This window comes from Sporosarcina sp. SG10008, from assembly GCF_044569405.1.
Lineage (GTDB): Bacteria > Bacillota > Bacilli > Bacillales_A > Planococcaceae > Sporosarcina > Sporosarcina psychrophila.
Genome location: NZ_CP172607.1, coordinates 851,201 through 908,871, shown reverse-complemented (window position 1 = coordinate 908,871; position 57,671 = coordinate 851,201). Strand labels below are relative to the sequence as shown.

Here is a 57,671-nt window from a genome sequence, read left to right as displayed (position 1 = left end):
TGTAATTTCAAACGCTTCGATTTCTTCGCGCTCAATGAATGTGAATATTTTCATATATTTAACAGCATCCGCATCAGCTGTATTTATCCAGAACTGATAGAATTCATAAGGTGATGTTTTTTCTGCATCAAGCCATACTGCGCCGCCCGCACTTTTACCAAATTTCGTACCATCTGCTTTCGTAACCAGTGGAATTGTGATACCGAATGCTTTCACTTCTTCTTCGTGCGTTTTACGAATCACTTCAAGCCCTGTCGTAATATTGCCCCACTGATCCGATCCACCGATTTGAACTCTGCAGCCATAATTATTGAATAAATGGTTGAAGTCAATTCCTTGAATAAGCATATATGAAAACTCAGTGAAAGAAATTCCACTATCAAGACGTGATGCAACATTGTCTTTCGCAAGCATATAGTTAACGCCTAACAACTTACCGAAATCGCGTAAAAATTCGATGACGCTCATCGAACCTACCCAGTCATTGTTGTTCACCATTTGAGCGCCGTTTTCAGAATTGAAATCGAAAATTTGTTCCATCTGCTTCTTAATCCCGGCAACGTTTCTATCGATTTGTTCAGTTGTTTGGAGCTGTCTTTCTTCCGAGCGGCCTGATGGATCCCCAATCATACCCGTAGCTCCTCCAACAAGTAGAATCGGACGATGTCCATGCATTTGGAAACGGCGTAGCGTAAGTAATGGCACGATATGTCCGATGTGCATGCTATCCGCAGTCGGATCGACGCCGCAATACAGTGAGATTTTCTCCTTATTCAGCAAATCCTCAAGACCCGCCTCATCCGTCTGTTGGTAGAGTAACCCTCTCCACTTTAAGTCTTCCATCAATTTCTCTTTCATCCTAACCCCTCCTGTAATTTAAGTAATAACGCATCGCGTCAAATGAGTTTCAAAGCGCTTAGCACCTGGAAGTAGACAACAAAAAAGCCCTTACACGATTTAAAAAAATCATGCAAGGACGCTAATTATTGTATTAACGCGGTACCACCCGGCTTGAGAAAAAATTCTCCACTCAAAACGCAATAACACTGCGCACGCGTCACACTCCAGAGCTGTAATTCATGATTGGTTTACCGGACAGCTTTCACCAGCCGCTGCCTCTCTAAACGGTTCCCCAACCACTACTTCGACTCATTCAACATGTGAAAGTATATGTATCAGTAATTCTAACCGATATTCAAAAGTTGTCAAATATTATCGATTGGCATTTATGGAAATGTGCTATAATAGGTAAGATTTCAGGAGGTTGATTTAAGTGAGTAAACATCAAAAGAATCGTATTGATCTAATAGAAGAGAAACTTGAAACAATGACTAAAACTAAATGGGCTAAAGGGATGCGCATCACCTCAGGCGTCACCTGGAACCTTTTTCTTCTATTCATTGTAGTAGGTTTGACACTGGTAGTGTTTGCCGGTTCAGTCGGAGCAGGCTATTTTGCTTCATTGGTAGCCAAAGAACCGCTTCGTTCAAAGCAAGAAATGCGGGATGCAATCTTCACCTACGAAGAAACGTCCGAACTTTATCTTGCCGGCAATATCTATATCGGTAAAGTTAACTCTGATATAGAACGGAAAGAGACGAAACTCGAAAGTGTATCCCCATTCGTTATTGATGCAGTATTCGCCACAGAGGATGAGTATTTCGCACAGCATGAGGGCATTGTCCCAAAAGCGATTTTCCGCGGACTATTACAGGATGTAACGAACTCCGATAACCAAACTGGCGGTTCGACTTTGACACAACAACTTATTAAGAACCAAATTTTAACCAACGAAGTGTCATACGAACGAAAAGCGAAAGAAATGCTACTGGCAATGAGAATTGAGCATTTCATGACAAAAGATGAAATTCTCGAAGCTTACTTGAACATTATTCCATACGGCCGTAATTCAAATGGGCAAAACATTGCAGGTATTGAAACTGCAGCTGGTGGTATTTTCGCTTTAAAAGCAGCGAAATTGAATTTACCACAAGCCGCCTTCATAGCTGGACTTCCTCAGGCCCCTTTCGCTTATACCCCTTTTAAAAGTGGTGGCGGATTGAAAGAACAAGAATTCTTACAGCCGGGAATCAATCGGATGAAGACAGTTCTTTTCAGGATGAAGGAAACTGGTTACATAACTGAACAGCAGTACAATGAAGCAATCGTCTATGATATTACAAAGGATTTCCGTGAACCCGTCATGCGCGCGAATGAAAGATATCCTTATTTGACGCAAGAAATTCAGAATCGCACGGTCGATATCCTCGCGGAAATTATTGCGGAAAAAGACGGAGTCGATGCCGAACGTCTTGAACAAGAAGATAAATTACGAGAAAAATATTCAATACTTGCGACGCGTTCAATGAAAAATGATGGCTATAGAATTTACTCTACCGTTAATAAAGATCTATATGACAAGATGAATGAAGTCGGTAATGATTTCGAAAGTTACGGATTTACCTATACACGCGAAGTAAAAGATTCTCATTCCGGCGAGGTCGAATTCGCGGAGGATCCAGTCCAAGTCGGGGCTATTATGATCGAAAATAGCACTGGTAAAATCTTATCCTTCATCGGCGGCCGTGGACATGAACACCAAGCGCTTAATCATGCTACACAAGCATTCAGACAGAATGGATCTGCCATGAAGCCACTTCTCGTTTATGCACCTGCTATTGAATATGGCGTAATCGGGGCTGGAAGTCCCGTCGTCGATGTTAAATTCAGTGTCAAACAAGCGAATGGCTCTATGTGGACACCTAGCAACTATACAAAATCGATGGAATATGGAATCATCCCTGCAAGGGAAGCACTCTCCAAGTCATTGAACTTGGCAACAGCAAGATTATATCGCGACATCCTTGATCGACGGCCTGCCGAATTCCTCGACAAGATGGGTATTTCAAAACTTCTCCCAGGAGACTATGTCAATCCCTCTACTTCATACGGGGGCATGACGGTCGGAATGAGTGTTGAGGAAAACACGAATGCATTTGCAACATTTGCGAATGGTGGGCAGTTCATAGACGCATACATCGTCGAAAAAATCGAAGATATGGATGGCAATATCGTCTATCAACATGAAATTGAACCTGTCGATGTTTTCAGCCCTGAAACGAGTTATATTGTTACTGATATGTTACGTGATGTTGTAAAAACGGGCGGCACTGGCTCGCAAGTAACGCAAAACATGAAATTCACTACAGATCTTGCTGCTAAAACGGGAACAACACAAGGTTACGGTGACGCTTGGCTTGTTGGATACAACCCAAATGTGTCTCTTGGTGTTTGGCTCGGATACAAAGACCGAACACGAAGTCTCTATTACGGACTCGAAAAGCAAACATTGCATCCTACTACAAGGACAAGTATGCTTTTCGCCCGTATTATGAATGCTGCGAACGAAGTCACACCAGAAATAGTCGGAGCCTCTGCAAAATTCAGTCGTCCTGACGGTGTCGTCGAAAAATCGTTCTGCGGTATTTCTGGGCTTGCTCCCTCTGCTGCATGTTCGTCTGCAGGGCTCGTTAAAACGGATTTATTCAACGCAAAAGTGATGTTACCAACAAAACCGGATGATAGCATTACCTCTTCTTCTTATGTATCTGTTAAAGGGACGAGGTACCTTGCACTTCCATCAACACCAAGCGAATTCGTGTCATCAGGTGGCACAGGCGTTAACCAAGTGTTCATCGACCGAATGCTCGGACCGTGGGGAGGAGATGCTTCAAAATTGTTCCCAGCGAACTCCGCTTTCGCATCTCATGTCGTGTCGGGAGCTATATTTAATGCAGATGATGTCGCTCCTGCACCAGTAAATGTTAGTTTAAATGGAACGACAATAACATGGGGCAATTCACCTTCCAACGATGTTATTGGGTACTATGTTTATGATAATAATGTTAAAATCGGAACAATAAGAGACGGTTCTTCGAATACATTTACAGTCGGTTCTGGCTCATACTCAGTCAAGGCTGTCGACATTACCGGAAGACTTTCAAATGGCTCCAATGCAGTCACCATTGCGGCGCCTGAGCCTGAAGAGGAAGTTATCGAAACACCTCCAACGGAAAACGTACCACCTGTTACACCACCTCCTGTAACTGAGGATGGGAACGACGGTGGTACCCCGCCTCCTACAAGTGGAGACGATGAAACTGGGGAATGAAATAGGAAAAAGAGCCTGTCCGCTATCAATAGCGGACAGGCTCTTTTTTGAATGCTAAGAAAGTATAAGTTTTTTCGACTTAGAATAGTGTCTAGCTCCAGGCGCCTTGTGTCCTTGTGTTTTTATTAGTTACTCAATGTTAGTCTTCCATTGTCGACAAATCACCTGTCGGCAAATTCAGTTCCCAAGCTTTTAACACACGACGCATAATTTTTCCACTTCGTGTTTTCGGTAATTTATCTTTGAATTCAATTTCACGTGGAGCAGCATGTGCGGCCAGCCCTTTTTTAACAAATTGTCGAATATCTTCTTTTAATTCATCTGTCGGCTCAATTCCTTCATGAAGCGACACAAATGCTTTTATAATTTCGCCACGAACTGGGTCAGGTTTACCTATAACCCCAGCTTCAACAATCGCGGGATGCTCAAGCAGTTTACTTTCCACTTCGAATGGTCCTACGCGCTCTCCACTCGTCATAATCACATCATCGACTCGGCCCTGGAAAAAGAAATATCCGTCCTCGTCGATGTATGCTGAATCACCCGAAACATACCACTCATCATTGATAAAGGTAGATGCATATTTTTCAGGATTATTCCAAACTTGCCGCATCATTGCAGGCCATCCTTTTTTAATAGCTAAGTTACCCATATGATTTGGAGGTAATACGTTTCCTTGATCATCAACGATGGCTGCTTCAATACCGGGAACCGGCTTGCCCATTGATCCAGGTTTAATTGGCAGACATCCGAAATTACAGATTGTTTGTGCACCTGTTTCTGTCATCCACCATGTGTCATGAATTCGCAATTTAAACGCTTCAGATCCCCAACGGATTACTTCGGGATTAAGTGGTTCACCCACGGAAAGAATATGGCGCAGTGAAGAAAGATCAAACTTGCTTAGTGGCCCTTCCCCAACTCCCATAAGCATCCGGAATGCGGTTGGCGCACTATACCAAACCGTGACACCATATTCCTCTATCGCTCCATACCAAGCATCTGCCGAAAATCTGCCGCCAAGAATCAAGCTAGTTGCCCCGGCAAGCATTGGTCCGAAAATACCATAAGCTGTGCCTGTCACCCAACCTGGATCCGCTGTACACCAGAAGATGTCCTCATCTTTTAGATCCAGTACCCACCGTGTTGTCTGCAGTTGCTGTACCATCGCTTCCTGTACATGTACGATGCCTTTCGGCTTTCCTGTTGAACCTGAAGTGTAATGTAGAAGTGTTGGGTCTTCTTTATCCATCCATTCAACTTGGAAGTACTGGGAAGCATCTGCCATATGCTTGTTAAAGTCGACAATAAGGCCTTCTTCCACCACATTTTCTCCTACAATAAAGATTGTCTTCAGGTGTGGTAATTTGTCAACAGGCACTCGTTCAAGAAGTTCAGGTGTCGTGATGATTGCAGTTGCCTCACTATCAGACAATCTGTCATAGACAGCACCTTCCATGAATGCTTCGAAAAGCGGTCCAACAATAGCACCCAGCTTCAACGCGCCCAAAAATGAGAAATACAATTCCGGTGAGCGAGGCATAAAGATGAAAATCCGGTCCCCTTTTTCGAGCGGCGACTGATTGCGCAATACGTTTGCAGCTTTATTTGACATCTTTTTCATTTCATTATACGTATAGCTTTCTTTTCGATTAGCGTCCTTATAATAAAGTGCAACCTTGTTTTTTCGATAAGAATCCGCATGGCGATCTACAGCTTCATGAGCAATATTCATGAGTCCGCTTTCAAACCAGCTGAAGTCTTTTTCTACATCCGTCCATTTAAATTCTGCGGCTGTACGATCATAATCTGCTAACTGATAATCCCCATGAACTGCGGGCAATGTTTTCATTACCATTCATTTCACCCTTTCAAGAATACAATATAACTATCATTCTACCTCAATCCAAACCTAGTTGTCTAATTAATTATATTTTTCCAACAGTTTTAAATTTGTAGTAATCAACAGGCTTTTATTTATCCATATTGTTGTATACTAGATAGTAGGTTTATATCAAATATGGAGGTGATCATATTGGAACATATAAAAACATATAACGCAATGGAGATAAAACATAAGAATGGAGACATCGTTATCGAGGGGCCCATTACTGCCGATTACCTTGCTAGCCTTGATTTTCACGAGGATCTTGTTGCATTCAGACCTCCCGCACAACAACACAAGGCACTCATTGAAATTGCAGGACTCCCAGAAGGTCGTATCTTAATCGTTCGCGATTCAAATGAAATTGTGGGCTACGTAACTTATTTGTATCCCGACCCTCTGGAGCGATGGTCGCAAGGAAGTATAGAAAATTTAATCGAACTTGGAGCAATTGAAGTTATTCCAAAGTTCAGGGCCGGCGGGGTTGGCAAGTCACTTTTACGCGTTTCCATGATGGACGATGCAATGGAAGATTATATTATCCTGACGACTGAATATTACTGGCACTGGGACTTGAAGGGTACGAAACTCAACGTTTGGGAGTATAGAAAAGTAATGGAGAAGATGATGAATGCCGGAGGTCTGGAATATTACGCAACCGATGATCCTGAAATAAGTTCTCACCCAGCCAATTGCCTAATGGCACGAATCGGCAAAAGAATTAATCAAGATACCGTCCAGCAATTTGACAGTCTCCGGTTCATGAACCGGTTCATGTATTGAAGGGAGGATAAATCAGATGCTAATTGAAGAAATAATGATAAAAGATGTTCTAACCCTATCACCAGAAAATACGGTAAAAGATGCACTTGACGCCATGCGGGATAGAAAAATTCGCCACTTGCCAATCCTATCTATGAATGGCATAGTAGTCGGCATCGTGACAGACCGAGACTTGAAAGAAGTTGTTCCCTCGTCCATTTCCGAAATAAAAGACAGTAGCCCATATGATACTTTACTTTCTGAAGTGATGACGAAAAATCCGATTACCGGACATCCAATGGACTTTGTTGAAGAAGCAGCGGTACTATTTTATGATAATAAAATCGGTTCACTGCCAATAGTGTCCAATAAAAAATTAGTTGGAATCATCACTGAAACGGATTTACTTTACAAATATATTGAATTAACGGGCGCACATCAACCTGGCTCACAAATAGAAGTACGGGTTCCTAATACACCTGGAATCCTTTTCGAAGTATCCAAAGTTTTCCACGAGCAGAAATTAAACGTTTTGAGTGTGCTCGTCTATCCCGATAAAGAGAACGAAGCAAATAAAATTCTTGTCATCCGGATTAACTCAATGAATCCTCTCAAAATTATTGAGGGATTAAAGGTAAGCGGATTTGAGGTCCTTTGGCCAAATGTCCCGGGCATTGACGTATGAAAAAAGATGCCATTTTCATCTTTTCAGAAGAACAACTTGGATACTCTTTTTCAGATTCACATCCATTTAACCAAAAAAGAATTCTCTTGACTCTCGACCTTTTAAAGAAATCTGGGGCCATTCAAGATAGCGATATCATCGCCCCTCGCATGGCAACAGACGAAGAATTACTTCTCGCTCATGATAAAAAATTTATTGAAATAGTAAAAAAGGCTGGTAAAGGTGAACTAACTGAGGATGTTGGTAGCATTTACGGTATCGGTACAGAGGATACGCCAATTTTCCCGAATATGCATGAAGCCAGTGCTATGCTGGTCGGCGGTACATTGACTGCGGTAGATGAAGTGATGCAAGGACGCTCTAAGTATGCATTGAACCTAGGCGGAGGTCTGCATCATGGATTCCATGGACGTGCTTCCGGCTTTTGTGTATATAATGACAGTTCAGTTGCCATAAAGTACTTACAAAAAAAGTACGGGGCACGCGTTCTTTATATCGATACAGACGCTCATCATGGAGATGGCGTTCAATGGAGCTTCTACGATGACCCTACAGTCTGTACACTGTCCATCCATGAAACTGGGCGTTATCTGTTCCCTGGAACCGGAAGTATAACCGAACGCGGCAATGGTTCTGGCTATGGGACTTCCTTTAATTTCCCGATTGACGCTTTTACAGAGGATGAGTCATTCCTTTCTGTTTATAAAACAGCCATAAAAGAAGTGACTGAATTTTTCAAACCCGATGTCATCTTGACACAAAATGGTGCAGATGCGCATTATTTCGATCCCTTAACCCACCTTTATGGAACAATGGATATTTATAAAGAAATCCCTCGAGTTGCACGCGATATTGCAGAACAATATTGCGAAGGCCGCTGGATAGCCGTCGGTGGTGGCGGATATGATATCTGGCGCGTTGTCCCAAGGGCTTGGGCTCATATTTGGCTGGCGATGAAAAATATCCCTACACCTACTGGTCCACTGCCAGAGGACTGGTTATCAACGTGGCAGGAGCAGTCTCCCGTTACACTTATTCCGACTTGGGAGGATCCTGTACCACTATACGAACCTATTCCACGAAAAGATGAAATCAACGAGAAAAATGCACAGATGCTTAGCCGAGCCTTACATATGATCCGCAACGAAAAAATTGACAAATAACCACGTCTGGTGAGACTGGCTTGATATCCCCATTTTCACTGGACCATTTCCGGCTCGCTTTCGGCGAAATATTCGTGACATTTTTACCGAGAGGCATGTATGGCTAGAAGTGACACTTCTTTAATAAAAAAGAGAAAACCCTATAGAAAGTTTCGGCCGCCAAAATTGAATCTTTGGCGGCTTTTCTCTAGTTAAGAAGCCAGCTATTCTTTCGTCCTAAAAAGCTCTAAATGCACTTCGTGTACTTATGTAGTTGAAGAACGACGGATGAAGGACTACCCTACGCATCCAGACATCCGGTAATCGTAATAGAAGTCAATTCCAATCCAAAGCAATCCAAATGCAACTATACACGTCGCAGCCAGTGTGTGATCAAGTTACTTGCTTGTTACTTTGGTTATTCAACAGACGTGACAAATAGCAGTATTATTCCTCAAAAAGAGCAATCCCCTTCAGCCGGATATATCCGATTGATAAGATTGCTCTTTTTTCATTTCATAGATTTACGTTCTTCAAGCCGGAAAGGTAAAATGACCTGTTGCTCTTCAACCTCTTCCCCATTCATCAATTTCGTCAACAGACGCATTGACACTGCACCCAAATCATAGAGCGGAACGACAATAGAAGTGAGTTGCGGTCTTACTACCCTTGCCAAAATTGAATGTTCAAAACAGATGAGTTCGTAATCTTCAGGTACAGATAGTCCTTCATCCCTAATTCCATTCAACAAACCGACAGCAATCGCATCACTTCCTGCAATGATGGCAGTTGGTTGACCCTTCAATTCACGGATTTGTTTCCAGCCCTCATATGCACCATCGTACGTATCTTCCATTTCAATGACAAACTGCTCATCGACTGGAATATCCGCATCTTGGAGGGCTCTCATGTATCCCACTTTTTTACTGATACGGTTGATATCTCTTGTAAATGGCCCCGAAACAAACACGATTTTCGTATGACCATTTCGAATTAATTTATTGACCGCCACATAAGCAGCTTCTTCATAATCAATATTCACCGTTGCTAATTGTTTTTCCACGTCCAACGTTCCAGCCAAAACGATCGGAACATTCGCTGTGGACATTCCGGCACGAACTTCATCAGAAATCGAATCACTCATAAAGATGAGCCCGTCCACCTGTTTACCGAGATGGTCTTCTATTAATTCTACTTCTCGGTCTGTGCTCTCATCGGAGTTCGACAGGATCATATTATATTCGTACATCGTCGCAACGTCCGCTATTCCACGGGAAAGCTCCGAGTAGAAACTTTTCGAGATATCAGGAACGATGACTCCGATTGTTGTCGTCTTCTTACTAGCCAGACCTCTCGCAACTGCGTTCGGTCGATAGCCAAGCCGTTCAATGCAGTCGAGAACTTTCTTTCTCGTTGCAGGTTTTACATTTTGATTGCCGTTAACGACACGGGAGACCGTTGCCATTGAAACATTAGCCTCCCTGGCTACGTCGTAAATCGTTATAGCCATTAAAATTCCTCCTTCTATATACATTCATTATACCTTATGTCACATGTGTTGATTAACCAAATTTAACGAGTAAATAACTCAATCAAATACTAGGCGCTCGTGTACAGTTACGTTTGGATTGCTTTGGTTTAATGACTCTTATATGATTACCGGGATATCTTGATGTATATGGGTGCCATAAAGTCGCATCCATATACATTTTTCCGGTAATCGTATGGTTATCGTTCACCCGTCGCTCCCCAAAGGCATATGTACACAAAGGAGGGCACTGAAAAAGTACGATTTCCTTCAATCCCGTTGATTACCGTTGGAGTCACCGCTCTTCACTACAATCAACTAGTTCTTACTATAAAAAAGAACTTTTTCAGTGGCTTTTCACAAAGCATTAAAGCTTTTCGGGACGAAAGAAAAAGTCGCTTCTTATCTAGAGAAAAGCCTCCAAAGATACAATTTTGGCGGCTGAAGCCTTCCCCATTGTTTTGTCTTTTTTCAGCAAAGGAAATATTCGTGACAAGATGACCATGGAGGAATGAATTGCAATTCCTTCCCAAAGGGAGTGGCTAAGAATGACGAAGTCATTTCTAGCCACTCCTGTCCTCGGTAAAGGTATCATGATTATTTCGCCGCAAGCGAGCCGGAAATGGGCCAGTGAAAATGATGATTTTCAAGCCTTTCTTACCAGTGTATTATGCAAGTAGATGTTTAATCAACAGATGTGACCTATGTAATCAAAACGCCGGAACCATTATAGGCCCGGCGTCTACTCATGAGATTGTTGTGTGCGTGTTCATGAATTGGTTAATTGCGTCATAAAATTCATCAAATTGTTGCAGATCCATCTGTTGTGCAGAATCGGATAATGCAACAGCTGGATCTGGGTGCACTTCAGCCATTACGCCATCCGCCCCAACTGCTATCGCAGCTTTCGCTGTAGGTAGTAACAAATCTTTTCTACCTGTTGAGTGTGTTACGTCAACGAAGACCGGAAGATGCGTCTCCTGCTTCAAGATTGGAACGGCAGAGATATCTAATGTGTTGCGAGTTGCCCGTTCATATGTACGGATACCACGTTCACAAAGGATGATCTGGCTATTACCTTTAGAGAGTATATATTCAGCTGCATGAATGAATTCATCGATTGTCGCTGCAAGTCCACGTTTTAGAAGAACTGGTTTATTAATCATTCCAGCTTCTTTCAACAATTCGAAGTTTTGCATGTTACGTGCGCCAATCTGAACTACATCGATATATTCAAGTGCTTCTTCGAGATGTGACGGCGTAATAATTTCCGTAACAACTGAAAGACCTGTTTCATCAGCAACTCGTTTAAGTATTTTCAAACCTTCAAGGCCGAGACCTTGGAAATCATATGGCGATGTACGAGGTTTGTAAGCTCCTCCTCTTATCATCGTTAACCCTTTTGCTTTGATGGACAATGCAACAGCTAAAACCTGCTCATATGATTCGACTGCACATGGACCGTAAATGAATGACGGTGTTCCGTCCCCAATTTTATGGCCATTAATGTCGACAATCGTATCTTCGGCTTTTCTCTTACGGGAAACAAGCAAAGCATTGCGTTGGTCGTCTTCTTGTATCTCAAGTGCAGACATGAATATTCCTTTAAAAATCTGTTCAAGTACTCCATTAGGTAACGGACCGTTGTTAGATTCTTTTAAGAAGTTAAGCATTTCACGTTCGCGAATCGGATCATACCGATTAACACCCTGCTTTTCTTTTACTTTACCAATTTCTTGGACCACAGTTGTTCTTTCGTTAATAAGATCCAAAACTTTACCATTCAGCTCGTTTACACGGCCGCGCAATTCATCTAAATCATTTTGTCTCATCTGTCCGTCTCCTCCCCGTATATATAATTCTCTTTCAGTAGAGAAGAATATATGTTACATTTTTGATAATAGACCTAAGTATAAAGAAGACTATTTGAAAAGTCACGTTATTTCTACTTATTCTTTTAAATACAGGACATTTATCGACAGAAAGGATGAATAATTCTGGCTACTACACTATTTGCACTCGACATCGGGACGCGTTCTGTCGTTGGAATCATCCTGATTGAAGACAATGGTATTTTTCATGTTGCTGATCTTGTTTCGATTGAACATAAGGAACGTTCAATGATTGACGGACAAATACATAACATTTTAAGTGTTGCAAACGTCATTTTAGAAATCAAAGGAATTCTTGAGGAAAAGCACGGTCCTTTGAAACGGGTCAGTGTTGCTGCCGCAGGTCGTGCATTGAAAACATCGGAAGGGTCAATGGCTATCGATATTTCAGAAAGGTCCCTCATTGCTGACGAAGACGTCAATCGTTTAGAACTTGCAGCAGTCCAACAAGCCCAGCAAAAACTGCTGTCCTCCGATACAGTGACAAAAGACGACTATTATTATTGTGTCGGTTATTCCGTTCTTTACTACAAACTTGAAGGTGATGAAATAGGCAGTCTGATTGATCAGGCTGGACGGTCTGCTTCTGTTGACGTCATCGCGACATTCCTTCCTCGCGTCGTCGTCGAATCACTTCTTTCTGCGCTCAAACGTGCAGGACTCGAAATGGAAGCCCTGACACTGGAACCGATTGCAGCTATCAACGTTCTAATCCCACCATCCATGAGACGCCTAAACGTCGCGCTTGTCGATATAGGTGCAGGGACATCAGATATAGCTATTACCGATAACAACACCGTTGTGGCTTACGGAATGGTGCCACTTGCAGGTGATGAAATTACAGAAGCACTCAGCAACCATTATCTCCTTGACTTCCAACTTGCTGAGACTGCAAAAAGAAGTATTACAACAGAAGATACAATTGTCATGACAGACATTCTCGGCTTTGAAGATAATGTTGCTTCAAGTGATGTAACCGCTATTATTAAACCTGCCGTAGATCGGCTTGCCAAATCCATTTCGGATGAAATCAAGCGCCTGAACAATGGAGTTTCCCCTAAAGCAGTCATGGTTGTTGGCGGCGGTAGTTTAACGCCGGGGCTGACAAAAGAAATTAGTATATGCCTAGGACTACCCGAAAACAGGGTAGGTATTCGTGGGTTGGATGCTCTCTCGGGAATTACATTGGAACCCGGTATAGCTTCGTCGCCAGAACTCGTCACACCAATCGGTATCGCTATCGCAGCAAGAAGAGCGCCGATTCATTATATGTCTGTGTCCGTAAATGACAAGGTGTTACGACTCTTCGAATTAAAAGAAATGACCGTCAGTGATGCACTCCTTGCCGCAAACATTAAAGCCCGTCAACTATACGGTATGCCTGGACTTGGAATGACGATAACAGTAAATGACAGTGATATAATAATACCAGGAGAACATGGTACCCCCTCAACAATCCTATTAAATGGGGTAAAAGCAAGTACAAAAGACTGCATTAAAAATGGAGATACAATCAACTTACTTCCCGGCAGTGATGGTACTAACGCAATAGCGACTGTGCGTGACCTTGTTGAGGATATGAGAGCCATCAGTGCAATGTTGGACGGAGTTGCCGTGCAATTGGAGCCCCTTATTCATATTAATGGAATTCTAAAAAGCATCGATACATCGATACAAGACCGTGATAAAATCACAGTTTCACACACCAAGACAGTCGCGGCAGTATTTGAAAAAGCACATCGAAATGACCTTTTAAAGGACAATCTTTTCACAGTATCCGTCAATAAAAGAACGGTCACCTTGAAAAAAAAGAACAACGAGTTCTTCATCATGGGGACTTCGGTGCAGCCATCGCACGTACTGAAAGATGGAGACCGAATTACAACCCAAAAACCGCCATTCCCTACCATAGATGAAGTTGTAGCTGAGATAGGTAAAAAGGCGTTCGATAAACTAACAGTACTATTCAACAATGAACCCGTCACAATTCAAAAACCACGTCTTACCTTTACTTTAAACGGGCATAGTGCTGAAGTATCTGCCATTGTAAAACCTGGGGATCATCTTGATTTTGTATCACTAAGTGAAAGTCCTATTACTTTTGGCGACATCTTTGCGTTTACAGATTATAGTTTACCCGAAAACCCATCAAGTAATTATAAACTGCTTCGAAACGACACACCAATCGGATTCAACGATGCTATTTTCGGCGGCGACAGACTTGAAATTAGTTTTACGTAAGAAAAGCGGAAGACGCCGGTTAGCCCCGACAAGCGCTGGAGGTCTTGTAGATAAAGGCGCTCTTTGCCTTTTCTGCAAGACCGAAGCGACTCGAGGGGCTGGCGTCTGAAGTCTAGACAATAAGAAAAGCGGAAGCGCCTTGGGAGACCCGACAAGCGCTGAAGGACCTTAAGATAAAGGCGCTCTTTGCCTTTAACTTGAGGTCCTAAGCGACTCGAGGGGCTAGGCGCTGAAGTCTAGACACTAAGAAAAGCGGAAGACGCCGGTTAGCCCCGACAAGCGCTGGAGGTCTTGAAGATAAAGGCGCTCTTTGCCTTTTCTGCAAGACTGAAGCGACTCGAGGGGCTGGCGCCTGGAGCTAGACAACAAGAAAAGCGGAAGATGCCGGTTAGCCCCGACAAGCGCTGGAGGTCTTGTAGATAAAGGCGTACTTTGCCTTTTTTGCAAGACCGAAGCGACTCGAGGGGCTGGCGCCTGGAGATAGACAACAAGAAAAGCGGAAGACGCCGGTTAGATACGACAAGCGCTGGAGGTCTTGTAGATAAAGGCGTACTTTGCCTTTTCTGCAAGACCGAAGCGACTCGAGGGGCTGGCGCCTGGAGCTAGACAACAAGAAAAGCGGAAACGCCTTGGTAGGAACATTTATACTTGCTTACCTTTAAAAAAAGTCCATCTACTCATATTTGAGTAGACGGACTTTTTTCTATTACTTTTTATTTTTCAAGAATGTCTGACACATAGTTCTGGTTAGTTATTTTATCTTTACCAAGGTTCTCGCTATTACCATAAGAGACATCACTATTGCCAGTTGTAGCTTTCTCAGCATTATTAGCTTTTCCCACGACTGCTTTTTTTACAGCTTCTGCAGTAGCTGTAATACTTTCTTCTCCAGCCTCAATAGTATTTTCAACTTTGGATTTGGCTGTATCAACGAAATCAATAGACTCTTCGCCTTCAGAAGATGCTGTTCCATCATCCATCGGCATAGATGTTTTCGATTTCATCGATTTCACTTTATCGACAAGTTGTCCAGACTGTTCTTGGATTGTTTTCGATAATTCACCAGTCTTCTCTTTTGCGACCGAAGTTAGCTCTGTAGCTTTTTCCTTCGCAACAGAACTGATTTCAATACTCTTATCTTTCAGTTGAGTTGCTTGAGTTGTAAGGTTTCCTCGCATTTCACTACCCGTTTTTGGTGCCAAGAATAGTGCCGCAGCTGCTCCGATAACTCCTCCCACAAGTGCACCCATTAAGAAGCTTCCCGCTCCTGAACTTTCATTTTCATCATAGAAAGAATCTGTATAGTCCTTGTTATAATCATAATTTGTCGGTAGGTATGATGGTTGGCCATACGCATTTTCATAACCTTGACCACCCTGGTTGTATTGTGGGTCATTATTATTTGATTTCACTTTGTTTTCTTCACTCATATCCAATTCCTCCTGTTTTTTAAGTCTATATATATATGTTGAAATAATGAATCCTATTGTATCCGCTACGACGCTAGAAGATGCCTCTCGCCCTAAGCCAGGCAGCTTTCACCACAGTCTTAGGGCTTTCGGTTACCCCAATTATGGCGCCTTCACGTAATTTAAACACGCATTTATATATTCAACTTAAATACTTCATATTTAAGTTCTATTTATCTGCCTTTATTCGGGCTAGGCAATCTCTTTTGGCCTGGTACTGGCTTGTAAACAGTCCACCCTTTCGCGCTTGCCTTACCTGTCTTCCGTTCCTTTACTTTACCCATTATATCGATAACCACATTGCTCCATTGAACGATTTGTGCAATCTTGTCACTGTTCCGTTCTGCCTCTGTAGCGATATTGCTGGAAACCCTTCTAACGGAGGAATTGAGTACTGTGACAGACTCGCCTACGCCTTTCACAGCTTCGACAACAGTGTTCAGTTTTTCGGCTTTCTGCTGAATGTCTTCTGCAAGTTGATTTGTTTTATGAAGAAGTTCTGTTGTTTCCGTTGTTACCCCTTCAAGTTGAGTTGTCAACCCTTCCATTGTTCCAGAAACACTGTGTAATGTGTTCTTCAATGAGGATAGGGTCCTCGCTAAACTAATGCATAAAATCAAAAATGCGATTGCAGCGACAATTGCCGCTATGTACAGTAAATTCTCCACGGTACTGCCTCCTTCAAATACTCATATAACATTGTCTACCCTTGTCGAAGGTAAAATAAACGTTATACACATTATTACTTCTTCGACATTAGTCTTCATTTTCCTTCATCAAACTAGAATTCATTTTATTTTTTGTGACAACTTATTCATTCCCAAAACGAAAAAACAGCTAGCCCTGGATCAAGTTAAATCTTTCCCGTCCAGGGTCAAGCTGTTTTTAATTCATATATATGTTGATATAAAGAATTTCAACGAATTCGTTGCGGCTCAAGGGGATGGCTTCGCTGTTTATATAACTATGCTATACATTCAACTTATATAGTGTCCTGTTAAACCGTTTCTTCTTTATCAAGGTAAGACTTGAATGCGCTCATGTATTTCTGAACATCGCCTGCCCCCATAAAGAGGTATACTGCGTTTCCATGAGATTCAAGTGATTTATTATCATCAAGATCAAGATGCTTTGCACCCGGAATTATATTAATCAAGTCATTAATGGTTAAAATACCTGCCTTTTCACGTGCGGACCCGAATATATCGCATAAATAGACGTGGTCAGCAGTTGAAAGACTTTCCGCAAATTCATTCAAAAGAGCAGCGGTCCGCGTAAATGTATGCGGTTGGAATATCGCAACAATTTCACGGTCAGGATATTTCTGTTGCGCAGTTTGCAATGTCGCCTGGATTTCAGTAGGGTGATGAGCGTAGTCATCCACAATAATTCGATCTGCTATTTCCATTACCGTAAAGCGCCTTTTAACACCATGAAAAGTAGACAGTTTTTCTTGAATAGTGGACGCTTTTACTCCTTCATAATGACAGAGCGCAATTACGCCTAGCGAATTCAAGATTGCATGATCCCCAGCCAGCGGTATTGTAAACGTATGATAAAACTCATTCCTTACAAAAACATCAAAGGATGAACCTTCCACAGTTTTGATGATATTTTTCGCAGCAAAATCATTCGACTCTTCAAATCCGTAATAGAGCACTGGAACATTGGCCTGAATTTTTTGCAAGTGTCTATCATCACCGCAGGCAATTAGGGCTTTCTTCACCCGGAGTGCCATTTCACCAAATGCGTCCATCACATCCGCTAGATCCTTAAAATAATCTGGATGATCAAAATCGATATTTGTCATAATCGCATAGTCAGGTTCGTATGCCAGGAAATGTCTTTTATATTCGCAAGCTTCGAATACAAAGTACTCGCTGTCTGCTGGGCCACTTCCCGTACCATCTCCAATTAAATAGGAAGTAGGTGAATGTCCAGATAACACATGAGCAAGCAAACCCGTAGTCGATGTTTTACCATGTGAGCCTGTAACTCCGATCGATATGAATTTCTCCATATACTTTCCTAAAAAGTCATGGTATCGAATAATTTCGAGGCCAAGTTCCTTAGCCCTTATAAGTTCTGGATGGCTATCAGGAAATGCATTTCCTGCGATAACTGTCATTCCTGATTTAATATTGTTTTCATCAAATTTCAACACAGTTATTTTTCTTTCATGAAGCGGATCTTCTGTGAAGAACCATTTCTCCACGTCTGAACCTTGTACTTCATTCTCAGAATCGTGAAGTATTTGGGCGAGCGAACTCATTCCAGCGCCCTTAATGCCAGTAAAATGGAACAACGTCATAATGCAACCTCCCGGGATCATTTCTGTTCCCCTTAATTAAATATCATTAGTTTATTCCCTCTACAATTATCAGTTAAGTATTTTGATTTACAGCCCGCATTGCAAGGCTCCTTACTATTCTATACGATCTGTAAGTCGATCGAGATCACTTTCTGTCAAAAAGACATCACGTGCCTTACTTCCCCGCGGCCCTGAGATGAATCCACTTTTCTCCATTCGATCCATTAGTTTGGCGGCTCGATTGTATCCGATACTAAAATTACGTTGTAACAGAGACGTTGATGCACTGCCTGTTTCATGGATAAAGAGACAAGCCTCTTCAAAAAGTGGATCGGCTCCTTCTTCTTCAATACTACTTGCAAGAAGGTCTTCTTGGCCAAATAAATAATCTGGTGTTGCCTCATTCCGAACGTGTTCTATTATACGCTCTATTTCCTCATCCGTGACAAATGTACCTTGTAGTCGAACGCCAGAAGATTGTCCATTTCCAATGTATAGCATGTCACCTTTCCCAAGAAGCCTTTCTGCTCCAGGGGAATCAATTATTGTCCTAGAATCGATTTGTGATGAAACTGAAAATGCGATTCGTGTTGGGATATTCGCTTTGATTGTACCTGTAATAACATCGACAGAAGGACGCTGTGTCGCGATGATCAAGTGGATACCGCATGCACGTGCTTTTTGTGCAATTCGACTAATTGATACTTCGACATCTGCCGGCGCCATCATCATTAAATCTGCAAGTTCATCAATGACAATTAAAAGATAAGGCATCTTCAAAGAGAACCGACGACTTTCTACAACTGCTTTATTGTAACGCTCGATATCCCTCACACCTGCATGAGCAAGTAGCTCGTAACGTCTTTCCATTTCCGCCACTGCCCATTTTAGTGCAGCAGTTGCAGCTTTGACGTCCGTAATCACAGGACTAATTAGATGTGGTATGCCGTTGAATGGTGCAAGTTCTACCATTTTAGGGTCAATCAGCATCATTTTCAAGTCTGTTGGTGTAGCTTTGTAAAGCAAACTGACCAAAATCGAGTTAATGCAGACGGATTTACCTGAACCTGTAGCCCCAGCAATCATACCATGTGGCATCTTGCGGAGATCTAAGGTTACTGGTGTTCCAGTTAGGCTTAATCCAAGCACAGCCTCAAGGGGAGACGTGGAAGCTCTGAACTGTTCCGTCGCAATAACTTCGGATATCCGAACAGGTCTTGTCTTCCGATTTGGAATTTCAATTCCTATGGAACTTCTTCCGGGAATCGGTGCTTGGATACGAATATCTTCGGCTGCTAGCGCCAATTTTAGGTCATCTGTTAAATTACGTACTTTACTCACTTTAGTCCCCACTCCGACAGTCAGTTCAAAACGAGTGACTGTCGGACCTTGCATCGCTTCGATAACGGTCGCTTTAACCGCAAAGTGCGACAACGCTTCCTCAAGCTTTTCAGATTGCGATTCCAGCCACTCTGTATCTTCGATTTGTGATTCAGGGGGGATCAGATAATCCAGTGACGGGAATGCGTAATAGGGTTCCTCTTCTTCTAAGGTTTCGCCAGCTATTTCTTTCGTCTCTACCAAAACCTCTTCTCGAATGTCGACCAAAGGTTTCGTACTTATCGGCTCAGAGATAGTTACTTTTTTGCTTTCATTTGGAACTTTAACACTTAAAGGTTCTACTACTTTTAGCTTCTCTTTATCGGACTTCAACATCAATACATTGAATGGAACAGTCAGTTCTTTTTTTGTTACTTGACTTTGTTGTTCTACCAATTCTGGAATGCCTGGAGAGGGCTCTACTTTTACTTCAGCCTCTACATCAGGTAACGCATCCTTAGTATGGTCCACTTCATCCGAAATAATTCCCTTAAAGTCCTCTTCAATCACTAGTGATTCGATTGTAGCAAATTCATCCTTAGAAAGCTCTATGGCATCTGGCAATACTACGGTCTCTTCGTCCTCAGTTACTGTCGTTTCAGTTTCGTAGACTTCAACTTTTAGCGGCTCTATCTCACTAGATGTGAGTTCTCTGCTGTCATTTTCAATCACAAAGTCCTCGTTCAAAATTGGTATACTACTCGTTTTTTCATTTTCATAATAATATTCATCCGTCTTTGTCAACTGTGATTCTGTAACAACTACCTTTTCTTCCGGTGGCTGCGACTTCACTTCTTCCGTTTTTAAAGGTGTCGTTACTTCTCTCCTTGGATTAATAAATCCATGAACGGGCGAAGGTACTGCGGTCGGTGTAAATGGCTTACTGGAACGTTTTTGTACCGTCACATTCACTTTCGGTGGAAGTTCCTCCTGAAGAGCCTTTTTTGTGGAGGAGAAAGAACTTCTTTTTTCTTTCTCTTTTACGCCATATTTTTGTAATGAATCAGCCCTAAAGATATTGACTGTTCTGTTATCACTTGGCCATTTAGCATTTTCGGAAAGTGGTTTCGTTTCATAATTATCGTCCGCATCTTTATTTTTAGTTGTGTATTTCGGATAATCTACTTCAGTAACAGATTCATCGTCCCAACCATATATTTCTGCATCTGAGATAATCGGAAAGCGAAATGATGTGTTGTTACTAGTTTCATTTTTATTTAATGATTCGTCAATTTCATTTTCAGTTTTTTCATATTCTGGTTCCACTTTATTATTGTCTTCATCCGGTCCAAATAACCGGTCTACTATTGTTTTAAACCAACTCAAGACTATCACTCTTTTCATGTCAATCACTCTATTTTAACAGTACTGACACGACAAAATCAAATCAATTTATGAAAACAAAAAAACGTACCAAACCGGTACGTTTTTCGTGCTCTTATTTTGTGAAGATTTCACCAGTAACAGCATTGTTATCTAGTACTAAAATCCCTTTTTCTTCAGGCGCGTCAGGCAAACCTAGTTCTTTTGCTGAGCAAATCATTCCAGCCGATGGAACCCCACGCAATTCTGCATCACGAATGACCATTCCAGATGGCATAACAGCTCCAACTTTCGCGACAACAACCTTCTGGCCCGCATCCACATTCGGTGCTCCACAGACAATTTGAACTGTTTCACTGCCAACATCGACCGTGCAAACACTTAACTTATCGGCGTTCGGATGCTTTTCTTTTGTCAAAATATGTCCTACAACAAACTTTGGTGTAAAGTCTATGTCAAGTTTAATCTCTACGCCATTCTTTAGAAGTGCGTCTTGCAATTGCCCTGCCACCTCTTCAGTCAGCTCAACTTCCCCGACCGCTTCATTTTTCACGTAAGATGATGCATTGAATAGGTTAAATGCAGTTAATTCTCCAGTAACCTCGTCATGGATTAACGTAACATCCCCTTGTGACTTAGTTACAATAGATTCTGGACGTGTAAGTGCAAGCTGCACAAGCAACACATCTCCAACACCATTTATGTTATAAAAAATATTCACTTTTTCTTTCCTTCCCTTCTTGCTAAACGATTTTTAGCCATAATGAAAATTGGTTCAAGTTTTCCATCTTCATAGATAAATGATAAAGATGTAACCGGTACAGTGCCAGTGGTAAAGAAATGCATAGCCATTTGCGCAAGTACATCATACCCCGTATCGTTCCGGATATCACCAATAATTAGTACATCTTGGTGTGGGACAGAAACAGTCATATGACCCTCGATTTTCGCTTCCATCTCTTTCAGAAATGTGCTGTTCAATATTCTGCTAGCATCATAGCCATCGTTATTATTGACAAAGTAATAGATGTTACCCGAAACTTCATCCTTCTTCATCGCGGTCGGTAATGCTCTTACGCGGAATAATGCAGACTCTGTTATCTCCGTTTCAGACATACCAAGAGACTCCAACATACTTTCATCAATTAACCGGTAGGTAGTTCCAAGGTCAAGTGCATAATAGATACACGTTTCAGCCGTATGGTCCTTCATAAGAAAACGATGTCCTACAGCAGATTCTTTCGGAAACGATGAAGACCTGATCACAGGATAAATAATCGTACTATCAGAGAATCCTATTGATTGTTCTTTTTCCATCGCTTTAAACGTCTCACCAATTGTATAAACTATTTCTTTTATTGCCGCCTCTTTTTTCTGTTCATATTTCACAAGAATTTCCGGGAGTGAAATATCCATCCCTTTTTTTAGAACCGAATGCTCTAGACGAACCTTATCCGTTTTCCGGTCAAATCGCCACTTGAAATGTTCAGATGGAAGATGCTCTTTTAAAATTTCAACAAGCTGCGCAGAATTCATCTATTTTTCCCTCCATTCATTATGAAAAGCGTAAGACGCCTTAAAGGAACGCAGCTTAAGTACGCGACGTCCTGTCGCAACGACTGCATACCTGCATCCTTGCAGGCACGACGTGGCGGTCCTTTGCCACATAGTTGGATTGCTTATGACCCGAGCGGCTGGCGCCTGGAGCCTAGACAATAAGAAAAGCGTAAGGCGCCTTAAAGGAACGCAACTTAAGTACGCGACGTCCTGTCGCAACGACTGCATGCCTGCATCCTTATAGGCACGACGTGGCGCACTTTGCCACATAGCTTGATTGCTTTCAAGGAACCTAGCCTAAGTACGCCGCGTCCTGCGGCAATGGCTACGTGACCCACATCCTGTGGGCCTCCAAGCGGCTGGCGCCTGAAGCCTAGACACTTAGAAAAGCGCAAGGCGCCGTTTAGACGCGACGGGCATAAGTCAATCCAGCGACGTGGCGCACTTTGCCACATAGCTGGATTGCTTATGCCCCAAGCGGCTGGCGCCTGAAGCCTAGCCACTGTTCCTTGTCGAAAATCTTATACCTTCTTACTTTTCTCGGAAAATTGCATCTATTCTTGATTAATAGAACGCACGATTTCCATCATTCTTGCTAGGTTTTCTTCGATGTTTCCTTTTTTCGTCATTGTCGTCATTTTTGATCCGCCCACGCTCGTCATAAGCTCAACATCGTCATTGCCGCTTTTGATTACCGCCGCAAAACCAAAAATGCCTTCATCCGTAAACGTTGCCTGCTCGACAATTTCTTTACTTTTATCAGCAAGAAGCAAATCATAAAACAGTTTACTGTCATTTTTTTCATTTGGATTGACAAAAAGGATAAATGTTTCTTCTTTTTTCGTAAAGACGATATTTTGTGCATCTGACTTATCATTCATCTTAAATCCGGCAGGTAGATATAGTTTAATGCCGTCAATCTCTTCAGTACGTTTTTTATCATTCGAGTGAAATGCTTCTCTCGCCGCTTCGACTCCTGAAGTTGCACTTTCGTCAAGCGTTTTTCCACATGCTACAAGCGTTAATACAGATATCGTCAACAGGAATATGAATTTCCATTTTCGGAACATTCGATTTCCCCCAATCATTAATTTAAACACTATTTATCATTTTAATGTTGTTACGGATTACTTGCAACCAAAACACGTTGCAATCAAGCACTTCGATATTTACTGGGATTGCAGATGGTATTTATATTGTCCCACCAAAAGCTGTAAAATATGTACGAATAGTTCATCGCGTTTTACCGCGTTCGCAGTCAGCATTCCGATAGCTCCTTCCTTCATCCGAATTCCGCTCGACTTGAAATAAGTATCGACAACCGGACCCAGTTCTTTCCCGGTCATCAACTCATCCGCAATTTCTTTCGGTAATGGAATCTGTGCACCTCCCGCTGTAAACCTCGTCCCATCAGGAAGTGTCAACGCACCCCAGTTACAGAGGTACATCTGTCCCTCAAGAATCCGTACACCACCTTCCAGCCCGATTCCAATTGCACTTGCTCCCTTCCCCGCTGCGCGTAGTGCACGATTAATTGCACCAAGCCTAGTTTCATCATCACTAAAAGGTTGGTCTGAAACACCTGATCCTACGTCAGTCTCAGCAATAAGTGCCTGCGGAAAATGAATTGCCAAAACTGCCTTAACTGCTTTTACTTTTGCAGGGTTCGTAGATCCTATCATAAATTCCATTCATATCCTCCTCCATTCATCCAAGTAAAAAAACGTCCTCTACGCCATTTAATAGCGCAAGGACGGATTTCAGATTATACGTTACTTTTGATCGTTTCTACCGTTGTCTTATCACACGCCTTAACAAGTTTCACAAGAAGCTCTTTCGCTGCTGCGTAGTCGTCGGTGTGAATGATAGATCCCGATGTATGGATGTAGCGTGAACAAATACCAATGACAGCACTTGGAACACCTTCATTCGACGTATGGACCCGTCCTGCATCCGTCCCCCCCTGTGAGAGGAAGTACTGATAAGGAATATTATGTGTCTCTGCCATATCAAGGATGAATTCGCGCATACCGCGGTGAGTTATCATAGAACGGTCAAAAATCCGGAGTAATGTCCCTTTTCCAAGTTGACCGAATTCATTTTTGTCACCCGTGGCATCATTTGCTGGACTTGCATCTAGCGCAAAGAATAAATCCGGATTGATCATCGTTGCGGCTGCCGCAGCACCACGAAGTCCAACTTCTTCGAGAACATTTGCCCCGGAGTACAAATTATTCGGCAATTTTTCACCGTGCACTTCTTTTAACAATTCGATTGCGAGTCCGCAACCATAGCGATTATCCCAAGCTTTAGCAAGTATTTTCTTGTCATTCGCCATCGGAGTGAACGGGCTAACTGGAACAATTTGCTGACCTGGACGAATGCCGATTTTCTTCGCATCTTCTTTATCGTCTGCACCAATATCGATAAGCATATTTTTTATATCCATTGGTCTATTTCGTACTTCATCACTTAACAAATGCGGCGGAATCGAACCAATGACACCAATAACTGGACCGCTATCCGTAATAATTTCAACGCGTTGCGCTAGTAGTACTTGGTTCCACCATCCGCCAAGCGGTTGGAAACGAATCATTCCGTTATCCGTAATCTGACTAACCATAAATCCAACTTCATCCATATGACCCGCAACCATTATACGCGGGCCATCTTCAGGCCCTTTTCTAACGCCAAAAATACCCCCCAGATTATCTTGGATCAATTCATCAGAATACTTCCCAAGTTCTCCACGCATATAACCACGAACTGCATGTTCATTACCAGGGGCACCCGGAAGTTCGGTCAAAGTCCTAAACATTTCAAGTGTATCTTTTTGCATTAAATAGTTCCTCCCACTTTTCATATATGTACCTACTGTATATAGTGTAGTCGATTATTCAGAAACTTTCCATCGTTTAATTCGGAAATCGAATTACTATTTCAATAGACTGGCTTGGCAAAGATAAGTAAAATTGTGGTACACTGTTTGAAATACCGACTATAGGGGGTAAAAAGAATGAAAGTATCAGATTTCCTAGCAGGAGTATTAACGGGTGTTGCGGCTGGTATTGTTGTTAGCGAAACAATCGATCGAGTTAACCAAAATGTTTCAGCAGACTCTGTTCTAAACACAATTAAAGATGCTTTTAAAAATGAAGGTCCGATAGATGGTTCATGGATCGTCATGAAAACTGAGCCTTTCACAAACAAAGTCATTACAATGGACGTTTACCGCGGCGGCATATCACGCATTAAAGAAGGCGAACTGGAACAATTCGAATTTGCAGCAGATGCAAAAACAGGTACAGTCGTTGAACTCATAAAAGCTTAAAACAATGCGCCGAAGTCTATATATATCAATAAAAACCGTCACATTCCCAGACTCCTCTGGTAGTGTGGCGGTTTTTTAATTAACCAATGGCTATATATGTTGAGCTTATAAAGACGTGCAGCGATCAGGCTTAAGGCGGGAAGCATCCCGAGCGCGGGAGCGAAATTAATGGAATTCTTTAACCCAACCTAACTAGAAACTGTAACGGATTCGATGATTTCTTTTCCGCTAGCATCCCATTTTACAAGTCTATAATAGGCATCATGATAAAACGTAAACTTATAGCCCCCAGCAAGCGCCTCTATCATCAATTTCTCTTTAGCAAAGATTGACGTCATTGGGTAATCATCAAAAGCCAGAACCCACAACGGATTACTATGTGCTTGTGTAGGCATAATATCAGCCATATGAAGAATCGTCTCACCATGCTGTGTCAATTTAATAATACTATGACCATCGCTATGACCGCCTGTATGGATCATTTCGATTCCTGGCATGATTGTAATGCTTCCTTCGAATGTCTTCACCTGCTGCTCAACAGGCTCCCAGTTCTCTTTTAAATATGTATTTCTGGAACGAATATTCGGATTACGTACTTCATCCCATTCGATTTGTGAAACGTAAATTTCAGCATTTGGGAATACAGAAACAAAATCCCCTTCGCGTAATTCCGTCAAACCCGCTGCATGATCATTATGCAAGTGCGTCATGAGAATAATATCGATGTCTTCTGGCGACAAACTGAGCTCAGCAAGATTCCCCTCAACCCTTGCCTCTTCAACTATGCCTAGATTCTTCATCATTTTCTCACTGAGTTTCCCTTTTCCATGCCCTGTGTCAATCAATATATTTTTTCCTTTATACTGAATGAGAATCGGATCGTTTCTCATTTTAATACGGTTTTGTTCATCCGCTTCATAACGTCTTGACCACAGTGCTTTTGGAACAACCCCAAACATAGTTCCGCCGTCTAAAAAATTGCCACTACCATCCAGCCATGTCAACGTCATATCATGAAATGTATAAGTATCCACAGAAACATTCCCCCATTCCCTTACTTGTTTCTATCAAGAATTAGTAAAATGTGATTCAAGTCTGTATATCGGGTGTCCTTTTGCTGAAAACTTCTCTTCATATTCCGTCATAATATTATCTTCCGGCATTTCTGCATGCAAATCAAGCGATACAAAACCTAACTTCATACCGTACTGAGACATTGAGACGAGTGAGTACTCGAACAACAGACGGTTATCTGTTTTAAAGTGAATTTCTCCACCTTCTGCTAGTACCTCTTCATAAAGTTTTAAAAATGTTTCATGCGTCAATCTTCTTTTCGCATTTCTCGTTTTCGGCCACGGATCAGAAAAATTTAAATACACCCTATCTATCTCCCCTTTGTGGAAGATCTTTGCAAGGTCCATTCCATTTGCACGGAATAGTCGTAAATTTGATGGCTTTTCTGCTTCAACAGCCTTTTCAAGCGCAGATACGATAACGTTGTCAAAATGCTCAATGCCAATATAATTCACATCTGGATTGGCAACAGCCATACCAATTATAAATTGGCCCATACCTGATCCAACTTCAATGTGTATTGGATTGCCATTACCAAACAGGGTATGCCATCCATTCATCATTTTTTCTGGTTCAGCTAATAGGATATCTGGGTGTTCTGCCATGTAGTCTCTTGCCCATGGTTTATTACGAAGCCTCATTATATACACTCTTTTCTATTTATAGGTTATTGCCATCTTCTGGTTGTTCTTCATCGCCAAATAATCTGCTTATTGAAGTAGTTTGCCCCACGTCAAGTATTGCCTGGCCCGCTTTGAATTGCGTAGATTTCATCGGAACCGGCAATTTCTGAAGTGCAGAAAACCAGTCCTCATATGACCGTCTATCGATAATATCAACATCGAATGCCGAACCTGGGTGATCGATATACCCGTTACGTGAAATCAAATATTTACGTACAGGAAAATCGATACCTTGTGCTTTCAATATACTCGAAACAATCTTTTCAGTTCTGTTCAGTGCTATAAGCGGGCTTAGAAATTTCGTTTCTTTTTCCCCAAGCTTCTTTAACCAGAATCTGTCCCCGCTCCCACTAAACGCTGCAACGTCTTCTTTCTCAAGCACCGTAATACACATGCATTCAACAGGTGTCACAATGATAATGTCTAGTTCAACAGGTGCTTTCTTCAGTAGTAAGATTGGATAATAGAACAACAAATAATTATCCGGAAGATTCTGAGCGAAACTTCGTAAAAGTGGATCTCGGAAAAAGCGAGATTCAACCCTTGACTTGTCCATTAACGTCGAACTTGCCCACTTGATTTGAAAATGAAATAGTTGATCCAAATAAAGTCTTCTTAAGTGCTCAAGACTTGAGGGGTTATGAATCAGATTTGGACTAAACCCAAAATTCTCTTCCTTATCGCCTTTTTCATCTTCGCTATTGTCGTGATATTTCTCTGCCTCAACATCTTTACGTTGGCCGAAGACCCGAAGTAAAGGAGAAAACCATTTGTTCTCTTCCGGTTCTACTACCTCTTTAATATCCTGTTGCCATTCTGATAAATCAGCTCCACTTTCCCACTGGGTCTTCATACGTTCCCATTGATACCTTTTCAAACGGATATACTGCGAAGGATAACGCGTAAGATCTTGCTCGTAACGGGAGACATAGTCAAGCAGTTTAACAAGTTGCGCCATGTCCATTCACTCCAATCACATACTATACATTATTATTCATCCGCTATAAAAGATGGGATTTGCGAGCTGAATGCTTTTTGTAACTTCATTGTCAATGGTCCCAATATTCCCGAGCTTACAGGACGTCCGTCGATTGAAATGACTGGCGTTACTTCAGATGTCGTTGACGTTAAGAAAAATTCATCCATTTCAAAAGCTTCATCTATTGTAAAGGATTTCTCGACGACAGGAATTCCTTGCTCCTCACACAGACCAAGTACAACTTGACGCGTAATTCCATTCAAAATAAGATTTGTCACAGGATGAGTATAGACTGTTCCACCCTTTACCCCAAACATATTCGATGCAGAACCTTCGGTAACAACGCCGTCACGGTGAAGCAATGCCTCTATACAACCCGCTTCATGCGCTTCTTGCTTAGCGAGAACATTGCCAAGCAAGTTAAGGCTTTTAATATCGCAACGCAGCCAACGGACATCCGCTACTGACTTGACCCCAACTCCGTTTTCTATGCCCATCATAGGTCTTGGGTTGTTAATTGCATATCCAGTCACAACTGGTGGGACTGTCGGATCAGGGAATTGGTGCATCCTTGGTGCGGATCCCCGTGTCACTTGGATATAAACGTGTCCAACCAAAATATTATTTTTCGCCACTAATTCACGGGCAATCTCCATCAATTGTACTTCAGCATAAGGGATTGTCATCTTTATCTTCGTAGCACTTTGAAATAAACGATCAATATGTTCTTCCGCAGTATATAATTCTCCACCATATACTTTAATTACCTCATACACGCCATCACCAAAATAATAACCGCGATCATCAATCGAAATAGCCAATCCATCACGTTCTGTAAACTGTCCATCAATAAAGTATACTGTCATCCTTATTCCCCTTCCGTTTTTTCAGATACGAGTCGGCTGATTGCATCTGCATAGATCCCAGTTGCTTTCACTAAATCATCTATATAAACATATTCATCTGCCTGATGAGCTACGTCTTCCCTGCCAGGAAATAGCATACCAAAAGCAACCCCTTTTTCAAGGACACGTGCGTACGTTCCTCCCCCGATTGCCAATAGTTCTGCATGTTCTCCAGTATGATCAGTATACACTTCTTGCAACGTCCGAATAAGGGGGTCGTTTGCGTCCACATGATGCGGTGCAGAGTTCGATCCAATATCGACCGAAAAAGGTGTTTCCGTTAACCGTTTCATACATGTCGTCATTTTCTCTTCAAATAGATAGCTGACTGAATAACGCATACTAACATTAATTTCCCCACCACTTGTGGGATTGTATGTCACGATACCCGCATTCAGCGTTGTATCGCCTGACATTTCATCATTGAACGCCAAACCTAAGAACAGTCCTCGAGATTCATTAGCAAATGCATCAAACATGAATTGTGTAAAGTCTTTTGATTGACCTTCTTTCAATATGCGATTCAGGAAAGAAGCAAGTAGGACGGCGGCATTGACGCCATTATCTGGCTCCATTGCATGTGCTGATTTTCCATTCAAACTGATGATGGTCTTACCACTATCAGTGGAAACTCCCCCTGTTACGTCATGAATATTCAAAAATGTAACAAACTGTTCATTGTCAAATACAACTTCCTCTGCCAGGTGTGCCTCTGCATAATCTGGCACCATATTTGTCCTATTTCCTGACTTGAATAGCAATAGTTGTCCATCTGAAGTTACTACCTTTTGTTTAAATAGGATAGAAGCAATTCCTTTTTCGGCGTTAATGATGGGAAAATCAGCATCTGGCGCAAATCCAATAGTTGGCATTTCTTCTTTTTCAAAATAGCGCTTCACACATCGAAAACCACTTTCTTCATCTGTTCCGATAATGAGCCGCACTCGTTTGTTCATCGTGATACCTGAATCCCGGACTATTTTCATCGCATGCCAAGCGGCTATAGTCGGTCCTTTATCGTCAATGGCACCACGACCAAACAGCTTTCCGTCCTCGATAGTACCGCCAAACGGCTCATGTATCCAATTACTTCCTGCTGGCACGACATCGACATGGCAAAGGATCCCGATGAGTTCGTCCCCTTCCCCCATCTCAATATGCCCCGCCATATTATCTACATTTTTCACAAGCATTCCCGCTTTTCGACCTTCTTCTAACAGCCAGTCGAGTGCACGTTTTGGTTCCGGTCCGAATGGTAAATCTTTAGTTGCCGCACTTTCATCAAGTACAGAAGGGATAGCGATTAAACTTTGTAAATCAGCTAGCAGAGATTCTTGTCTTTTTAAAGCTTCATTTTCCCAATTAGACATTCAAGGCACCTTCTTTCACAATAAGTCTATTTTCACACGTTAGCCCAAGAAAATAAAGAGGAATCATCTTTTACAGACTCTTTACAATAAAATTCATGCAAACTTCACGAGAATACGTTATACTAGTATTGTCAGAAGATTTAATCTGACTTTTCAACTTTTTCGAAAGGATGTGCGTCGTCAGGGATAATTTCAACGTGCTTTAGGCAACATTCATAAGTCTCATGACCAAACCTTTTTGGAAAATGAAGATGAAGGGGTGATTCCACACTTGAAACCTGCAACTGATCGTATGCTTACACGCATAAAGGATATCTATTTTTATATCCTTGATAATGGCACTGTAACTACCGAAAACCTGGTCGAAGAATTTGGCATCACTCACCGTACGGTCCAAAGGGATTTAAATGTCCTTGAATACAACGAGCTCATTATGAGCCCGGTACGCGGTAAATGGACGACGACAGCAAAAAAAGTGAAGTTATCTTCGTGACCCGCACATGACCTAGAAAAGCAAAAAGCGCCAGCTCTCATACCTGCTTCACGTAGGTATAAGGGAGCTGGCGCTTGGAGCCTGTATATAACAAAAGCGGAAACGCCTGTTTAGCCCCAAAAAGTAGGAGGGATGCAAGTTCAATCCCTCCCGGTAGCCTTGATGATAAAAGCACTCTTTGCCTTTAATCAGCAAGACAGAAACTGCATGACCCGCGTCGTGTGGGGCTAGGCGCTGGAGTCTAGACGTGAAATTTTCAAATGGTAACTTATCCACAGTACGAGATTTCATTATTTTCTAGACAAACAATAAAGAGCTGAACCGTATTCTTAAACGGCTCAGCCCTTTTTATTTTCCAGAAATCTGCATGAGTTGCTGTAATTCCTCTTCCGTCAATTCTCGGTATGATCCAAGCGCTAAAGTTTCATCCAAAGATAAAGGCCCCATCGATAAGCGTTTTAAGTAAACAACTTGCTTACCAACCGCTTCAAACATTCGCTTGACTTGATGGTATTTCCCTTCCGTAATCGTCAACTCGATTTCGGAAATATCCGCTGATTTCAATATGCGCAGCTGACCAGGCTTCGTCTCATAGCCATCATCCAGAGTAACACCCTCTGAAAACTGCTTGGTATCTTCTTCTGTAACAATTCCTTCGATATGAGCATAATACGTTTTCGGCACCCCTTTTTTAGGTGACAATAAGTTGTGCGCAAGTTTTCCGTCATTCGTCAGTAACAAAAAACCTTCTGTGTCTTTATCTAACCTTCCAACAGGAAACATTTCAAAAATGTTATATTCTTCATCTAATAAATCAATAACTGTCTGGTCCCTTTTATCTTCAGTAGCAGACAAGACTCCTTGTGGCTTATTCATCATTAGGTACATAAATTCTTTATAGACGACTTTTTGACCCAGTACCGTTACTTCATCCTTCACTGTATCTACATGCAGTGCGGCATCTTTCACTGCCACTTCATTAACCCGTACGGAACCTTTTTTCATCAAAATCTTTACTTCTTTTCGCGTACCAAATCCCATGTTCGACAATAATTTATCCAAACGCATTTTATTCCTCCTAAAAGCCTAATTTCTTGGTAAATCTAGTCAATCGCTCTCCGAATAATTTCTGTGCGAGACCCGTTTTAAGCGATAGATAACCGTAAATTGCAGCACCAACAGTAGCGCATATCAAAATATACAAGATAGACTGCATTTTTCCGTCGGCAGGACTGATTGCTGTCAGACCTTTCAGTGTAAATGTGACAGCTATTAACATAATGACATTTAATATAGCGATAAGGATAAGTCTTCTAAACACCATTTTCGACCTGTAATTAAGGGTCTTAGTAATGATGGCGATATTAATGCCTACCGCGACTGTATAGCCAATTGAAGTCGCCATAATGGCACCATTCGTTTCAAATATTTTGATGAGCGGTATATTCAGTACCAGTTTGAAAAACAGTCCGAGTAACGAAGTGAAAACTATCCATTTATGTCGGTCGATGCCTTGCAAAATGGCTGCTGTCACCGTATATAAGCCAAATAAAATCGCGACCGGGGCATAATTCGCTAGTATCTCTGCACCCATTGCATCTTTTTCATATAGAAATTGGTAGAACTCATTTGACAAAACGATTAATCCGATAACGATTGGTACCGTCAAGAACAGCATAATCTGATAGGTCTGATCAAGTGAATTTGTAATCCCTTTTTGATCATTTTTCGCATAATAACTTGTAATGACCGGAATAAGAGCCATTGAAAATCCTGTCGCAATCATGACTGGTATCATGACGACTTTATGCGTTAAAAAGTTTAGCATCGTTAAATAGATGTCAGTTACCTTTGCAAAGCCGATTGAAGACATCGCCTCGTTAAAAGTAATCATATCAACGAATTGATAAAGGGGATTAATAACCCCTACCAGGACGAAGGGCAAGATATAAGCAAATACTTCTTTGTACATGTCTTTGAATGAAACGTCACTTGATGAAGTACTATTCGCAAGAAGATGGTCGAATTCTGGTTTATAACTTTTCCAATACTTGAACAAGACAGCGAGACCCGCAAGCGCCCCGATAAACGCCGCAAATACCGCGAAGTTCACTGCAGTTTTCGGAGATCCATGCATGAAGTTCACGACAATAAACGCTCCTGCCAGAACGACAATAATTCGCACAACCTGTTCTACTAACTGAGAAACCGAAGTCGGCATCATTTTTTGATTGCCCTGTAGGAAGCCTCGCACGATACTCATAAGTGGAACGGCAAGCAGTGCATAACTGACCCAGCGAATCACATTTGCAATCTCTTCAATTGTGAAGATTTGTTCATCATCTTTACGAACAAGTTTCGCAATCGGTTCAGCTAAAAAGTACAGCGTTAAAAAGGAAAGTATTCCTGTGACTGCCATCACAAGCATCCCTGACTTTAACAATTTCCGTCCAGTTGCATAATCGCCACGAGCATTATATTTTGCTACGAATTTTGAAATCGCAAGTGGTGCTCCTGATATCGCGATAGCTAACGCGATATTGTATGGGATGTATGCATATTGATAGAGACCGATACTTTCTTTCCCAACGATTGCGTAAAATGGAATAACGTATAATAGTCCAAGCGCTTTCGATAAAAATAGACCTATTGTCAGTATAAAGGTCCCTTTTACAAGATTTGATGACATGTTTGATCCTTCCATTCTCCCTAAATCTACTTAACAGTTTACCCCCAGACGACGCTTTTCACAATGTATATCCGTCATTAGTGTGGAATAGAGAAAAACTGAAAGTGTGGTTTCCATTATATATGACGTCATCATATGATAATTAGTTAGTCAAACGTACAGACCAGTAAAAAAAGCGGGCAGTCGCCAAAGAAAAATCAGGCTACCCATCTCCACTGGATTCTGGAGAAAAGGCAGCCTAATTTTGTTCTGTATGTGTCTCTAATTACTAGGTAAACTCAGTATGATTCATCTCGTTTTATTTTAATGTTTTCGTTAGCAATCAGTACACCTTGCTTAAATTCTTCATAGTCAGGCTCTGTTGAGTTTAGGAAGCATGTGGTAGCAATTTTTTTCGCAATCAATCTCCTACCTTTTCTGACGACATCCATTCCCCCTGCATGGCTAATCAATTTATGATAGATGCGCTGACACTCTTTTTGTTGAAAAGCATCGTGTCTTATTTTCTCGTTCTCCGCGCTTGTTGGATACGACTGCTCTTGATATCCCTCTTGCTGACTTATATGCTGTTCAACTTCGCTATTTACTTCTCTAGTCATTCCGTACCCTCTTCCTATTCTTCGTTAAAGTAAATATACTCTACTTCCTCATCATTCCAATTTATCACAGGCACTATCCCAGTCTTGGGATAGAAGTTTGCAAACACTTCTACTCGCACTATTCTTGAAAGTTTTATTGTTAAACCATTTTTAATTGTACCACATGCCGTCGTTATATTTTCTTCCATTTTGACCGCCCCTACTATTTTTCAATGATGCTGTGTTAAACTGTTATTTAATAATCCATTACCGAAAGGCTTGATAACACAATGACTACTAACCATGTTGATGTAGACGTCATCATCATTGGCGGGGGACCATCAGGATTGATGGCCTCCATTGCCGCTGCTGAAAACGGAAGGAAAGTTCTCCTTCTAGAAAAAGGAAAAAAACTTGGCACTAAATTGGCCATTTCAGGGGGCGGGCGCTGTAACGTTACGAATCGCCTGTCACAAGAAGAAATCGTTAAAAACATTCCAGGGAACGGGCGATTTTTATATGGTCCTTTCTCCGTTTTCAATAATGAAGACATCATTCGTTTTTTCGAAGGTCTTGGCGTTCCGTTGAAAGAAGAAGATCATGGCAGAATGTTTCCAGTGTCGAACAAAGCAAAAGATGTAGTCAATGCATTGCTGACAGAAATGGATCGCTTACATGTTGAAGTGAGATTAGAAACGCGCGTTAAAAAACTTTTGATGGATGAAGAGCAAATTCTAGGTGTCAGACTCGATTCTGGCAAAGAGATCCGTTCACACGCTGTTGTTGTAGCGGTCGGGGGAAAAGCAGTTCCTCAAACCGGTTCAACAGGAGACGGTTATCCATGGGCAGAAAAAGCCGGACATACCGTGACGGAACTTTATCCAACAGAAGTACCTTTATTATCAAATGAACCTTTCATTGTTTCAAAGGATCTACAAGGTCTTGCGCTTCGTGACGTGGCAGTATCCGTCCTTAACGCCAAAGGTAAGAATCTTATCACACATCAGATGGACATGTTGTTCACCCATTTCGGCTTAAGCGGGCCTGCCATTTTAAGATGCAGTCAATTTGTTGTGAAAGAACGTATGAAAAACGGCAACAAGCCCGTTGAGATGAGAATTGACTCAATGCCCGAGCTCAATGAAGAAAAAGTATTCCAACTGCTCAATACCACACTAAAAGAAGATTCAACAAAAGCAGTGAAGAATGTATTAAAAGGGATTGTGCCTGAACGTTGGATGCTATTTTTATTCGACCGGGCAGGAATTGATCCGGCTGAAACTGGAGCTCAGATGCTAGTAGAAAAGATTAGGGCATTAGCTAAATTATTGAAAGCATTCCCAATGAACGTCAATGGTACGCAGCCACTTGAAAAAGCATTCGTCACAGGCGGCGGAGTATCCGTAAAAGAAATCGTTCCGAAGACATTAGGTTCCCGCAAGAAGGAAGGTCTTTACTTCTGCGGTGAAATTTTGGATATTCACGGCTATACAGGCGGTTATAATATCACTTCCGCACTTGTTACCGGCAGGATTGCTGGGATGAATGCAGGAGAATATGCGACTGATCTATAAACGTTGATTATGGAAAAACTTTATTATAGATTGTACGAACTAAACTACAGCTATCCGATACTGGACAACAAAAAATCCGCGTAAGAGGGCCAACCCTCTTACGCGGATTTTCTTTTTTAACCTACTGCAACAATATTAATCAGTCTTCCTGGAATCGCGATGACTTTTTTCACTTCTTTGCCTTCAAGAAGTACTTTCACATTTTCATCTTCTAGTGCAAGCTTCTCTAGATCATCCTTCGTAACGTCTTTCGATACGACGATTTTCGCACGTACTTTGCCGTTGATTTGAACAGCCATTTCAACTGTATCATCGACCAGTTTTGATGCGTCAAATGTCGGCCATTGTTCATACGTAATTGTATCGCTACGACCCAACTTCTCCCATAACTCTTCTGCAAGATGCGGAATAACTGGCGCTACCATTTTAACAAAGCCTTCAACATATTCTTTTGGAATCGAATCCACTTTATAGCCTTCGTTAATGAAGACCATCATCTGAGAAATTGCTGTATTATTACGCATTCCTTCAAAGTCTTCCGTTACTTTTTTCACAGTTTGATGGTAAACTTTCTCAAGCGATCCGCCCGTTTTTCCACCGATTTTCGTGCTAAGTGATCCATCCTCATTGACGAACAGGCGCCAGATACGATCTAGGAAACGACGAGCTCCGTCAAGACCATTCGTCGTCCATGCTTTTGAACCTTCCAAAGGCCCCATGAACATTTCATAAAGGCGAAGTGAATCAGCTCCGTGTGAATGAACGATATCATCTGGATTAACTACATTGCCTTTTGATTTCGACATCTTCTCATTACCTTCACCAAGTATCATCCCTTGGTTGAACAGCTTTTGGAATGGCTCTTTCGTATGAACTACTCCGATATCATAAAGCACTTTATGCCAGAATCGTGCGTAAAGCAGATGTAGAACTGCGTGTTCTGCTCCACCTACGTAGATATCTACAGGCAACCAGCGTTTCGCAAGTTCAGGATCGATAATCATTTCATCGTTATCCGGATCGATGTAACGCAAGTAATACCAGCAGCTACCCGCCCATTGTGGCATCGTGTTCGTTTCGCGACGACCTTTCATCCCTGTTTCTGGATGAGTCACATTTATCCATTCATCGATGTTTGCAAGTGGTGACTCGCCCGTTCCGCTTGGTTTAATATTATCCGTTACTGGTAATACGAGCGGTAAATCTGCTTCTTCAACAGGTGTCATTGTGCCATCTTCCCAATGGATAATTGGAATCGGCTCGCCCCAGTAACGTTGCCTTGAGAACAACCAGTCACGAAGACGGAATGTAACTTTTTTATCGCCTTTGCCTTTTTCAACAAACCATGCGATTGCTTTTTCGATTGCTTCATCTTTGAGTAATCCATCAAGGAAACCTGAATTGACGTGTTTTCCATCTCCAACATATACTTCTGCAGAAACGTCGCCGCCTGCTACAACTTCAATAATTGGCAGATCAAATTCTTTTGCAAACTCATAGTCACGCTCATCATGTGCTGGAACCGCCATAATCGCGCCTGTTCCATATGTTGCAAGAACATAGTCTGCAATCCAAATTGGCATCTTCTCGCCGCTTGCAGGGTTAATTGCGTAAGCTCCCGTAAAGACACCCGTCTTCTCTTTTGCAAGATCTGTACGTTCAAGATCACTCTTCATCTTCACTTCGTTTAGGTATTTTTCAACTGCATCCTTTTGTTCTGCAGTCGTCACTTTTTCAACAAGTTTTAATTCTGGTGCAAGGACTGCATACGTCGCTCCGAAAATTGTATCCGGACGTGTTGTAAATGCTTCAAATGACAAATCAGTTCCGTCAATTTCGAAAGTCAGCTGTGCCCCTTCTGAACGACCAATCCAGTTACGTTGCATGTCTTTCAAGCTTTCCGGCCAATCAAGTTCATCAAGATCCTCAAGAAGACGGTCTGCATAATTTGTAATTCGCAATACCCATTGGCGCATTGGACGACGCTCAACCGGGTGGCCGCCACGTTCTGACTTGCCATCGATTACTTCTTCATTCGCAAGAACTGTACCTAGTGCTGGACACCAGTTAACAGCTACTTCATCGACGTAAGCTAAGCCTTTATTGTAAAGTTGGATGAAAATCCATTGCGTCCACTTGTAATAAGATGGATCTGTCGTATTAATTTCACGGTCCCAGTCATAAGAAAAACCAAGATCATTCATTTGACGCTTGAACGTTGCGATATTTTTCGCGGTGAATTCGGCAGGATCATTACCTGTATCAAGCGCGTATTGCTCTGCCGGAAGGCCAAATGCATCCCAGCCCATCGGATGCAGGACATTAAAGCCTTGCTTCCGTTTGAATGAGCTCAAAATATCTGTCGCGATATAGCCAAGCGGATGCCCGACGTGTAGTCCAGCACCTGATGGATATGGAAACATATCAAGCGCAAAAAATTTCGGTTTAGACGGATCATCCATCATTTTGAATGTTTTATTGTCTTTCCAGTACTGTTGCCACTTCTTCTCAATTTGTCCGTGATTATAACTCATTTAAAATTCCTCCTTGATAAGTAGAAAAGCACTAAAAACAAAAAACTCCCGTCCCTTAAAAAGATAAGGGACGAGAGTAGTATAATTCCCGCGGTGCCACCCAAATTGACGACAAAGCCGCCCAACTTGACTCCTTAACGCGGAAAACGGCACGGGTTAGTAAATCAAGTAATTCACCAATGCAGGCTCCAAGGCGAGTTCATCTCTATCGTACAGGCTTCCACCAACCGCCTGCTCTCTAATAAACGACAGTAAAGATTACTACTCCTCTTCAACACCAAAGCTATTGCTATTAGTTTACCCGAATCATGCCACTTTAACAACAATCATTTTACGCCTTCAATAACATCCTTCACAATTAACACCGCTTCTGTCGAATCAATGACTTCTTGAATAGTGAATCCTTCGAACACTTCTTTCAATTCCAGTCCATCGGCTGTCACGTCAATCAATGCGCGTTCTGTAATGATTTTATGGACGACCGCTTTTCCTGTTAACGGAAGTGAACATTCTTTCTTAATCTTCGCAGAGCCGTCTTTCGCAACGTGATCCATAATAACGATAATTTTTCGCGCGCCATGAACAAGATCCATCGCACCGCCCATTCCTTTGATCATCTTGCCAGGAATCATCCAGTTAGCCAAGTCCCCTTTTTCAGACACTTCCATCGCGCCAAGTATGGCAACATCGACATGTCCTCCGCGAATCATCGCGAATGATTCAGCACTGTTAAAGTATGCTGAACCTGGAATAGATGTAACAGTTTCTTTTCCCGCGTTAATGAGATCCGGATCAACTTCATCAGCTGCCGGATAAGGTCCAATACCTAACAATCCATTTTCTGATTGAAGTACGACTGTTTTTTCAGGTGATATATAATTAGCAACGAGCGTTGGCATACCAATTCCAAGATTGACGTAGTTGCCGTCCTCGATTTCCTTTTCAGCCCGTCTTGCGATTCGTTCCCTTACATTCACTTCTCCCATATCACAATTCCCCTTTCCTTAGCGAGTCGTCAGACGCTCAATTCGTTTTTCTTGTTGCGCCTGCAGAAGTCCTTGGACATAAATGCTAGGTGTATGAATAGTCATTGGATCAAGATCGCCCGTTTCCACGATTTCCTCCACCTCTGCAATTGTGATTTTCCCTGCAGCCGCCATCATTGGATTGAAGTTTTGTGCGGTCTTGTTGTAAATCAAATTGCCGAACTTGTCGGCTTTTGCTGCACGAATAAGTGAGAAGTCCGCACGAAGCGCCTCTTCAAGAACATACTCTTTACCATCATAGACACGGATCTCTTTCCCTTCCGCAACGAGCGTTCCAACACCAGCCGGCGTGAAGAATGCCGGTATACCAGCGCCACCTGCACGAATCTTTTCTGCAAGTGTTCCCTGCGGCGTCAACTCAACTTCAATTTCACCTGATAGTACCTGACGTTCGAATTCTTTATTCTCACCAACATATGAGCCTATCATTTTCTTAATCTGTTTATTTTTCAATAGTAGTCCAAGTCCCCACTCGTCGACTCCGCAGTTATTTGAAATAACCGTTAAGTCTTTCACACCTTTTTCAACAAGTGCTAGAATGAGTTGTTCCGGAATTCCTACTAGTCCAAATCCCCCAACCATTAATGTTGCACCATCTTCAATCTGTGCAACCGCCTCTTTCGCTGATGAATAAATCGGCTTCATTTTACATCCCCCTTTGAATCTTTTAAAACTTACGTAATAATCCTTCTTCTCAATTAAATCAAACTCTACCGAATGTTGCAATGATAGTAGCGCACAGAAAAAAACGGAAAGCCTATAAGCGGCTTTCCGGTTGATAGCCGGCTTTTTTAATGGGCCGGTCGTATAGCAAGCTAGTGATGATTGGAATGATCATAAATGCTGTCAATATGAATAGCATCACTTGCATACCATATTGGTCTGCAAGAATTCCTCCAATAAATGGCCCAAACATCCGCCCCATTGTAGCAAAGGAATTGACAATTCCTTGATAAAAGCCTTCCCTTCCTTTAGGAGAAAGTTGGCTCGCAATGGTCGGCACAGCCGGCCAGACAAACATTTCCCCAAACGTCACAATCACCATTGCAACAATGAACATTGTAAATGAAGCTGCAAAACTGACTACAATATAAGAAATACTAAAAATAACAATCCCGATAATTATTTGCGTTTTTATTTTATTTTCCAACCTAGAGATGACTGGCTTAATGATTGGTTGTCCAATCACAATCAGCAATCCATTTATCGTCCATAACAAACTATATTGTTTCAATGAAATACCAAGTGATAATGAGTGGGTAGAAATTGTCGTCATCCACTGGGAATAGACAAGCCACATAATCAGATAACCGCCTGAAATGATAAGTAGCGCATAAAAAGGTGCTTTTTGACGAATTTTCTTATTCTCCTTAATGACACTTGTGTGACGATCAGGTGCAATTTCAAGTTTGCGGTAACCGAAGAAAGCGATAAAGAAAAAGACCACATAAAACACCAAATTCGCAGGGAAAATATAGTCAATACTGACCGAAGCGACAAGTCCTGCTAAGGCTGGCCCAATCGCCACACCGACGTTTTGGGCCAGGTAAATCGAGTTAAAAGCTTTCCTGCCGCCCTCCGGCCAAAGCGTCGCCATCATCGCATACATACTTGGAAAAATAAGACCCCCACTGAAACCTAGAAGCGTCAAAAACCAGATGTATGGTTGCCAGTCATGCCAAAATACAAGGCCAACAAGGCCGATGATTGAAATGATGATTCCAGCCATGATAGACTTAAATCCACCTATCCGGTCAAATAAATAACCGCCAAGCAAGTTACCCACGACACCAGCTCCTGCATTAGCCATCAAGACAAGTCCAGCGACAGAAAGCGATTTCCCTAAATAATCGTGCATATAAATCGTATTTAGCGGCCATAGAAACGAGTTTCCCATGACATTAATGAACATTCCAATCACGAGAAGCCATACTTTTTTAGGCATACCCTACGCCTCCGTCCATATATAAAGTCAGTAAAAGTGTATGACTTTTTCTACATTCAGACAAGACCCATAAAATAAGTTCCATAATTCAGATGATGCCAGTACGGAAAAACATGATACAATTAGCTGTTAGAGGAGTGAATAAAGTGGATAAATTAAACTTACCTTTCCCTACTGAAGGGAAACGCTATCATACATGGTCACGTCACTTAAAAGATGAATTCGGATTCAAAGTAATGAAAGTTGCGCTTGACGCTGGATTTGATTGCCCGAACCGGGACGGCACTGTTGCTTTCGGTGGCTGTACATTTTGCAGCGTTGCAGGATCTGGAGATTTCGCCGGGGACCGAGTCGATCCAATCGACGTCCAATTTGCAGAAATCAGCGAAAGAATGCACAAGAAATGGAAAGATGGCAAATACATGGCCTATTTCCAGGCATACACAAATACGCATGCCCCGCTTCCAAAGTTAAAAGAAAAATTCGAAGCGGCATTAGCGCAAGAAGGCGTCGTTGCATTATCAATCGCAACTCGTCCAGACTGCTTACCTGACGATGTTGTCGAGTATTTAGCTGAGCTGAATGAACGAACTTATTTATGGGTTGAACTTGGCCTACAAACTGTCCACGAAAAAACGGCAAACCTTGTCAATAGAGCCCATGATTTCAAATCCTACGTTGAAGGTGTCGAGAAATTGCGCAAACACGGTATTCGTGTCTGCACACATATCATCAACGGCTTACCGCTTGAGGATTATGACATGATGATGGAAACGGCACGTGAAGTTGCAAAACTCGATGTTCAAGGCATCAAAATCCATCTTCTTCATCTACTTAAAGGAACGCCAATGGTGAAACAATACGAAAAAGGCCAACTTGAATTCTTGGAGAAACAAGAATACATTGACCTAGTTGCTGACCAACTTGAAATTCTTCCACCAGAAATGATTGTCCACCGCATTACAGGTGATGGTCCAATTGAATTAATGATTGGCCCAATGTGGAGCGTCACGAAATGGGAAGTGTTGAATGGCATAGACAAAGAACTCGAACGTCGTGACAGCTGGCAAGGGAAACATTATGCAGGGGCGGTAGAATTGATTTGAAGCTACATCGCATTCTTCCCTTCGCAAGACAATTATTTAGTGAAACAGTCAATGCTGGTGAAACCGTTGTTGATGCAACTACCGGCAACGGCAACGACACACTCTTTTTAGCTGATCTCGTCGGTGAAAATGGACATGTTTTAGCATTCGATATTCAACAGGCAGCACTCGACTCAACAGCCGAACGACTCGGTAATTTAAGTGAACGCGTGTCACTAATATTGGATAGTCATGCAAACGTTGAAAAATATGTTAGCGGACAAATTGGCTGCGCCGTGTTCAACCTTGGTTACTTGCCGCATAGTGAAGATTTGTCAATTGTTACAAAAGCCGACTCTACAATCAAAGCAATCCATACAATGCTTGGGTTGCTGAAAAAAGGCGGTATCATAGCGGTTGCTGTCTATGATGGACATGAAGGTGGCGGAGAAGAGCGGGATGCACTTCTGGCTTATGTAAAAAACTTACACCAGGCTGATGTCCATGTCATTCGTTATGAAATGATCAATCAGCGAAATAATCCCCCGTTTTTGATAGCCATGGAAAAGATGAAGGATTTTATAACAGTAAAACTAGTTGAATGACAAAAAAGGTTGCCCGATTGAAATTAAAATCAGAGGCAACCTTTTTTCTGTTGTTTTTTAGTTTCTGATTGATTGAACAGCTTATATGCTTGGGACACAATGCTACTTGATCGGTAAACCAGTTATATGATCGGGTCGCGACGTTATTTGATCGGCAATCCAGTTATATGATCGGGACGCAATGCTGTATGATCGGCAAACCAGTTATATGATCGGGACGCGACGTTATTTGATCGGCAATCCAGTTATATGATCGGGACGCAATGCTATTTGATCGGCAAACCAGTTATATGATCGACACGCAACGCCATTTGATCGGCAATCCAGTTATACGATCGGGACGCAACGTTATTTGATCGGCAATCCAGTTATATGATCGGGACGCAATGCTTTATGATCGGCAAACCTGTTATATGATCGGGACGCAATGCTATTTGATCGGCAATCCAGTTATATGATCGAGACGCAACGCTATTTGATCGGCAATCCAGTTATATGATCAGGAAACAACGCTATTTGATCGGCAATCCAGTTATATGATCGGTTCGCAACGCTATTTGCTCGCTTCTAACTTCAGTGTCAAAAATCCCGTAAATCAGCAATCGCACCTACTGTTTTGAAGTCTTCATTCACCATAAATGCAATCAATTGGCCAGCAGTTTGTTCAGCACTGCTTAACAACCCTTTTTCCTTATAGTCTATAAAACGATCAATGAGAGGGAATGCCTCTTCCTTACTTCCCCGAATTGTTTCCTGCATTCCAGTATCTATAATCCCCGGCGCGATAGAAACGATGTCTACTGGGTGTTCCGCGTTCCCCTGCTCAAGTGCGACAACACGTGAGAAATGATCAAGTCCCGCTTTCGTTGTGCAATATGCTCCCCATCCTTCATACGCATTGCGGCCTGCTCCAGATGAGATGTTGACGATTCGCTTCACTCCTTTGAAGTTTTTCAAAGCCCCAATAAATGTATTGGATAAAATCATTGGTGCCGTCAAATTTAATGCTACTGCTTTTGTTATATCTTCCGCATTTATAGCACCCATTATTCCAATAGGATCAACCATGCCAGCGTTATTAATAAGTGTGAATGACACCACTTCTCGTGGGGAAACAGTGATTAACTCATCCATTAGCGCTTCCAGTTTCTCCGTTTCAGAAAGATCTGCTCTAATGAATTTTACACCGTCTAGTTTACTTATAGTGCGTGCAATCCCGATAACGAAATGCCCCTCACTACCTAGCTGCTTTGCAAGTTCAAATCCAATCCCTTTTGACACACCTGTAATAATATAGACGTTCATTTATTCCACCCCTCCTGCATGTATTTCAACCATTCTTTGAAATCGTTCTTTTTTAACGGCTCCTGTACTTACTCTATGAATTGGATAGCATCCCTTAATTCTGAGAGATTGGTCCCGAATCAATTCCCCTCATTGTTACAGTCGACGATTAATGACTCGTTCAGAAAGCACAGCTCGATTTTCTCCAAATTTTTTATGAGCACAAATATATCGAAATCTATTTCCGAGACTTCTACTCCCACTCATCTTTTTCTTTATTGTATCATCCGAATTGACTGAATCACAGTCACCCAGTCAGTTTCGAAAACTATTCAAACAACAAAAAAACAACTTCCCCGAAGGAAAATTGTTTTTCAATTTTAAACTTAGATTTTAATAACACCGATCACAATAGCGATTGCCAATAGAACAACACTGAAACCCCACATCATCATAAATGAATAACGGATATGACGGCCCATTTCAAGCCCTGCCAATCCTAGTGCAAGCCATAGAGCCGGAGATAAAGGACTGACAAACGTTCCAATGATATTTCCGATAATCATAGCATAAGCGACAGAGAGTGAAGATACTCCAAAACCAGTTACAACCTGATCGACAATCGGAAGCAATGCGAAATAATAGGCATCCGTACTTAGCAGTAAATCGAATGGAACACCGAGCACTCCTATGATGATGTGCAAATATGGAATGATGAATGCTGGCAAAACAGTCACAAGATCTTTTGCAATCGAATTCAACATATCCGTCCCATTTAGAATACCTAAAAACGAACCTGCGGCCAAAATGATCGTTGCCATAAGAATCGCACCTGGTGCATGATCTTTTATGCGCGACATCTGGTCCTGTATATTAGGATAGTTAATAGGTAAAGCAATACTGACCCCAATCATAAATGCGAATCCAGCTGGAATTACGCCCCAGACCAAAACACCGATTACACTGATTGCTAATATGACGTTTACCCAATAAAACCTTGGTCGGCTCAATAACTTTTCCGCGACCGTATCTTGACCCTGATTAACATTTACCGGCAATTCAAGTGAGTCATCTACGGACATGGATTTTTCATCCGCTAATATGTTTTTCGCGATGCGACGTTTTTCACGAAGTCCAAGTAAAACTGCCAAAACAACTAATAATACTAGGCCGATTATTTGAATCTTAATGAGTGGTCTCCACAGTTCAGTGACATCCATATCAAGCACTGCCGCGGTTCTTCCTAACGGGCCAGCCCAAGGAACCATATTCATTACACTTGCACTTGTTCCGACCAACATGAGCAACAAATAGGGACTCATCTTTAACTTTTTATATAACGGGAGCAAAGCGGGGATTGTAATTAGGAACGTCGAGGCTCCTGAACCGTCCAAATGAGCGATTGCAGCAATGATGACAGTACCAACAGCCACTGCAATAACATTTCCACGAGTAAGTGATATCATCTTATCAATGAGAGGGTCGAATACCCCTACATCCTGCATGATTCCGAAAAACAGTATCGCAAAAATGAACATGACAGCAACACTGAAGACAGATTGCGTTCCACTTGTGAAAAACTCACCAATTTGTTCGAAGTTGAATCCTGCACTGAACGCCCCCACTATCGGAACAAGTACTAGCCCTACAATTGGAGAGACTTTGCCACTTATAAGTAGCACAACAACAATGAGTATTGTAAATAAACCAATAATACTAAGCATAATTTCCTCCTTCTAGTAAACGGCTGTTTACTAATGAAAAGGAAGTTCACATATTGTAAGCGGATACATCAATTTTCACAACGATTGAAAATTTGTTTCGACAGACAAAATGATCCCTCTCTTTTTCAAAGTTTTCTATACTCAGAAACTTATCATAAAGAGGTTAGAAAAATAAGTTTAATTAAGTAAAAACATTATTGATCTTTCTGTGTGTTTTGTTCATTTTGTCCACGGTATGTATTTTCGTTCAGGCCGCCCGATGTCTCCATATTTTAATTGTGCTTCTGCTTCCTTAACCGACACTAAATACTCTAAATAACGTCTTGCGGTTGATCGACTTACCCCCACTCTTTTGCCAGCGTCCATTGCCGTAACGCCAGAATTATCGGTTGCCTGTATAACATCTTTTATTTTATCTAATGTAATTTGGTCAATTCCTTTCGGTAACTTTCCTATCGCAACAGTTTCAATCTTTTGGGATGTTTGCAAACCTGTCAACCAATCGATTTCATCTTGTTCAAGCTCTTCCCTTGAAGTCAAAAGGACGTGCTGATTACTGAAACGTTTCAACGTCTGTTCAAAACGGATGAAATCTGCAGGTTTCACAATATAATCAAAAATTCCGCCACGTAACGTTTCAGCAATGGTCGTTACCTCCTTAGCTGCAGTCACCATAATGACGTCAATTTCAGTGAACTCTTTTCGTAATTGCCAAAACAGACTCAATCCTTCGGTATCAGGTATATAGACGTCTAATAAAATTAGATGTGGCAACTTCGCTTTGTTCCGCAATAAAATCAATGCTTCTTCCGCAGTTTTAACAACTTCCATGACAGTAAACCCATCTACCCGATTGACGGATTGACGATTTATTTCAGCAATTCTAAAGTCGTCTTCCACTATTAATACTTGAATTGTTTCACGCATTGTTTTCTGTCCCTTCACGTGGATTTTTCGGTATGGAGACAACAAAACAAGCTCCACCCAGCTCTCCTTCTTCTAAATAGAGTGCTCCATTCACTTCGGCTATTAGCTGTTTCGTCAAAGCAAGCCCGAAACCACGATTCGTGCCTTCTTTCGAAGTAAATCCTTGTTCAAATATCTTTTGAGCTAGCTTCTCAGTAATTCCTTCTCCTGAATCCTCTATTTCAAAAATGATATCATCACCTATATCAGTGAAAAAAATCGATATCTTTCGGTTTGAGGAAGGATTCTTTTTCACTGCGTCCATTGCGTTATCAATTAGGTTCCCTATTGTTGTCAATAACACCTCACTTTTCTTCTCAGATAATTGATTTTCCAATATACTATCCTGGTGAATTACCAAATCTATACCTGATTCATTCGCCTGATTTAATTTCCCTAATAAAATTCCACTTATTAGCGGATCTGCTACTTTCCTTATCAATATACGAATCCAGTTTTTTTGCAAGTTACTTTCTTTTTGAATATAATCAATAACTTCCTTTTTCTTTCCCAGTTGTAGTAAGCCGAGTATCATATGTAGCTTGTTTGAGAATTCATGGGTTTGGGCCCTTAATGCATTTGCGTATTGTTTAACCCGAGTCAGCTCCTTCGTTAACGACTCAATTTCAGTCTTGTTCCTAAAAGTGGATACCGTCCCGATGAACAGCTGTTCAAAGTAGATTGGAACAGTGTTTATGAAAACACTATTATTACCTATCACTATTTCCTTATCAGATAGCCCGTTTACGTCATTCAACAACACGGATAAATGTTCAATTGGAGATACTTCTTGTATTTTTTTACCAACGTAATAATCTGATGCAATCTGTTTATCGAATAATAAAAGTTGTGCAGCAGAATTTATCATCGTGATCATTCCATTTTGATTTAATGCAATAATCCCTTCATGCGTCGACTGAAGAATCGTTTCTTTTTGGATCAGCAAATGGGTTATTTCCTCTGGTTCTAATCCATATAATACTTTTTTAATATACGATGCAATGATGATTGCACCGATAACTGCAACTCCTGCAATGAGCAACAAGACAATCCATAACTGACTATTATAGTTATGGATTATAGTTTGCATATCATTAGCTAAAAAACCGACAGATACGACACCGACAATGTTCCCGTCAAGGTAAATGGGTACTTTCGCCCTTAATGAGCTGCCTAATGAGCCGATCGCTTTTGAGAGGTACGATTCACCACGCACTAATGCCCTCTCATTGTCTTCCCCCATCATTTTCCCTCCGACTTTAGCGGCTATAGGGTGAGCATACCTTATTTCTTCCGCATTTCCGATGACGATGAATTCAGCGCCAGTCACCTCTTGAATTGGTGCAATAATCGGACCGATAATTGACGCAGGATTGTCATCCTTAAATGCATTAACCAGTTCGGGGATATGTGCAACGCTTTCAGCAACGCCGAGCGCCCGATCTCCCATCTGCGTTTCTAACATATCAGATATAAAATAATTCATAAAGACCCCGATGACCAAGACGATTGCGATGATTAATATACCAATGAGAAGAATCATTTTCAATTTCAAATTAACTGTTACATTTGGTTTGATATGGGGATTTTTTATGTCACTTTTTTGGAAATAAATCATTGCTTGAAACTCCTTAAAGTTCGATTAATAGGTGAATACGAAATATAGCAGACAGGGCTATGAATAGCAATGTACTGATATGTATTATACATTTTATGTTTCATACTCCTTTACTTCAATAAGAAAAGCGAAAGGCTCCCTTTAAGACGCGACAGGTATAAGTCGGACAAAGGGAAGGCAGTCTAAGTTCGCGACATCATGTCGCAACGACTGCATACCTGCATCCTTGCAAGCACGACGTGGCGTTCTTTGACACATAGCTAGATTACTTATGACTAGAGCGGTTAACGCCTGAAGTCTAGACACTGTTCCAAATCTAAAAACTTATCCTTTCAAGAACAAAAGCGTAAGCGCCTGTTCAGCCCCGACAAGCGCTCTTTGCCTTTACCTACAGGCCAGAAGTGACTCGAGGGGCTAGGCGCTGGAGTCTAGACGTAAAATCTCTACGTTACAACTTATCCACAGTACGAGATTTCATGATTTCCTAGACAATAAAAAAAACTTGCCTAATCGATCAGGCAAGCTTTGATAGTGATTATTCGACTATTGTTATTTTGACATTTTTTCGCCCCCACTTATAGGCCTCGCTTTTCGTAGGTATAAATACATCAATTTTATTTCCTTTAATCGCGCCTCCAGTATCACCTGCAATCGCGTATCCGTACCCTTCTACGTGTACTTTCGTTCCAAGTTTGATAACATTCGGATCGACGGCAATCACTTTTAGATCTGAGTTTTTTCTTAAATTTATGCCCGTTTTTGTGATACCGGAACAACCATTACAATAAGCTGTATATGCAGTTGCCGAGACGGTAAATTCTTTGCCGGCATTCGTAGACGTTGACCGTGATACAGCTTTTGATGCGGGCTTATCAGCTGTTGCAGCTGCTTTCTTAGATTTCTTAGCGTTTGAACCGATACTCAGTTTTTGATTCGGGAAAATGAGATCCGATTTCAAATTATTCCACGACTTCAATTTCGCTACTGTTGTATTATGCATTTGAGAGATTTTGTATAATGTATCGCCTTTTTTGACTTTATACGTTGCAGATGAGGCGAAACCCTCATTTGCTCCGCTAATTAATAAGACAATCGTCAGGATTAATGTCAAAAGTATGTTTTTCATTTACTCGTCTCCTTGTATTTTATTCTCAGGAGACAGCTTGCCCAAGTTGTATGACAATAACATTACAATGAGTTGTCTTTTTCATTACAAAGAGCAAGCAAGATTAAGAGCACACTTTGACTGTAAATCGACGCATAAAAAGCGCCAACCCTCCAATCGGAAAGTTGGCGCTTTATCATTTAATTCAGTATTTTTATCGTCACGTTTTTACGACCCCATTTATACGCTGCCTCTTTTGTCGGGAAAAATACATCAATCTTGTTTCCTTTGATTGCGCTTCCCGTATCACCGGCGATTGCATATCCGTAGCCTTCCACATATACCTTCGTTCCTAGTTTAATGACACTTGGGTCAACAGCAATGACTTTCACATCCGGGTTACTTTTCAGATTAATACCTGTTTTTGTTACTCCTGAACATCCATTGCAATTGGCCGTAAATGCACTGGCCGAAACAGTGAATTCTTTGACAACATTATCAGAATCGGATCGAGATGGTGTTTTCGCAACTGATTTAACCACTTTTTTCGGTGCTGCTGCTTTTTTAACTACTTTTGCCCCAGAAGCGACTTTCAGCTTCATGTTCGGCTGAATTATATTTGACTTCAAGTTGTTCCATGATTTTAATTTGGAAATGGATACGTTATGCATCTTAGATATCGTGAATAACGAATCACCTTTTTTAACTGTGTAATTTGGCGATGCTGCCCAGCTTACATCTGCTCCGCTGACCAATAATGCAATCGTAAGAATGAGGGTCATTAATAATTTTCTCAATTACTCTACTCCCTGCTATTTAGTCTATACTTATAATAGCAATCGACTATTACAGGAACATTACAGAAAGCTGTCTTTACCATTACAATCAGTATGTGTATTATTACATTCAAAGAGGTGTCTGCAATGAATACGATTACTATTCGTAGAGCGGCAAGGAACGATGCCGCGGCCATAACTGACATACTTATAACGAGTCAATGGTTTACATACGACAAGCTTTATTCCAAGGATTATATTACTAAACTAATTGACCAATATTACAGCGTGCAACGTATTGAGCAAGAAATCGTCTCTATTAATGAACAATGGCACGGTTATTTCATTGCTGAGTCAAATGGAAAAATCGTCGGTGCTATTGGCGGCGGAATGACTAGTAAAACTGCGGGAGAAGTATATGTCTTTTATTTAGACCCTTTAATGCGAGGAATGGGTATTGGCACACGACTTCTCGACTTCTTTACTAAAATACAGAAATATACGTATGGCGCAAATGAACAATGGGTTTCCGTCGCCAAAGGAAACCATTATGGCATTCCCTTCTATGAGGCTCGCGGATTCATCTTCCAGCATGAAGAACTTGCATATGGAACTTCTAAAGAGGATCAAGATATCTCTCTGAAATATAAGCGCGACATTACATAAAATAAGGTGGATTTAATGACTACAATCTTAGGGTATATCGCAGAAATGATTCCTTATCTATTCATCGCTTTGCCAATCATCCTCATCACCCGCATCATTTACAATAAAATACGCGGATATGTGAAACTTCATGTCTACCATGAAATTGGTGTTGTCATCTTTTTATTATTCATGACGGCGTTATTTTCACAAACAATCCTGACGTTTCTTTATACAGGACCGGTCGTTACACGCTCATTTTCGAATGTAAATCTTATTCCTTTCAGGGTTTTTCAAGATAATTATTATGCCATTACGGAATTGAATTTCTGGCAGCCATTTATTATAAATTTTTTAGGTAATATATGCATTTTCATGCCCATTGGTTTTATGATTCCTTTATTATGGAGCAAATTCAATCGATTTTGGAAAGTTTGTTTGATTGGGTTAAGCATATCTCTTTTTATCGAAATAACGCAGTTGTCCCAAGCCAGAAGTAGCGATATTGATGATTTATGGTTAAACACACTAGGTAGTATGATTGGTTACTACGTGTACATTGTTATGAAAAAACGCTTTCCGAAGACAAACCATCTTTTTAAAAACAGAAAAATTCACTCGTAATATATTGCATATCTTCCAACTGAGCTTACTTTATTGTATACTAGAGCAATAATGACAAATACAGGATGGTGATTCAAAATGCCGGTACCGACAGATCATACGAAGCCACTTCGAATTTCCGCAAAGGAAAATGCATTTAACCAACTCCAGCAATGGATTATAGATGGCACATTACATCCAGGTGAAAAGTTAAACGATACAGAACTTGCCGGGGCGCTCGGGGTTAGCAGGACACCTATTCGTGAATCGTTGCAATTGCTTGAAGTGCAAGGGTTTGTGAGAATGTATCCTGGGAAGGCAACGCAAGTAACGGAAGTCGATAAAGAATCTATCACAGACCTCCTTCCACCCCTCGCAGCATTGCAAGCCTTATCCGCTGAACTTGCAATCCCGCAGCTGACAGAAGAGACGATCGCCTTACTTGAAAGTACGAATAGAATATTTGCCCATGCAGTCTATACTGAAGATTACTTTTCTGCTTTAAAAATCGACGAAGAGTTTCATCAGATTATCGTTGACGCAGCGGACAATCCATACATCATAACTATGGTCGCTTCACTTCAAGCACATGTCAGAAGATTATTCTTCCATAACTCTATTATCTTAACTGAAAAATCGATTGATGAGCATGATAAAATTATCAATTCAATGAAAGAACGGGATCCTATAGCTGTTTCCTCAATTATGAGTGGAAACTGGCTACGTGCGATTGAAGAATTTCATTCTCTCAAATCAAATTAGCACATGTATAGATTAACCCCCAAAAACAGTAAATAACTTGATCAAACACTAGACGCTTTGTGTACAGTTATGTTTGAATTGCTTTGGATTGAAGGACCTCTATACGATTACCGAGAGGTCTTGATGTGTAGGTATGCGACAGGCAACTATTCGTAACAGAATTACCTAGGATGGAATGAACTGCAATTCCTCCCCAAAAGTGTGGCTAGAACTGACAATGTCATTTCTAGCCACACTTGCCCCTCGGTAAATATGTCATGAATAGTTCGCCGAAAGCAAACCGGTAATGATCCAGTGAAAAGGGATTTTTCCAAGCCCTACTCGCCAGTATTTTATGCCAATAAATGGTTAATCAACAGACGAGTCAATTATAATAAAAAGCCGATTCCTCAGTGAGGAACCGGCTTTTTATTATAATTCTACTGTAGGTTTTTTCCGAATGCGTGCGGCTATTCCGGTTATTAGTATGACAACGAGTACCGGTAAAAGCCAACCAAGCCCTTCCTCATAGAAAGGAAGTACACGATCATAAAAGGATATAATTGGGGCTAACCAATCAAAATACGCTATCTCAAGTGATTTACAAAGTGTTTTAAATCCATCAATAATACTAATCATAAATGCAACGACCGTTGCTGATACATACACTACACGAGCATGGTTGAATAGCGGTGACAGGAATGTCAGAATCATTAAAACGACTGACAACGGATACAAGAACATCAATACCGGAATCGAATACGTAATGATATTCGCCAATCCAAAATTCGCGATAACGAAACAGAATGTTGAGAAGAAAATAACGAAAACTTTGTAGCTAATTTTCGGCATAATTGTATTGAAATATTCACCACATGCAGTAATCAGTCCGATACTCGTAGTCAAACATGCGAGTAGGATTACTACAGCGAGCATAACCAATCCAAATGTCCCCAAATAATGAGATGATGCACCGCTTAATACAGGTCCGCCCGTATCAAAGAGTCCAAATAACTCTGTGCTCGTCGCCCCTAAGTAAGCAATTCCTACATAGATAATCGCAAGGAATGTAGTCGCAATCGCACCTGCTTTTGCTGTCGCCATTAGAATTTCACGTTTATTCGTCACACCCATCGAGCGGATTGCGTTAATGACGATAATCCCGAAGACCAATGAAGCGAGTGCGTCCATTGTGTTATAACCTTCCATAACGCCTTTTATTAACGCTCCGCTTGTATAATCGCCTTGCGGTGATTGAATTACACCCATTGGTTTTACAATAACCATAACCAACAAAGCGAACAAAAGTACGATGAGTGCTGGTGAAAGGATTTTACCTACACGGTCAACGATTTTCGCGGGATTTAATGATAACCACAATGTAAGACCAAAGAACAATAAAGTAAAGATAATTGTAGCAATCTGCATATATTCCGCGCTAATAAACGGAGAGATTCCAATATCAAATGCGACTGCACCTGTACGTGGTGCGGCGAAGAATGGACCAATTGTTAAGTATAAAAGTGATGTGAAAACAACTGCATAAACTGGATGTATCCGGCTTGCAAGTTGCTGTAAATTTTGGCTCCCCGAGAAGCCCATCGCTAAGATGCCGAGAAATGGAAGCCCAACTCCAGTAATTAAAAACCCAAGAACAGCTAGCCACATGTTCGTTCCAGCATATTGCCCAAGCTGTGCTGGAAAAATAAGATTTCCTGCTCCAAAAAATAGTGCGAATAGCATCAAGCCAATGGCAAGATACGATGAAAATGATAACTTCTTTTGCATAACTTCAGTTCCCCCTTGATGTAAATAACATTACACGTATGCAATATATCGCTGAATTAATAATACTCTTTTCCTTTACAAAATGCAATATAATAATGGCAATTTATTATGTTAAAAAGAATAATAAAACATTGATTTTTCTGATATATTAACAATAAACAAATCATAATACTATTTTCGATATAATAATTGTCCGTTTGCATGATCGAACATGCAAACGGACATAAGATTAACTCATTTAATAGTAAACTTCGTGTGACTATGGCCTTCTTTTGCTTTTTTCACTTCGAGAATCGCAGGGAATGCAGCTTTCAGTTCTTCAACGTGAGAAATGACGCCAATCATACGACCTGATTTCTGTAGATCAATTAATGTGTCAATTGCTTTGTTCAACGACTCTTCATCAAGTGACCCGAATCCTTCGTCAATAAACATCGTATCAATTGACACCGAACCTTGGAAACTTTGAATGACATCTGCCATACCAAGTGCTAGACAGAGAGAGGCATTGAACTTTTCGCCACCTGACAATGTCTTCACGTCACGTGTTTGCCCTGTATAAGCATCATATACATCGAGACCCAGTCCACTTTGTCTCCCTCGTACTTCCTGACGGTCACTGCGGATTAAGACAAACTGCCCGTTCGACATTTCTTTCAAACGTTCATTCGCCGATTGGATAATACGTTCCAAGTATTCGATTTGAATATAGCGTTCGAATGACAACTTCAAACCGTTCTGTCCTCTTACGATATCGTAAAGGTCTGTGATTTTCCCATATATTCGTTCAAGTTCAATCACTGTTACGGATGACTGTACAAGTTTCTCCTTCAAACTGAATGCGTTTTTTTCATATTCTGAGGAAGCATTATAGTCAGTAAGAGCGGCTTCATAATCAGTTTTCAATTTGGCCACTTTCGTTGCCAAATCGCTCAAATCCACCACTTCTTTCCCTTCAAGCAGTACCCGTAACTCCCCTACTGCATCGCGTAAACTATAAAGTTGTTGTTTGAATACCGCCACTTTTTCTTTCAACAAAATGCGGTCAACTTCTTGCATTTTCGCCTCACGATAAGCCTGTTCTGTTGGGAATGCCGATTCTTCTAATGCTTTTTTGAATCTACTTTCCGCCTGCCCCCTCTTCCCTACAACTTCTTCCAAGGTTTCCCCAGCATGAATTTCTGCTACTTTCGCCGCCCCCAGCTTCTCGCTCGTTTCCTCACGCACTTTCTGGACTACTTCCCAAGCGTAATCTAATTCTTCTTTTTTCTTTTCAGTTTCAGCAATCCGCTCCTGAAGCGTGGCTAGTACCCGTACATCTTCGGGTATCGTTTGTAATGTCATGTTAAACAGGGCTAGTTGTGTATCATAGGACGATTTTTGTTGAAACAATGCACGTTCCATTTCAGTTTTCTGCGCCACGATTTGCGCTGTAATTACTTCTTTCTTTTTCAATTCCACTTTCAGATTAACAAGCAATTTTCGATCTGCGCGAAGCTTAGCCACTTCCGCTTCTAGCTTCTGTTTCACCTCATGTAAATTATTATTATCCTTTTCTATAGCTAACCGCTTCATTTCATTTTCTTTATCAGTTAACTGCTCGATTGTATTTTGGTAGGTAATAGCCGCGGTTCGGAATTGCCCCTCGACTTCTTTCAGCCGTTCTTTCTCCACTTCCAGCTTTTCCCTTGAAATGGTTACTTCAATTGTTTTATGCGATTTAGCGGGATGATGTTCACTCCCACATACCGGGCAGGATTCCCCGTCTTTTAAAGACTCAGCCAACATAGCTGCTTGGTTATTTAGCCAAAGTTGTTCTACTGCATCGTATTCCGATTTACTTTTCTCATAACGCGCCTCGTGATCATTCTTTCCTTGTTCCAATACGTGTATCCGATTTCGAATGGCAATGAATTCATCCAGTAGTTTGCACTTTTCAATCGTTTCATTTAGTTGATCGATACGTTCATCGTACTGAACTTGTCCCACTTCAAACATCTCGATTTCTACTTTTACTTTTTCCAAGTTCTTCGTTTCTTCATCTGTCATTCTAACGGTTTTCCCAAGTTCTTTTTCCAAATGATTGTTTTCTTTTTTCATCACACCAAGAGCAGTTTCCTTCGATGCCAAACTTGAAACAGCCGGAAGGAAATCTTTTAGTCGTATCAAACTTTCCGTCAGCTTTTCACGGTCAGTTTTTCTTGCTTCTTCCACTCGAAAACGCTGCCCAGCAAGTTCCATTTTTTCTGTTGCTATCTGGACTGCTTCCTTCGCATTCTTAAGATTACCTGCTTTCGTGGCAGTTTCTTCTTTCAATTTGAGTAATTGCATCTCAAGTTCACCGATTGAAACAGCTCGCTCTGCGTCGGCTATTTGTTGCTCTTTTTGTTCCACAATCGGCAAATGTTCCGTTAACTTATTTAACGATAATTCTTTTTGACGTAGTTCAATAAAACGTTCATTCATACTTTTCGCGGCGTGGTACATTTCTTGCATTTTTGTATGTTTTGCATAAACTTCATCGTAACTCTTTTTAACAACAACCGTCTTGTCTTGATAAAACGCAAATTCTTCTTCTAATCCTTGAACGACTTGATTCACATTGTAATGTTCATTCGCAAGAACAGTAAAGACCGATGACTCACGCTCGGGCAGTAAGGTCGCTATTTGTCCAATATGCCCCTCGCTCTGTTGCATCTCTTTCGTCAGAGTCGCTTGTGCGCTGTCTTTCTTCCCTTTTAGCTGCTCCACTATTTCACGGTACTTATCTGTTTTAAATATTTTCCGCATGATTGTTTCTTTATTTTCTGTATCAGACGTTAGAAACTTTCGGAACTCTCCTTGCGGCAGCATAACAATCTGACTGAATTGTGCTTGTGTAAAGCCGATTAGTTCTTCTACCTTCTTGTTAATTTCAGATACAATCTGCCTGTCGACAAGTGGTACCTCCCCGTCTTCCGTCAGTTCATAGAACTCGCAGCGCGCAGACGTTTCGGACTTGTTCCCCTGTTTGACATACGGTATTTGCCGCATGATGCGGTACGTTCGATTATGAATGTCAAACGTCAATTCAACGGTCGTTTGAACTGCGTCGTCTGCGAAGTCGCTTCGCATCGCACGATTATCCGTTCGATCTTCTCCGCTCGCCTGACCATATAGCGCAAAACAAATCCCATCAAATATC

The 57,671-nt window shown here is 41.4% G+C and carries 47 protein-coding genes and 1 other annotated feature (2 of these 48 running past the window's edge); of the genes, 13 read left to right on the top strand and 34 right to left on the bottom strand.

Features of this window, described 5'->3' with window-relative positions; all coding sequences use genetic code 11:
• Positions 1 to 858, bottom strand: the 5' portion of a protein-coding gene (gene tyrS, locus ACGLYD_RS04505; RefSeq protein WP_399631597.1) for a tyrosine--tRNA ligase. 408 nt of this gene lie to the left of the window's left edge; the window shows 858 of its 1,266 coding nt (coding positions 1-858); its start codon is at positions 856 to 858; its stop codon lies beyond the left edge, outside the window.
• A gap of 415 nt (positions 859 to 1,273) precedes the next feature.
• On the opposite strand from tyrS, the gene ACGLYD_RS04500 reads away from it, so the two are divergent.
• The gene (locus ACGLYD_RS04500) at positions 1,274 to 4,171 is read left to right on the top strand and encodes a transglycosylase domain-containing protein (RefSeq protein WP_067207538.1); all 2,898 of its coding nucleotides are present in this window, start codon (positions 1,274 to 1,276) and stop codon (positions 4,169 to 4,171) included.
• Between the two features lie 139 nt (positions 4,172 to 4,310).
• On the opposite strand, the gene acsA is transcribed toward ACGLYD_RS04500, so the two are convergent.
• Positions 4,311 to 6,029, bottom strand: coding sequence for an acetate--CoA ligase (gene acsA, locus ACGLYD_RS04495; protein ID WP_340765284.1), 1,719 nt, complete (start codon positions 6,027 to 6,029; stop codon positions 4,311 to 4,313).
• Positions 6,030 to 6,206: 177 nt separating this feature from the next.
• On the opposite strand from acsA, the gene ACGLYD_RS04490 reads away from it, so the two are divergent.
• The 3 genes from ACGLYD_RS04490 to ACGLYD_RS04480 are packed head-to-tail and all read left to right on the top strand — an operon-like array spanning position 6,207 to position 8,666.
• Positions 6,207 to 6,839, top strand: coding sequence for a GNAT family N-acetyltransferase (locus tag ACGLYD_RS04490; protein ID WP_067207534.1), 633 nt, complete (start codon positions 6,207 to 6,209; stop codon positions 6,837 to 6,839).
• 16 nt (positions 6,840 to 6,855) lie between these two features.
• Positions 6,856 to 7,503 (top strand): acetoin utilization AcuB family protein, encoded by a 648-nt coding sequence (locus tag ACGLYD_RS04485; RefSeq protein ID WP_399631593.1) that lies wholly within the window; start codon positions 6,856 to 6,858, stop codon positions 7,501 to 7,503.
• Complete coding sequence (locus ACGLYD_RS04480; RefSeq protein WP_399631591.1) at positions 7,500 to 8,666, top strand: acetoin utilization protein AcuC; 1,167 nt, start codon at positions 7,500 to 7,502, stop codon at positions 8,664 to 8,666. Before ACGLYD_RS04485 ends, ACGLYD_RS04480 begins: the two co-directional genes overlap by 4 nt.
• Before the next feature lie 490 nt (positions 8,667 to 9,156).
• On the opposite strand, the gene ccpA is transcribed toward ACGLYD_RS04480, so the two are convergent.
• Both ccpA and ACGLYD_RS04470 read right to left on the bottom strand, forming a co-directional pair.
• Positions 9,157 to 10,155 carry a catabolite control protein A gene (gene ccpA / locus ACGLYD_RS04475; RefSeq protein ID WP_399631589.1) on the bottom strand — a complete coding sequence of 333 codons (999 nt, stop codon included), beginning with the start codon at positions 10,153 to 10,155 and terminating at the stop codon, positions 9,157 to 9,159.
• Positions 10,156 to 10,919: 764 nt separating this feature from the next.
• Positions 10,920 to 12,005 (bottom strand): bifunctional 3-deoxy-7-phosphoheptulonate synthase/chorismate mutase, encoded by a 1,086-nt coding sequence (locus ACGLYD_RS04470; protein WP_067207524.1) that lies wholly within the window; start codon positions 12,003 to 12,005, stop codon positions 10,920 to 10,922.
• 288 nt (positions 12,006 to 12,293) lie between these two features.
• Here ACGLYD_RS04470 and ACGLYD_RS04465 point away from each other — a divergent pair, with 288 nt between their 5' ends.
• Entirely contained in the window at positions 12,294 to 14,306 is a 2,013-nt protein-coding gene (locus ACGLYD_RS04465; RefSeq protein WP_354314399.1) for a cell division FtsA domain-containing protein, read from the top strand.
• 713 nt (positions 14,307 to 15,019) lie between these two features.
• Here the strand turns inward: ACGLYD_RS04465 and ACGLYD_RS04460 are convergent.
• The 9 genes from ACGLYD_RS04460 to ACGLYD_RS04420 form a co-directional block, all read right to left on the bottom strand.
• Positions 15,020 to 15,736: a YtxH domain-containing protein gene (locus ACGLYD_RS04460; RefSeq protein WP_187047292.1), complete on the bottom strand. Its 717-nt coding sequence runs from the start codon at positions 15,734 to 15,736 to the stop codon at positions 15,020 to 15,022.
• 212 nt (positions 15,737 to 15,948) lie between these two features.
• Positions 15,949 to 16,443 carry a DUF948 domain-containing protein gene (locus tag ACGLYD_RS04455; RefSeq protein WP_067207516.1) on the bottom strand — a complete coding sequence of 165 codons (495 nt, stop codon included), beginning with the start codon at positions 16,441 to 16,443 and terminating at the stop codon, positions 15,949 to 15,951.
• A 329-nt stretch (positions 16,444 to 16,772) separates the two neighbouring features.
• The gene (gene murC, locus ACGLYD_RS04450; protein ID WP_067207514.1) at positions 16,773 to 18,086 is read right to left on the bottom strand and encodes a UDP-N-acetylmuramate--L-alanine ligase; all 1,314 of its coding nucleotides are present in this window, start codon (positions 18,084 to 18,086) and stop codon (positions 16,773 to 16,775) included.
• 114 nt (positions 18,087 to 18,200) lie between these two features.
• Positions 18,201 to 20,810 (bottom strand): DNA translocase FtsK, encoded by a 2,610-nt coding sequence (locus ACGLYD_RS04445; RefSeq protein WP_354314402.1) that lies wholly within the window; start codon positions 20,808 to 20,810, stop codon positions 18,201 to 18,203.
• Positions 20,811 to 20,904: 94 nt separating this feature from the next.
• Positions 20,905 to 21,510 carry a YtpR family tRNA-binding protein gene (ytpR, locus tag ACGLYD_RS04440; RefSeq protein ID WP_338652943.1) on the bottom strand — a complete coding sequence of 202 codons (606 nt, stop codon included), beginning with the start codon at positions 21,508 to 21,510 and terminating at the stop codon, positions 20,905 to 20,907.
• Positions 21,507 to 22,325, bottom strand: coding sequence for a DUF1444 domain-containing protein (locus ACGLYD_RS04435; RefSeq protein ID WP_067207509.1), 819 nt, complete (start codon positions 22,323 to 22,325; stop codon positions 21,507 to 21,509). The genes ytpR and ACGLYD_RS04435 overlap by 4 nt, the downstream gene beginning before the upstream one ends.
• Positions 22,326 to 22,900: 575 nt before the next feature.
• Positions 22,901 to 23,416, bottom strand: a complete 516-nt coding sequence (locus ACGLYD_RS04430; RefSeq protein WP_067207506.1) for a hypothetical protein — start codon at positions 23,414 to 23,416, stop codon at positions 22,901 to 22,903.
• Positions 23,417 to 23,515: 99 nt separating this feature from the next.
• Positions 23,516 to 24,037, bottom strand: coding sequence for a DUF84 family protein (locus ACGLYD_RS04425; protein ID WP_354314404.1), 522 nt, complete (start codon positions 24,035 to 24,037; stop codon positions 23,516 to 23,518).
• 74 nt (positions 24,038 to 24,111) lie between these two features.
• Positions 24,112 to 25,185 (bottom strand): M42 family metallopeptidase, encoded by a 1,074-nt coding sequence (locus ACGLYD_RS04420; protein WP_187047286.1) that lies wholly within the window; start codon positions 25,183 to 25,185, stop codon positions 24,112 to 24,114.
• A gap of 177 nt (positions 25,186 to 25,362) precedes the next feature.
• On the opposite strand from ACGLYD_RS04420, the gene ACGLYD_RS04415 reads away from it, so the two are divergent.
• On the top strand, positions 25,363 to 25,677 hold the full coding sequence (locus ACGLYD_RS04415; protein WP_067207498.1) for a peptidase M4: 315 nt from the start codon (positions 25,363 to 25,365) through the stop codon (positions 25,675 to 25,677).
• 188 nt (positions 25,678 to 25,865) lie between these two features.
• On the opposite strand, the gene ACGLYD_RS04410 is transcribed toward ACGLYD_RS04415, so the two are convergent.
• From ACGLYD_RS04410 to pepV, 5 genes are read right to left on the bottom strand one after another with little or no spacing between them, the layout of a single operon-like run.
• Positions 25,866 to 26,711: an MBL fold metallo-hydrolase gene (locus ACGLYD_RS04410; protein ID WP_342537883.1), complete on the bottom strand. Its 846-nt coding sequence runs from the start codon at positions 26,709 to 26,711 to the stop codon at positions 25,866 to 25,868.
• Between the two features lie 33 nt (positions 26,712 to 26,744).
• Positions 26,745 to 27,392 (bottom strand): tRNA (guanosine(46)-N7)-methyltransferase TrmB, encoded by a 648-nt coding sequence (trmB, locus tag ACGLYD_RS04405; protein ID WP_067207493.1) that lies wholly within the window; start codon positions 27,390 to 27,392, stop codon positions 26,745 to 26,747.
• A 19-nt stretch (positions 27,393 to 27,411) separates the two neighbouring features.
• Complete coding sequence (locus tag ACGLYD_RS04400) at positions 27,412 to 28,392, bottom strand: nuclease-related domain-containing protein (protein WP_354314407.1); 981 nt, start codon at positions 28,390 to 28,392, stop codon at positions 27,412 to 27,414.
• Between the two features lie 32 nt (positions 28,393 to 28,424).
• Positions 28,425 to 29,279, bottom strand: coding sequence for a D-amino-acid transaminase (dat, locus tag ACGLYD_RS04395; RefSeq protein WP_354314409.1), 855 nt, complete (start codon positions 29,277 to 29,279; stop codon positions 28,425 to 28,427).
• Positions 29,280 to 29,281: 2 nt separating this feature from the next.
• The gene (gene pepV / locus ACGLYD_RS04390; RefSeq protein ID WP_187047282.1) at positions 29,282 to 30,688 is read right to left on the bottom strand and encodes a dipeptidase PepV; all 1,407 of its coding nucleotides are present in this window, start codon (positions 30,686 to 30,688) and stop codon (positions 29,282 to 29,284) included.
• A gap of 271 nt (positions 30,689 to 30,959) precedes the next feature.
• Here pepV and ACGLYD_RS04385 point away from each other — a divergent pair, with 271 nt between their 5' ends.
• Entirely contained in the window at positions 30,960 to 31,181 is a 222-nt protein-coding gene (locus tag ACGLYD_RS04385; protein WP_067207480.1) for a DeoR family transcriptional regulator, read from the top strand.
• Positions 31,182 to 31,529: 348 nt separating this feature from the next.
• Here ACGLYD_RS04385 and ACGLYD_RS04380 read toward each other — a convergent pair whose 3' ends face one another.
• The 4 genes from ACGLYD_RS04380 to ACGLYD_RS04365 form a co-directional block, all read right to left on the bottom strand.
• Complete coding sequence (locus tag ACGLYD_RS04380; RefSeq protein WP_187047281.1) at positions 31,530 to 32,249, bottom strand: pseudouridine synthase; 720 nt, start codon at positions 32,247 to 32,249, stop codon at positions 31,530 to 31,532.
• 10 nt (positions 32,250 to 32,259) lie between these two features.
• Positions 32,260 to 33,870 (bottom strand): polysaccharide biosynthesis protein, encoded by a 1,611-nt coding sequence (locus ACGLYD_RS04375; protein WP_354314410.1) that lies wholly within the window; start codon positions 33,868 to 33,870, stop codon positions 32,260 to 32,262.
• A gap of 278 nt (positions 33,871 to 34,148) precedes the next feature.
• Positions 34,149 to 34,469 carry a hypothetical protein gene (locus ACGLYD_RS04370; protein ID WP_342537880.1) on the bottom strand — a complete coding sequence of 107 codons (321 nt, stop codon included), beginning with the start codon at positions 34,467 to 34,469 and terminating at the stop codon, positions 34,149 to 34,151.
• 14 nt (positions 34,470 to 34,483) lie between these two features.
• Positions 34,484 to 34,657, bottom strand: coding sequence for a hypothetical protein (locus ACGLYD_RS04365; protein ID WP_342537879.1), 174 nt, complete (start codon positions 34,655 to 34,657; stop codon positions 34,484 to 34,486).
• An 81-nt stretch (positions 34,658 to 34,738) separates the two neighbouring features.
• Here ACGLYD_RS04365 and ACGLYD_RS04360 point away from each other — a divergent pair, with 81 nt between their 5' ends.
• Complete coding sequence (locus ACGLYD_RS04360) at positions 34,739 to 36,022, top strand: NAD(P)/FAD-dependent oxidoreductase (RefSeq protein ID WP_067207472.1); 1,284 nt, start codon at positions 34,739 to 34,741, stop codon at positions 36,020 to 36,022.
• A gap of 116 nt (positions 36,023 to 36,138) precedes the next feature.
• Here the strand turns inward: ACGLYD_RS04360 and leuS are convergent, their stop codons facing one another.
• From leuS to ACGLYD_RS04340, 4 genes are all read right to left on the bottom strand, one after another.
• On the bottom strand, positions 36,139 to 38,556 hold the full coding sequence (gene leuS, locus ACGLYD_RS04355; RefSeq protein ID WP_399631575.1) for a leucine--tRNA ligase: 2,418 nt from the start codon (positions 38,554 to 38,556) through the stop codon (positions 36,139 to 36,141).
• Between the two features lie 63 nt (positions 38,557 to 38,619).
• Positions 38,620 to 38,840 (bottom strand) — a binding site (T-box leader).
• Between the two features lie 42 nt (positions 38,841 to 38,882).
• Positions 38,883 to 39,542: a 3-oxoacid CoA-transferase subunit B gene (locus ACGLYD_RS04350; protein ID WP_067207467.1), complete on the bottom strand. Its 660-nt coding sequence runs from the start codon at positions 39,540 to 39,542 to the stop codon at positions 38,883 to 38,885.
• A gap of 18 nt (positions 39,543 to 39,560) precedes the next feature.
• On the bottom strand, positions 39,561 to 40,247 hold the full coding sequence (locus ACGLYD_RS04345; protein WP_340741792.1) for a CoA transferase subunit A: 687 nt from the start codon (positions 40,245 to 40,247) through the stop codon (positions 39,561 to 39,563).
• Positions 40,248 to 40,359: 112 nt separating this feature from the next.
• On the bottom strand, positions 40,360 to 41,547 hold the full coding sequence (locus ACGLYD_RS04340; protein WP_067207461.1) for an MFS transporter: 1,188 nt from the start codon (positions 41,545 to 41,547) through the stop codon (positions 40,360 to 40,362).
• A gap of 146 nt (positions 41,548 to 41,693) precedes the next feature.
• On the opposite strand from ACGLYD_RS04340, the gene ACGLYD_RS04335 reads away from it, so the two are divergent.
• Both ACGLYD_RS04335 and ACGLYD_RS04330 read left to right on the top strand, forming a co-directional pair.
• The gene (locus ACGLYD_RS04335; RefSeq protein ID WP_067207459.1) at positions 41,694 to 42,653 is read left to right on the top strand and encodes a TIGR01212 family radical SAM protein; all 960 of its coding nucleotides are present in this window, start codon (positions 41,694 to 41,696) and stop codon (positions 42,651 to 42,653) included.
• On the top strand, positions 42,650 to 43,237 hold the full coding sequence (locus ACGLYD_RS04330; protein ID WP_067207456.1) for a class I SAM-dependent methyltransferase: 588 nt from the start codon (positions 42,650 to 42,652) through the stop codon (positions 43,235 to 43,237). Before ACGLYD_RS04335 ends, ACGLYD_RS04330 begins: the two co-directional genes overlap by 4 nt.
• Before the next feature lie 579 nt (positions 43,238 to 43,816).
• Here ACGLYD_RS04330 and ACGLYD_RS04325 read toward each other — a convergent pair.
• The 6 genes from ACGLYD_RS04325 to ACGLYD_RS04300 all read right to left on the bottom strand — a co-directional run bounded on the left by ACGLYD_RS04325 (position 43,817) and on the right by ACGLYD_RS04300 (position 50,731).
• Entirely contained in the window at positions 43,817 to 44,542 is a 726-nt protein-coding gene (locus ACGLYD_RS04325) for an SDR family NAD(P)-dependent oxidoreductase (protein ID WP_354314414.1), read from the bottom strand.
• 365 nt (positions 44,543 to 44,907) lie between these two features.
• The gene (locus tag ACGLYD_RS04320; protein ID WP_067207450.1) at positions 44,908 to 46,245 is read right to left on the bottom strand and encodes a CitMHS family transporter; all 1,338 of its coding nucleotides are present in this window, start codon (positions 46,243 to 46,245) and stop codon (positions 44,908 to 44,910) included.
• A gap of 219 nt (positions 46,246 to 46,464) precedes the next feature.
• Positions 46,465 to 47,172, bottom strand: coding sequence for a response regulator (locus tag ACGLYD_RS04315; protein WP_187047272.1), 708 nt, complete (start codon positions 47,170 to 47,172; stop codon positions 46,465 to 46,467).
• Positions 47,165 to 48,829 (bottom strand): sensor histidine kinase, encoded by a 1,665-nt coding sequence (locus ACGLYD_RS04310; protein ID WP_067207446.1) that lies wholly within the window; start codon positions 48,827 to 48,829, stop codon positions 47,165 to 47,167. Before ACGLYD_RS04310 ends, ACGLYD_RS04315 begins: the two co-directional genes overlap by 8 nt.
• A gap of 535 nt (positions 48,830 to 49,364) precedes the next feature.
• On the bottom strand, positions 49,365 to 49,955 hold the full coding sequence (locus ACGLYD_RS04305) for a 3D domain-containing protein (protein WP_354314418.1): 591 nt from the start codon (positions 49,953 to 49,955) through the stop codon (positions 49,365 to 49,367).
• 179 nt (positions 49,956 to 50,134) lie between these two features.
• Complete coding sequence (locus ACGLYD_RS04300) at positions 50,135 to 50,731, bottom strand: 3D domain-containing protein (RefSeq protein WP_067207441.1); 597 nt, start codon at positions 50,729 to 50,731, stop codon at positions 50,135 to 50,137.
• A gap of 126 nt (positions 50,732 to 50,857) precedes the next feature.
• Here ACGLYD_RS04300 and ACGLYD_RS04295 point away from each other — a divergent pair, with 126 nt between their 5' ends.
• The 3 genes from ACGLYD_RS04295 (at position 50,858) to ACGLYD_RS04285 (ending at position 52,720) form a co-directional block, all read left to right on the top strand.
• Positions 50,858 to 51,376, top strand: coding sequence for a GNAT family N-acetyltransferase (locus ACGLYD_RS04295; protein WP_187047269.1), 519 nt, complete (start codon positions 50,858 to 50,860; stop codon positions 51,374 to 51,376).
• Between the two features lie 15 nt (positions 51,377 to 51,391).
• Complete coding sequence (locus tag ACGLYD_RS04290) at positions 51,392 to 51,979, top strand: VanZ family protein (RefSeq protein WP_082786518.1); 588 nt, start codon at positions 51,392 to 51,394, stop codon at positions 51,977 to 51,979.
• Positions 51,980 to 52,057: 78 nt separating this feature from the next.
• The gene (locus tag ACGLYD_RS04285) at positions 52,058 to 52,720 is read left to right on the top strand and encodes a GntR family transcriptional regulator (protein ID WP_067207436.1); all 663 of its coding nucleotides are present in this window, start codon (positions 52,058 to 52,060) and stop codon (positions 52,718 to 52,720) included.
• A 411-nt stretch (positions 52,721 to 53,131) separates the two neighbouring features.
• Here ACGLYD_RS04285 and brnQ read toward each other — a convergent pair whose 3' ends face one another.
• On the bottom strand, positions 53,132 to 54,487 hold the full coding sequence (brnQ, locus tag ACGLYD_RS04280) for a branched-chain amino acid transport system II carrier protein (RefSeq protein ID WP_187047268.1): 1,356 nt from the start codon (positions 54,485 to 54,487) through the stop codon (positions 53,132 to 53,134).
• A gap of 234 nt (positions 54,488 to 54,721) precedes the next feature.
• A protein-coding gene (locus tag ACGLYD_RS04275) for an AAA family ATPase (RefSeq protein WP_399631567.1) crosses the window boundary here: on the bottom strand, positions 54,722 to 57,671 show its 3' portion. The gene runs 128 nt beyond the window's last position; 2,950 of the gene's 3,078 nt are visible here — the last part of the coding sequence; the start codon falls outside the window, past its right edge — the gene reads right to left on this strand; it ends in the stop codon at positions 54,722 to 54,724.

Excerpts from the sequence above, each read along its gene's own strand:
- acsA (WP_340765284.1), bottom strand. The coding sequence starts at position 6,029 with ATGGTAATGAAAACATTGCCCGCAGTTCATGGGGATTATCAGTTAGCA.
- ACGLYD_RS04485 (WP_399631593.1), top strand. The coding sequence starts at position 6,856 with ATGCTAATTGAAGAAATAATGATAAAAGATGTTCTAACCCTATCACCA.
- ACGLYD_RS04480 (WP_399631591.1), top strand. The coding sequence starts at position 7,500 with ATGAAAAAAGATGCCATTTTCATCTTTTCAGAAGAACAACTTGGATAC.
- ccpA (WP_399631589.1), bottom strand. The coding sequence starts at position 10,155 with ATGGCTATAACGATTTACGACGTAGCCAGGGAGGCTAATGTTTCAATG.
- ACGLYD_RS04470 (WP_067207524.1), bottom strand. The coding sequence starts at position 12,005 with ATGAGACAAAATGATTTAGATGAATTGCGCGGCCGTGTAAACGAGCTG.
- ACGLYD_RS04465 (WP_354314399.1), top strand. The coding sequence starts at position 12,294 with ATGATTGACGGACAAATACATAACATTTTAAGTGTTGCAAACGTCATT.
- ACGLYD_RS04460 (WP_187047292.1), bottom strand. The coding sequence starts at position 15,736 with ATGAGTGAAGAAAACAAAGTGAAATCAAATAATAATGACCCACAATAC.
- murC (WP_067207514.1), bottom strand. The coding sequence starts at position 18,086 with ATGACGTTGTTCCATTTTACTGGCATTAAGGGCGCTGGAATGAGTTCG.
- ACGLYD_RS04445 (WP_354314402.1), bottom strand. The coding sequence starts at position 20,810 with ATGAAAAGAGTGATAGTCTTGAGTTGGTTTAAAACAATAGTAGACCGG.
- ACGLYD_RS04435 (WP_067207509.1), bottom strand. The coding sequence starts at position 22,325 with ATGAATTCTGCGCAGCTTGTTGAAATTTTAAAAGAGCATCTTCCATCT.
- ACGLYD_RS04430 (WP_067207506.1), bottom strand. The coding sequence starts at position 23,416 with ATGTTCCGAAAATGGAAATTCATATTCCTGTTGACGATATCTGTATTA.
- ACGLYD_RS04425 (WP_354314404.1), bottom strand. The coding sequence starts at position 24,037 with ATGGAATTTATGATAGGATCTACGAACCCTGCAAAAGTAAAAGCAGTT.
- ACGLYD_RS04420 (WP_187047286.1), bottom strand. The coding sequence starts at position 25,185 with ATGCAAAAAGATACACTTGAAATGTTTAGGACTTTGACCGAACTTCCG.
- ACGLYD_RS04415 (WP_067207498.1), top strand. The coding sequence starts at position 25,363 with ATGAAAGTATCAGATTTCCTAGCAGGAGTATTAACGGGTGTTGCGGCT.
- trmB (WP_067207493.1), bottom strand. The coding sequence starts at position 27,392 with ATGAGGCTTCGTAATAAACCATGGGCAAGAGACTACATGGCAGAACAC.
- ACGLYD_RS04400 (WP_354314407.1), bottom strand. The coding sequence starts at position 28,392 with ATGGCGCAACTTGTTAAACTGCTTGACTATGTCTCCCGTTACGAGCAA.
- dat (WP_354314409.1), bottom strand. The coding sequence starts at position 29,279 with ATGACAGTATACTTTATTGATGGACAGTTTACAGAACGTGATGGATTG.
- pepV (WP_187047282.1), bottom strand. The coding sequence starts at position 30,688 with ATGTCTAATTGGGAAAATGAAGCTTTAAAAAGACAAGAATCTCTGCTA.
- ACGLYD_RS04380 (WP_187047281.1), bottom strand. The coding sequence starts at position 32,249 with ATGCGTTTGGATAAATTATTGTCGAACATGGGATTTGGTACGCGAAAA.
- ACGLYD_RS04375 (WP_354314410.1), bottom strand. The coding sequence starts at position 33,870 with ATGTCATCAAATCTTGTAAAAGGGACCTTTATACTGACAATAGGTCTA.
- ACGLYD_RS04370 (WP_342537880.1), bottom strand. The coding sequence starts at position 34,469 with ATGACTAGAGAAGTAAATAGCGAAGTTGAACAGCATATAAGTCAGCAA.
- ACGLYD_RS04365 (WP_342537879.1), bottom strand. The coding sequence starts at position 34,657 with ATGGAAGAAAATATAACGACGGCATGTGGTACAATTAAAAATGGTTTA.
- ACGLYD_RS04360 (WP_067207472.1), top strand. The coding sequence starts at position 34,739 with ATGACTACTAACCATGTTGATGTAGACGTCATCATCATTGGCGGGGGA.
- leuS (WP_399631575.1), bottom strand. The coding sequence starts at position 38,556 with ATGAGTTATAATCACGGACAAATTGAGAAGAAGTGGCAACAGTACTGG.
- ACGLYD_RS04350 (WP_067207467.1), bottom strand. The coding sequence starts at position 39,542 with ATGGGAGAAGTGAATGTAAGGGAACGAATCGCAAGACGGGCTGAAAAG.
- ACGLYD_RS04345 (WP_340741792.1), bottom strand. The coding sequence starts at position 40,247 with ATGAAGCCGATTTATTCATCAGCGAAAGAGGCGGTTGCACAGATTGAA.
- ACGLYD_RS04340 (WP_067207461.1), bottom strand. The coding sequence starts at position 41,547 with ATGCCTAAAAAAGTATGGCTTCTCGTGATTGGAATGTTCATTAATGTC.
- ACGLYD_RS04325 (WP_354314414.1), bottom strand. The coding sequence starts at position 44,542 with ATGAACGTCTATATTATTACAGGTGTGTCAAAAGGGATTGGATTTGAA.
- ACGLYD_RS04320 (WP_067207450.1), bottom strand. The coding sequence starts at position 46,245 with ATGCTTAGTATTATTGGTTTATTTACAATACTCATTGTTGTTGTGCTA.
- ACGLYD_RS04315 (WP_187047272.1), bottom strand. The coding sequence starts at position 47,172 with ATGCGTGAAACAATTCAAGTATTAATAGTGGAAGACGACTTTAGAATT.
- ACGLYD_RS04310 (WP_067207446.1), bottom strand. The coding sequence starts at position 48,829 with ATGATTTATTTCCAAAAAAGTGACATAAAAAATCCCCATATCAAACCA.
- ACGLYD_RS04305 (WP_354314418.1), bottom strand. The coding sequence starts at position 49,955 with ATGAAAAACATACTTTTGACATTAATCCTGACGATTGTCTTATTAATT.
- ACGLYD_RS04295 (WP_187047269.1), top strand. The coding sequence starts at position 50,858 with ATGAATACGATTACTATTCGTAGAGCGGCAAGGAACGATGCCGCGGCC.
- ACGLYD_RS04290 (WP_082786518.1), top strand. The coding sequence starts at position 51,392 with ATGACTACAATCTTAGGGTATATCGCAGAAATGATTCCTTATCTATTC.
- ACGLYD_RS04285 (WP_067207436.1), top strand. The coding sequence starts at position 52,058 with ATGCCGGTACCGACAGATCATACGAAGCCACTTCGAATTTCCGCAAAG.
- brnQ (WP_187047268.1), bottom strand. The coding sequence starts at position 54,487 with ATGCAAAAGAAGTTATCATTTTCATCGTATCTTGCCATTGGCTTGATG.